Origin of the sequence: Microcoleus sp. MON1_C5 (assembly GCF_036701875.1) — a bacterium.
Lineage (GTDB): Bacteria > Cyanobacteriota > Cyanobacteriia > Cyanobacteriales > Microcoleaceae > Microcoleus.
This window is the reverse complement of the sequence record NZ_JAUBRN010000003.1, coordinates 111,381-169,051: the sequence shown is the minus strand read 5'-3', so window position 1 is coordinate 169,051 and position 57,671 is coordinate 111,381. Positions and strand designations below refer to the sequence as shown.

The 57,671-nt window shown below is 46.1% G+C and carries 48 protein-coding genes and 1 tRNA gene (1 of these 49 only partly in view); 32 read left to right on the top strand and 17 right to left on the bottom strand.

The window, feature by feature from the left end:
* From QUA71_RS02865 to QUA71_RS02850, 4 genes are all read left to right on the top strand, one after another.
* Nucleotides 1-508, top strand: the 3' portion of a protein-coding gene (locus tag QUA71_RS02865) for a hypothetical protein (protein ID WP_006634168.1). 101 nt of this gene lie to the left of the window's left edge; 508 of the gene's 609 nt are visible here — the last part of the coding sequence; its start codon lies off the left edge, out of view; it ends in the stop codon at nucleotides 506-508.
* Nucleotides 505-2,697 carry a diguanylate cyclase domain-containing protein gene (locus tag QUA71_RS02860; RefSeq protein WP_333281943.1) on the top strand — a complete coding sequence of 731 codons (2,193 nt, stop codon included), beginning with the start codon at nucleotides 505-507 and terminating at the stop codon, nucleotides 2,695-2,697. The genes QUA71_RS02865 and QUA71_RS02860 overlap by 4 nt, the downstream gene beginning before the upstream one ends.
* Nucleotides 2,698-3,840: 1,143 nt before the next feature.
* Nucleotides 3,841-4,230 (top strand): transposase, encoded by a 390-nt coding sequence (locus QUA71_RS02855; protein WP_333281940.1) that lies wholly within the window; start codon nucleotides 3,841-3,843, stop codon nucleotides 4,228-4,230.
* A 94-nt stretch (nucleotides 4,231-4,324) separates the two neighbouring features.
* Nucleotides 4,325-4,450, top strand: coding sequence for a hypothetical protein (locus tag QUA71_RS02850; protein ID WP_333281938.1), 126 nt, complete (start codon nucleotides 4,325-4,327; stop codon nucleotides 4,448-4,450).
* A 469-nt stretch (nucleotides 4,451-4,919) separates the two neighbouring features.
* Here QUA71_RS02850 and QUA71_RS02845 read toward each other — a convergent pair whose 3' ends face one another.
* Entirely contained in the window at nucleotides 4,920-5,681 is a 762-nt protein-coding gene (locus QUA71_RS02845; RefSeq protein WP_333281934.1) for an FkbM family methyltransferase, read from the bottom strand.
* 282 nt (nucleotides 5,682-5,963) lie between these two features.
* Here QUA71_RS02845 and QUA71_RS02840 point away from each other — a divergent pair, with 282 nt between their 5' ends.
* Nucleotides 5,964-6,278 carry a hypothetical protein gene (locus tag QUA71_RS02840; protein WP_333281931.1) on the top strand — a complete coding sequence of 105 codons (315 nt, stop codon included), beginning with the start codon at nucleotides 5,964-5,966 and terminating at the stop codon, nucleotides 6,276-6,278.
* A gap of 568 nt (nucleotides 6,279-6,846) precedes the next feature.
* Here the strand turns inward: QUA71_RS02840 and QUA71_RS02835 are convergent.
* Together QUA71_RS02835 and QUA71_RS02830 are read right to left on the bottom strand one after the other, a co-directional pair.
* Complete coding sequence (locus tag QUA71_RS02835) at nucleotides 6,847-8,565, bottom strand: ATP-binding protein (protein WP_333281928.1); 1,719 nt, start codon at nucleotides 8,563-8,565, stop codon at nucleotides 6,847-6,849.
* 17 nt (nucleotides 8,566-8,582) lie between these two features.
* Nucleotides 8,583-8,969: a hypothetical protein gene (locus QUA71_RS02830; protein ID WP_333281925.1), complete on the bottom strand. Its 387-nt coding sequence runs from the start codon at nucleotides 8,967-8,969 to the stop codon at nucleotides 8,583-8,585.
* Nucleotides 8,970-9,175: 206 nt separating this feature from the next.
* Here QUA71_RS02830 and QUA71_RS02825 point away from each other — a divergent pair, with 206 nt between their 5' ends.
* From QUA71_RS02825 to QUA71_RS02815, 3 genes are all read left to right on the top strand, one after another.
* Nucleotides 9,176-10,222, top strand: coding sequence for a M42 family peptidase (locus QUA71_RS02825; protein ID WP_333281922.1), 1,047 nt, complete (start codon nucleotides 9,176-9,178; stop codon nucleotides 10,220-10,222).
* Between the two features lie 87 nt (nucleotides 10,223-10,309).
* A tRNA-Glu gene (locus tag QUA71_RS02820) sits at nucleotides 10,310-10,382 on the top strand.
* 276 nt (nucleotides 10,383-10,658) lie between these two features.
* The gene (locus tag QUA71_RS02815; RefSeq protein WP_333281919.1) at nucleotides 10,659-11,690 is read left to right on the top strand and encodes a hypothetical protein; all 1,032 of its coding nucleotides are present in this window, start codon (nucleotides 10,659-10,661) and stop codon (nucleotides 11,688-11,690) included.
* A 153-nt stretch (nucleotides 11,691-11,843) separates the two neighbouring features.
* Here the strand turns inward: QUA71_RS02815 and QUA71_RS02810 are convergent, their stop codons facing one another.
* The 6 genes from QUA71_RS02810 to QUA71_RS02785 all read right to left on the bottom strand — a co-directional run bounded on the left by QUA71_RS02810 (nucleotide 11,844) and on the right by QUA71_RS02785 (nucleotide 19,703).
* Complete coding sequence (locus QUA71_RS02810; RefSeq protein WP_333281916.1) at nucleotides 11,844-12,245, bottom strand: hypothetical protein; 402 nt, start codon at nucleotides 12,243-12,245, stop codon at nucleotides 11,844-11,846.
* A 347-nt stretch (nucleotides 12,246-12,592) separates the two neighbouring features.
* On the bottom strand, nucleotides 12,593-14,476 hold the full coding sequence (locus QUA71_RS02805; protein WP_333281913.1) for a glycoside hydrolase family 2 TIM barrel-domain containing protein: 1,884 nt from the start codon (nucleotides 14,474-14,476) through the stop codon (nucleotides 12,593-12,595).
* Between the two features lie 216 nt (nucleotides 14,477-14,692).
* A complete protein-coding gene (locus QUA71_RS02800) occupies nucleotides 14,693-15,049 on the bottom strand; it encodes an STAS domain-containing protein (protein ID WP_190658147.1) in 357 nt (118 codons plus the stop codon).
* 104 nt (nucleotides 15,050-15,153) lie between these two features.
* Nucleotides 15,154-16,404 carry a UDP-galactopyranose mutase gene (gene glf / locus QUA71_RS02795; protein WP_333281910.1) on the bottom strand — a complete coding sequence of 417 codons (1,251 nt, stop codon included), beginning with the start codon at nucleotides 16,402-16,404 and terminating at the stop codon, nucleotides 15,154-15,156.
* Between the two features lie 123 nt (nucleotides 16,405-16,527).
* Nucleotides 16,528-17,829, bottom strand: coding sequence for a glycosyltransferase family 1 protein (locus QUA71_RS02790; RefSeq protein WP_333281908.1), 1,302 nt, complete (start codon nucleotides 17,827-17,829; stop codon nucleotides 16,528-16,530).
* An 839-nt stretch (nucleotides 17,830-18,668) separates the two neighbouring features.
* Nucleotides 18,669-19,703 carry an aldo/keto reductase gene (locus QUA71_RS02785; RefSeq protein WP_333281905.1) on the bottom strand — a complete coding sequence of 345 codons (1,035 nt, stop codon included), beginning with the start codon at nucleotides 19,701-19,703 and terminating at the stop codon, nucleotides 18,669-18,671.
* Nucleotides 19,704-20,128: 425 nt separating this feature from the next.
* On the opposite strand from QUA71_RS02785, the gene QUA71_RS02780 reads away from it, so the two are divergent.
* The 3 genes from QUA71_RS02780 to dtd all read left to right on the top strand — a co-directional run bounded on the left by QUA71_RS02780 (nucleotide 20,129) and on the right by dtd (nucleotide 23,454).
* The gene (locus tag QUA71_RS02780) at nucleotides 20,129-20,530 is read left to right on the top strand and encodes a fasciclin domain-containing protein (protein ID WP_333281968.1); all 402 of its coding nucleotides are present in this window, start codon (nucleotides 20,129-20,131) and stop codon (nucleotides 20,528-20,530) included.
* Between the two features lie 452 nt (nucleotides 20,531-20,982).
* Nucleotides 20,983-22,119 carry a GTP-binding protein gene (locus QUA71_RS02775; RefSeq protein WP_333281902.1) on the top strand — a complete coding sequence of 379 codons (1,137 nt, stop codon included), beginning with the start codon at nucleotides 20,983-20,985 and terminating at the stop codon, nucleotides 22,117-22,119.
* A gap of 879 nt (nucleotides 22,120-22,998) precedes the next feature.
* On the top strand, nucleotides 22,999-23,454 hold the full coding sequence (gene dtd / locus QUA71_RS02770) for a D-aminoacyl-tRNA deacylase (protein WP_333281899.1): 456 nt from the start codon (nucleotides 22,999-23,001) through the stop codon (nucleotides 23,452-23,454).
* A 164-nt stretch (nucleotides 23,455-23,618) separates the two neighbouring features.
* Here dtd and QUA71_RS02765 read toward each other — a convergent pair whose 3' ends face one another.
* Nucleotides 23,619-24,008 (bottom strand): hypothetical protein, encoded by a 390-nt coding sequence (locus tag QUA71_RS02765; protein WP_333281896.1) that lies wholly within the window; start codon nucleotides 24,006-24,008, stop codon nucleotides 23,619-23,621.
* Between the two features lie 31 nt (nucleotides 24,009-24,039).
* On the opposite strand from QUA71_RS02765, the gene QUA71_RS02760 reads away from it, so the two are divergent.
* The 3 genes from QUA71_RS02760 to QUA71_RS02750 all read left to right on the top strand — a co-directional run bounded on the left by QUA71_RS02760 (nucleotide 24,040) and on the right by QUA71_RS02750 (nucleotide 27,362).
* Complete coding sequence (locus QUA71_RS02760; protein ID WP_333281893.1) at nucleotides 24,040-25,275, top strand: HetZ-related protein; 1,236 nt, start codon at nucleotides 24,040-24,042, stop codon at nucleotides 25,273-25,275.
* A gap of 796 nt (nucleotides 25,276-26,071) precedes the next feature.
* Nucleotides 26,072-26,965, top strand: a complete 894-nt coding sequence (locus tag QUA71_RS02755; RefSeq protein WP_333281890.1) for a DUF2382 domain-containing protein — start codon at nucleotides 26,072-26,074, stop codon at nucleotides 26,963-26,965.
* A 169-nt stretch (nucleotides 26,966-27,134) separates the two neighbouring features.
* Entirely contained in the window at nucleotides 27,135-27,362 is a 228-nt protein-coding gene (locus QUA71_RS02750; RefSeq protein WP_333281887.1) for a hypothetical protein, read from the top strand.
* A 179-nt stretch (nucleotides 27,363-27,541) separates the two neighbouring features.
* Here the strand turns inward: QUA71_RS02750 and QUA71_RS02745 are convergent, their stop codons facing one another.
* Nucleotides 27,542-28,510, bottom strand: a complete 969-nt coding sequence (locus tag QUA71_RS02745; protein WP_333281884.1) for a TIGR03885 family FMN-dependent LLM class oxidoreductase — start codon at nucleotides 28,508-28,510, stop codon at nucleotides 27,542-27,544.
* Between the two features lie 194 nt (nucleotides 28,511-28,704).
* Nucleotides 28,705-29,556, bottom strand: a complete 852-nt coding sequence (locus QUA71_RS02740) for a DUF1206 domain-containing protein (RefSeq protein ID WP_333281881.1) — start codon at nucleotides 29,554-29,556, stop codon at nucleotides 28,705-28,707.
* A 1,078-nt stretch (nucleotides 29,557-30,634) separates the two neighbouring features.
* On the opposite strand from QUA71_RS02740, the gene QUA71_RS02735 reads away from it, so the two are divergent.
* The 3 genes from QUA71_RS02735 (at nucleotide 30,635) to QUA71_RS02725 (ending at nucleotide 33,861) form a co-directional block, all read left to right on the top strand.
* Nucleotides 30,635-30,760, top strand: coding sequence for a hypothetical protein (locus QUA71_RS02735; RefSeq protein ID WP_333281878.1), 126 nt, complete (start codon nucleotides 30,635-30,637; stop codon nucleotides 30,758-30,760).
* A 457-nt stretch (nucleotides 30,761-31,217) separates the two neighbouring features.
* Nucleotides 31,218-31,793 carry a DUF3611 family protein gene (locus QUA71_RS02730; protein WP_333281876.1) on the top strand — a complete coding sequence of 192 codons (576 nt, stop codon included), beginning with the start codon at nucleotides 31,218-31,220 and terminating at the stop codon, nucleotides 31,791-31,793.
* A gap of 436 nt (nucleotides 31,794-32,229) precedes the next feature.
* Nucleotides 32,230-33,861: an alpha-amylase family protein gene (locus QUA71_RS02725; protein ID WP_333281873.1), complete on the top strand. Its 1,632-nt coding sequence runs from the start codon at nucleotides 32,230-32,232 to the stop codon at nucleotides 33,859-33,861.
* A 41-nt stretch (nucleotides 33,862-33,902) separates the two neighbouring features.
* Here QUA71_RS02725 and QUA71_RS02720 read toward each other — a convergent pair whose 3' ends face one another.
* Nucleotides 33,903-34,049, bottom strand: a complete 147-nt coding sequence (locus QUA71_RS02720) for a hypothetical protein (RefSeq protein WP_333281870.1) — start codon at nucleotides 34,047-34,049, stop codon at nucleotides 33,903-33,905.
* 537 nt (nucleotides 34,050-34,586) lie between these two features.
* Here QUA71_RS02720 and QUA71_RS02715 point away from each other — a divergent pair.
* From QUA71_RS02715 to QUA71_RS02690, 6 genes are all read left to right on the top strand, one after another.
* A complete protein-coding gene (locus QUA71_RS02715; RefSeq protein WP_333281867.1) occupies nucleotides 34,587-35,198 on the top strand; it encodes a hypothetical protein in 612 nt (203 codons plus the stop codon).
* A 155-nt stretch (nucleotides 35,199-35,353) separates the two neighbouring features.
* Entirely contained in the window at nucleotides 35,354-35,728 is a 375-nt protein-coding gene (locus tag QUA71_RS02710; RefSeq protein WP_333281864.1) for a hypothetical protein, read from the top strand.
* Between the two features lie 14 nt (nucleotides 35,729-35,742).
* The gene (locus tag QUA71_RS02705) at nucleotides 35,743-36,864 is read left to right on the top strand and encodes a hypothetical protein (RefSeq protein WP_333281861.1); all 1,122 of its coding nucleotides are present in this window, start codon (nucleotides 35,743-35,745) and stop codon (nucleotides 36,862-36,864) included.
* Nucleotides 36,865-37,034: 170 nt separating this feature from the next.
* Entirely contained in the window at nucleotides 37,035-38,021 is a 987-nt protein-coding gene (locus tag QUA71_RS02700; protein WP_333281859.1) for a mechanosensitive ion channel family protein, read from the top strand.
* 14 nt (nucleotides 38,022-38,035) lie between these two features.
* A complete protein-coding gene (locus tag QUA71_RS02695) occupies nucleotides 38,036-39,361 on the top strand; it encodes a DUF2254 domain-containing protein (RefSeq protein ID WP_333281856.1) in 1,326 nt (441 codons plus the stop codon).
* Between the two features lie 17 nt (nucleotides 39,362-39,378).
* Nucleotides 39,379-40,131, top strand: a complete 753-nt coding sequence (locus QUA71_RS02690; protein ID WP_333221283.1) for a hypothetical protein — start codon at nucleotides 39,379-39,381, stop codon at nucleotides 40,129-40,131.
* Nucleotides 40,132-40,674: 543 nt separating this feature from the next.
* On the opposite strand, the gene QUA71_RS02685 is transcribed toward QUA71_RS02690, so the two are convergent.
* The gene (locus QUA71_RS02685; protein ID WP_333281853.1) at nucleotides 40,675-41,868 is read right to left on the bottom strand and encodes a transposase; all 1,194 of its coding nucleotides are present in this window, start codon (nucleotides 41,866-41,868) and stop codon (nucleotides 40,675-40,677) included.
* Between the two features lie 210 nt (nucleotides 41,869-42,078).
* Between QUA71_RS02685 and QUA71_RS02680 the strand changes: the two genes are divergently transcribed.
* From QUA71_RS02680 to QUA71_RS02670, 3 genes are all read left to right on the top strand, one after another.
* Entirely contained in the window at nucleotides 42,079-42,840 is a 762-nt protein-coding gene (locus QUA71_RS02680) for a ZIP family zinc transporter (protein WP_333281850.1), read from the top strand.
* 468 nt (nucleotides 42,841-43,308) lie between these two features.
* Nucleotides 43,309-45,762 (top strand): bifunctional serine/threonine-protein kinase/ABC transporter substrate-binding protein, encoded by a 2,454-nt coding sequence (locus QUA71_RS02675; RefSeq protein WP_333281847.1) that lies wholly within the window; start codon nucleotides 43,309-43,311, stop codon nucleotides 45,760-45,762.
* A 398-nt stretch (nucleotides 45,763-46,160) separates the two neighbouring features.
* A complete protein-coding gene (locus QUA71_RS02670) occupies nucleotides 46,161-46,880 on the top strand; it encodes a PHP domain-containing protein (protein WP_333281844.1) in 720 nt (239 codons plus the stop codon).
* A gap of 348 nt (nucleotides 46,881-47,228) precedes the next feature.
* On the opposite strand, the gene QUA71_RS02665 is transcribed toward QUA71_RS02670, so the two are convergent.
* On the bottom strand, nucleotides 47,229-48,395 hold the full coding sequence (locus QUA71_RS02665; protein ID WP_333281841.1) for a CO2 hydration protein: 1,167 nt from the start codon (nucleotides 48,393-48,395) through the stop codon (nucleotides 47,229-47,231).
* A 282-nt stretch (nucleotides 48,396-48,677) separates the two neighbouring features.
* The gene (locus QUA71_RS02660; protein WP_333281837.1) at nucleotides 48,678-50,192 is read right to left on the bottom strand and encodes an NADH-quinone oxidoreductase subunit M; all 1,515 of its coding nucleotides are present in this window, start codon (nucleotides 50,190-50,192) and stop codon (nucleotides 48,678-48,680) included.
* Nucleotides 50,193-50,320: 128 nt separating this feature from the next.
* Between QUA71_RS02660 and QUA71_RS02655 the strand changes: the two genes are divergently transcribed.
* Nucleotides 50,321-50,932, top strand: a complete 612-nt coding sequence (locus QUA71_RS02655; protein ID WP_333281834.1) for a Uma2 family endonuclease — start codon at nucleotides 50,321-50,323, stop codon at nucleotides 50,930-50,932.
* 135 nt (nucleotides 50,933-51,067) lie between these two features.
* Here the strand turns inward: QUA71_RS02655 and QUA71_RS02650 are convergent, their stop codons facing one another.
* Nucleotides 51,068-52,942, bottom strand: coding sequence for an NAD(P)H-quinone oxidoreductase subunit F (locus QUA71_RS02650; protein ID WP_333215292.1), 1,875 nt, complete (start codon nucleotides 52,940-52,942; stop codon nucleotides 51,068-51,070).
* A 623-nt stretch (nucleotides 52,943-53,565) separates the two neighbouring features.
* On the opposite strand from QUA71_RS02650, the gene QUA71_RS02645 reads away from it, so the two are divergent.
* The 5 genes from QUA71_RS02645 (at nucleotide 53,566) to QUA71_RS02625 (ending at nucleotide 57,622) form a co-directional block, all read left to right on the top strand.
* The gene (locus QUA71_RS02645) at nucleotides 53,566-53,877 is read left to right on the top strand and encodes a carbon dioxide-concentrating mechanism protein CcmK (RefSeq protein ID WP_006635059.1); all 312 of its coding nucleotides are present in this window, start codon (nucleotides 53,566-53,568) and stop codon (nucleotides 53,875-53,877) included.
* Nucleotides 53,878-53,973: 96 nt separating this feature from the next.
* Nucleotides 53,974-54,315: a carbon dioxide-concentrating mechanism protein CcmK gene (locus QUA71_RS02640; protein ID WP_006635058.1), complete on the top strand. Its 342-nt coding sequence runs from the start codon at nucleotides 53,974-53,976 to the stop codon at nucleotides 54,313-54,315.
* A gap of 263 nt (nucleotides 54,316-54,578) precedes the next feature.
* The gene (locus tag QUA71_RS02635) at nucleotides 54,579-54,884 is read left to right on the top strand and encodes a EutN/CcmL family microcompartment protein (RefSeq protein ID WP_006635057.1); all 306 of its coding nucleotides are present in this window, start codon (nucleotides 54,579-54,581) and stop codon (nucleotides 54,882-54,884) included.
* A 118-nt stretch (nucleotides 54,885-55,002) separates the two neighbouring features.
* Nucleotides 55,003-56,655 (top strand): ribulose bisphosphate carboxylase small subunit, encoded by a 1,653-nt coding sequence (locus QUA71_RS02630; RefSeq protein ID WP_333281831.1) that lies wholly within the window; start codon nucleotides 55,003-55,005, stop codon nucleotides 56,653-56,655.
* A gap of 289 nt (nucleotides 56,656-56,944) precedes the next feature.
* The gene (locus QUA71_RS02625) at nucleotides 56,945-57,622 is read left to right on the top strand and encodes a carbon dioxide concentrating mechanism protein (RefSeq protein WP_333215298.1); all 678 of its coding nucleotides are present in this window, start codon (nucleotides 56,945-56,947) and stop codon (nucleotides 57,620-57,622) included.
* Nucleotides 57,623-57,671 lie beyond the last annotated feature (49 nt).

Genomic DNA, 57,671 nt, shown 5'->3' with positions numbered 1-57,671 from the left:
TCGCTTGCAAATCCCCTACCTTCAAATCCTGACTCCCATCGACGTGGAAGAAGAGTTAGAGCAACACCTCAACGGCGAGCAAATCGCCGCTGTCCAGCTCAAATTCACAGGCTCCTTTGGAGGCATTGCCCAGCTAGTCTTTCCCACCAACAGCGCTGCCCTGCTGGTGACAATGCTTACAGGGGAAGAAGTGGGAACTCACGATCTCGATTCAGTCAAAATTGGTACGCTGAGTGAAGTGGGAAATATTGTAATTAATGGGGTCATGGGTGCAATCAGCAACGTACTTCAGCAGCGCCTGAACTACTCAATTCCCACTTATAGCGAAGGGACGATTGCTAATTTGCTGATATCTGGCGGTTTAGCTACTGATACAGTTGTTTTATTAGCCCAGACCAGTTTCATGATTGAAAGGCTTCACATTGAAGGAGATATCATTCTTATTTTCAATGTTAATTCCTTTGACACCTTGTTGACTGCTATCAATCAACTTGCCGGGGGTCTATGATTGAGGAGAGCAAAAGTATTAAGGAAAAGTTTGGGGTTCTCGACAGCGTACCAGTCGGCGCCTGCTTGCTGCAAGATGATTTTGTGGTGCTGTTTTGGAACACTTGTCTGGAAGAGTGGACTAAAATTCCCCGCAGCCAAATATTGGGAACAAAGATCACAACCCATTTTCCTCACCTGAGTCAGTTAAAGTATGCCACTCGCTTCAAGCAAATCTTTGCAGGAGGCCCGCCAACAATTTTTTCTTCTCAAATTCACAAACACCTGATTCCGGCAACTTGGCAAGACGGTCAGCAGCGAATTCAGCAAACTACTGTGACTGCTGTGCCAGCCCAAGAGGCTGGCATAGAAGAACAGGAAATTAGAGACTGGGTTCTCCGTACTCTTGAGTTGGAATCAGACGGTACTGTCGGAGTCGGATCACCAAGAAGTGCTTTTTTGTCTAGGGAATCTGCACCCTCAGCTTCGTCATCAATATGGCCCGGGGTCAATTCCCCATCGTTTTACGCGCTGCTGGTGATTCAAGACGTGACCGACCTCACCCACCGCATCCAAGCTTACCGCACAATGCGGGATCAAGCTTTGGAAGAAGTGCAAGTGCGTCAGCGGGTGGAGGAAGAATTGCGATCGAGCCAGCATTTCATCCAGCAGATTGCTGACGCGGCGCCTTATTTGCTCTACATCTACGATTTGACCGAACAGCGAAACGTCTACGTCAACGGTCAAGCTTCTAAATTGCTGGGGTACACTCCCCAAGAAATTTTACAGATGCAAACTGCTTTGTTCTCCAGTTTGGTGTACCCAGAAGATTTGCCCAGGCTCAAAGCCCACCAGCAAAAATTTCCCTCGACCCAAGACGGGCATATTTTGGAGTTGGAGTATCGGCTCAAACATCGATCGGGCGAATGGCGCTGGTTTCGCTGCCGCGACCAAGTTTTCGCCCGCACAGCCGACGGCTGCCCCAAACAAATTTTCGGCACCGCTCAAGATATCACCGAGTACAAGCGGGCAGAAGAGGCGCTGCGACAGCAGAACGAACGAGAACTGCTGATGGCGACGATTACTCAGCACATCCGCCAGTCTCTGGATTTGGGCGAAGTGCTCAGCACGACAGTGACAGAAGTGCGTCACTTCCTTCAGGCCGATCGAGTGATGATCGTCCGCTTCAACCCCTGTACCGCCAGTCTCTGCGCCGGCCCGGCGACGGGGGCGGTGACAGTGGAATCTGTAGCTCCCAACTGCCCGCCGATGTTGGGGGAAACCCTGGAAAATTTCTGTTTTGACCAGTTCTATATCGAAGCGTACCAACATCGAGCTATCCGACCGATCGCTGATGTTTTGGCCGCCGATATGCCGCAATATCAAATTGACTTGCTCGCACAATTCGCGGTGAGAGCTTATTTGGTAGTGCCTTTAGTGCAAGGAGACGAGTTGTGGGGGCTGCTGATGGCCCACCAGTGCAGTCCCCGGCAGTGGATGCAGTTGGAAGTAGAGTTGCTGTCTTCTCTGGCCACGCAGTTGGCGATCGCCATCAAGCAAGCAGAACTCTACCAGCAGTTGCAAGCGGCCAACCTCAAGTTAGAGCGCTTGGCAACTTTAGACGAACTCACGCAGCTAGCAAACCGCCGCCGATTCGATCAGTATTTAGAAATGGAGTGGCGCAGACAAGCCCGGGAACAAACGCCTCTGTCCCTGATTCTTTGCGATATTGATTCTTTTAAAAGTTACAACGATACCTACGGGCACCCAGGGGGAGACGAATGTTTGCGACAAGTCGCTGCGGCGATCGGCAATGCAGTCGGTCGCCCCGCCGATTTAGTAGCTCGGTACGGAGGCGAAGAATTTGCCGTTATTTTGCCAAATACCGCGATTCAAGGCGCCGTGATGGTAGCCGAACACATACAGCTTAAAATCGCAGCTTTGCAGCTTCCTCACGCTGGTTCTCAAGTGAGCCCGTACGTCACTATGAGTCTGGGCGTAGCGAGTATTGTTCCTGCATCTGAATCGGGAGCCGAAATTCTGATTGCCGCAGCCGACCAAGCGCTTTATCAAGCTAAACGACTTGGGCGCGCTCGTATCCAACTTTACCAGCCCGATCCTGCTGGCAAGGCGAATGGGACAGGCACTTCGATACTTCCTGTAGATTTTTCTATATCCAACACTAATTTACCCTCTCCCACTAGCGCTTGACGAATTGCAATATTTGTTGATTCCGAGTAGTTATACCACTCCGCCAAAAAAATGCCACTGTAAGCCCGTGATCCAAACCCCGATCTCCCTCTTCTGTCACTTTCCGGATTAAAGAAGTAAGAAATAAGCCAGATCAAACAGAAGAATAAAAGGGTGGGAATTGATTTATTGTATCAATTAAATCGTTGAACCCAAGCAATAAATTAGGATAAGCAAATATTGGTAACCAAGGATAAATACACCCAAATAGAAGGATGGGTTGGATAAGCTGTTGTGCATTTAAACCGTGCTACAATAATTACCCTTGTTTGGGATTTTTCGTCCCCATTTAATAATCAACTCTCCTTCATTTAAGAGGCGATGTAATAAATACTCTAGTTTTTCACTTGATGTAAACAGTTGATTAGCAATGTATTCTTTTGTTGAAGGTCGCACCAATTCAATTAAGTTATAGTCGCGACTAGATTACGGAAGGAATTATCAATGAATATTAGGCATTTCTGTGTCAATTTTTTTGAGGTACTCTTCTTTCTTATGAAAACAGACCTTCAATGACGATACAGCACTTGACGATGTTATGAGGTACAATTGATAATTGGAAGATTTGATAGCCAAAGCGTCGGAAATCCTATTCCCTCGACCTGGCATTAAAAATAGTGACAGCACACTTAGTAGAAAAGATGTCAAGCCAGAAAAGTAGCCAGTGGGTTTGGTGTTACTAAAAGTCTGGTTCAAAAACTGGTCAAGCAACAACAAACTGAGGGAAACTTACTTCCAAAAAAGAGGGGAAAACCCCGATTCAGCCATTTGGCTGACTAATGCAGAAGCAGAAGTCAGAGTATGCTTTAGCCGAGTATCCCGATGCTAATGCAGGTTGAATTATCTGAATTATTGCTACAGCGAAGGGGAAATTGGGTGAGTCGGACGGCAGTGTGTCGGTATGCGACAAAAATTAGGACTCAATCGTAAAAAAAAACATAGTACAGTAGCCAAGCTGGAACAGAAAGAGTCCAAAAGTTAAGAGTTGAGTATTGGGAAAAAATCAAAAATATCGAGATCCATAACAAGCGTATTCTTAGATGAAACGGGGATTATGCGCTCGTTTGGCTAGGGCTGTTGCTCGTTCACAGGTAGGGACATTCGTTGGCCGGAATCAAGCTATTTTATCGAGGCTCTAAAGTCACAGTTATTGGCGGAATTAGCCTGAAGAAATTTATGACCGTAATGACAATGAATGATGCAATGGACGAGCCAGCATTTGCCGTATTTATTGAGAAGTTTTTATGCCCTCAATTATGGCTAGAAGCGGTAGTAGTGATGGATAATTTACCAGCTCAGAAACTCGCTTCAATTTTACCAATGATTGAAAGCGTAGGTGCAAGTGTTATTTGTTTATACCCCTACTCTCCCTATTTTAATCTTATTGAAATGTGGTGGTCACCGCTTAAATCGTTTTTGCGAAGGTTTGCTCCCAAGGCCCCAGCAATGATTGATAGGATCGTAGCAGTTGCCCTCAACCAACATGAATCCTAACCATTTAAGAACTTGGTTCACTGATTGTTGCTACTATAGGTCATAACTACGGAAAACTCTGTAAAATTTTTATCTATTTATCTGTGGGTTTTCTATGACTTCCATTCATTATCGCCTCTGGTTGGAGTTTCTAGATGCTCTGGATCTCCCTGAATACACCAATGAGACACCTTATATCATTTCCGGTTACACCGGAATGATGTTGACGGTTGACGGTTGACTGTTGACTGTTTACAGTGAACAGTCAACAGTCAACAGTCAACCGTCAACAGTGAACTCGAATTTACTATTCCGATGCTAACGGATTTGATATTATTTACGGAGCTACCCAAAATTTTAGCAATTTTAGCTTGATTTTATCCGTCATTAAGCAATCATAAAATCAGAATTATTTATCTAATATCTCCTTTTTCCTCTTTTAAGGCTTTCTGTAATTTTTATATTTGCTCGTCTCGTTGAGATAATGATTGGCTGGCATTTTTTTAGTGATTGACTAAATTCATTTTTAATGAAACCATATTTAAATGCACAAAAGCTTAGGATTTTGCTAACTTCGACAATTTTCGTACCCGGTTATTAGCTGGCTTTTCTGATTAGTTTGATTTATCACCACAACTCCAGAAGAATTAACCTTCTTTCTGACATCCATTACATCAGAAAAAAGCGAATCCGTTGCCGAGCTTCCTTCTTCAACATCTGCTATATCCTTGAGGGTTGCAGGTTCGGGATGCTAAAATCGAGCCGTACCATTTATCTATTGGTATTTGCTTTCTGACCCGAAATCCTAAGTTTTCAATAATTTGTCGGGTTTCCGCGTGAGTGTGACCAGACCACAAGTGATATTCTAAAGAAAGGTTTTGCACAAGTTGCCAAGTATCTCGATCTTCAAATAACAGCCATTCTGCACCTTCGCAGTCTACTTTGGCTAAATCGACGCTACCACCAATTCGCTCGATCGCCCTGCGAAATGATACCATTGGTATTTCGCCGCTTTCGCTAACTGTCGATCGGGTTTTTCCCGAAACTTCCCGAATGTCGAGGACTACTTTACCATCTCGGTCTCCTACTGCTTCCATAAAATATGTAAAATTTGCGATTTGAGATTGATGTTTGAGGTAATTTTCTAGGTAGAGATTAGGTTCGTAGGCGTGAATTACGGCCTGGGGAAACCTGTTCCTCGCAACAATCGGAAATAAGCCAACATTGGCTCCAATATCAATAATTGTCATCAGCGATTCAGATAATTGCTCGACTCCGTAGCAGTCGTCTAAAAGCACTTCTATAAATTCTCCGTTCATGCCTTTCTCTGAAGGCACGTTTATTCGATGCAGTTTTCCTTGCACAATTAATTGTTCGGGCAATTGAAAGCTAGCAACTCTGTTAAATTTAATCCCTAATTTTTTGGCTCGAATTTGGCGCTGCAGGAGTTGCTGAAGTTTATGGACAAGCATAGGGAGAGATTGAGATTTGTTGTAATTTTAAAATAACCTTAGATGAGGGAAAAACCTCTAGGTAATAATTCACGTTTTGCACGGCTTGTAAATCCAGTTGAAGTCTGCGAATTCAACCTGAAGGCGAGATTTTTAGTCTACCCGTCCGGCTGATTACGAGTTGGTTGAGAAAGCGCTAGATATCATTACAGAAAGTTATTTTTTTGTTCATAAGAAGAGTGTATTGAGAGTAAATATAATTTAATATATGTCAAAATGCGCTTCAAAACACGGAATAGAAAAATGTTAGAGCTCGATGGGCTGCTGCCAACAATTGAAGAGTTAGTAATACTCGACTTTCCCAGGGCTGCGGAGTCGGAAATTAACCAGCGGTTGATGGAAAAATTCGCCGGCCCGGGAGTGAATGCTTGGCTCGTCGATCGTGCGAACAATGCGATCGCCCTAATTCCCGACCGCAATCCCCAAAAGTCGATCGCCATTACCGCTGGCAAAGATGAAATTGGCATCCTAGAGAATCTAGCACTCATGCAGGCTCTACTCGTTGACACTCCCCAGCCTAAAGGCGTGGGGATTCTTAATTCATCGACTGACCTTTAAGCACCATGTCCTTGCGGCAGTCCTTAAACCTTTCAACCGTACAATAGTACAAATTGACGAGTCTAATTCATAGTAACCCCAGAGGGTCTATCTCCAAAAGCGTACTAGGATACAAGCCTAGAGTTTGGGTATGCCCTACCCTACTTAACAAATCAAGAAATTGTTTGTTTTTACTGGTTTAAGGATGCGTTGATCCTTTAGCTGTTTTAAGAGTTTTCGCCCCTCTGCGTCCCCCGGTTTATACCTAAAAGTGTGTCTTAACTGTTTCACGATGGTAAAGGAGTTTAACCTTGACGATTTTAGTATACTACCAATACTAGCAATTCCTGATTTTTAGGAATGGATTTAAGAAATTAAAGCCGCCCTAGAAGGACGGGGTTTTAAACCCAATTTCCTGATAACCACCTATCCTGGATACAGTAGACCTGTTACCTGAGTCAAGTTAACAGACGTTTGTCCTGCTGACGACACTCACAAGCTTGATTTGCCACAACCCCTAGCCTTCACCCCAAGCTGACAAGAAGCCCATTATTCTCAAACGCAACATTTGTTCTTGAACACCTGGGTTTTAGCACCTGCTTGTACGTCCCGTGAGGCTGGCCACCACCGCCACTAACTCCGCAGCATCTACGGGTTTGGTCAAATGCATCTGAAAACCTGCTAATAGTGACTGCTGACGATCGTCATTCCGGGCATAAGCCGTCAGCGCGATCGCGGGTAGCCTACCGCCCCGCTGCGCTTCAACTTGACGCAACTTGCGGATCAGGGAGTAGCCATCCTCATCCGGCATCCCAATATCGCTCACTAAAACATCGGGGCTGCGATCGGTTGCGGTTTCGATAATGGTCAAGGCCTCCTTGACCGAAGCCACAGCCATGACATCAGCACCATACTTTTCGAGAATGGTGCTCAGCAACTCTAGCGCGTCAGCCTCGTCCTCTACCACTAAGATTTGTAAGCCTTCAAGGGTCGGCGAGGCCTGAAATCTCCCCTTCGCCTCGACGAGCGAGTTTAATGGCTCTGGAGCGCTGGGTGGTAGATGGATAATCATCACGGGCAGTTTGACTGTAAAGGTCGTCCCCTGTCCTATCCCTGGACTCACTACCGTTACAGTCCCGCCATGTAATTCAACTAATTGACGCACAATGGCTAACCCTAAACCCAACCCCCCATAACTGCGAGTAGTGGTGCTGTCGTGCTGGCTGAAGCGATCGAAGACAAACGGTAGAAAGTCCGAGCTGATGCCTGCTCCAGTGTCGCTGACAGTAATTTCAACATGGGAATTAACCCGCTGCAAAAGAATCTGGACTCGCCCGTCTTTAGGCGTAAATTTGACCGCGTTAGAAAGTAGATTCCACACAACTTGCTGCAACCTATCGGCATCACCCAAGAGCGGACCCGCTTCAGAATCGAGTACGCTTTGCAGGCGAATTGACTTTGCCTCAGCCGCCAATTGTACAGACTCAATCGCCGATTCAATCACCGGCACGAGGTTGACAGGACGGACTCGGAGACGCAGTTTACCTGTGATGATGCGAGAAACATCGAGGATGTCTTCGATGAGCTGGGCTTGAGACTTCGCGTTTCGCTCGATCGTCTCCAAAGCGCGCGCCACCTTATCCTCACTCAGGTTTTTTTGCCGTAACATCGTTGACCACCCTAAGATCGCGTTGAGAGGAGTTCTGAGTTCATGAGAAAGAATCGAGAGAAACTCATCCTTGGCACGATTAGCTGCCTCTGCCTCTGCCCGAATTATTTGTTCACGCATCAATAATTCGTCTTTGGTGCGATTAGACGCTTCGAGTTGGGAAGTGCGTTCCTGCACCCGTTGCTCTAGCTCCACATTAATCGCCTCGATACGGCGGCGACTATTTTCTAGTTCCTGGTTTGTAAGGGCAAGTTGAGCTGGACTGGGCGTATCGAGTGCCACTGGAATTAAGGGAATCAATAAAAAGGTGAAGGTATACAAAGACCAAGCACCAGTGACAGCTTTGATCAGTCCTGAAACCCAATAAATGGGGTGCCAAAGTGTCACTATTCCCATCAGGTGCGTCATGCCACATAAGGCAAAGATAAAAAAGAAACCCACCAGCAGTATCACCGTGTGGGCAGGCAGATCCTTACGCTCATTCGTAAAGTAAACAATGGCAACCGCCACCGAGAAATAAGCGAGGGTAGTCAAGGCATCTGACGTTAAGTGCAGCCAGACTAGCCCCGGTTTCCAGAGGTAACAATGCCCGTGAGGAATGAAATTATTAGAAAAGAAGGTGTTCAAGAGGTCAGGCATATTAGTTTACCGCACTGTCAAGTTAATTTAGGGGGTGTCATCAATTCAACCAGATGACCGCAGCAGCCAGAAGCATCGCACGCCGGAAAGTTCACCGCCCTACGGTAATAGCGCGCCGCGATAGCCTGATAGTGCTTGAGCTTGGGGAAAAAGTTCTCAATCAAATGAGGGGCTCTGTACAATTCAGCATCGTAAGTTTCCAGGGTCTTGCAATGGCGGCGAGGTGAAATCACGGTGGTCTTCCCCTCGGCATTGAGAGGGTCAATCACGCGCTGATCAGGATCATAGCCCTTGTTAGCGAGCAGTGTATCCGCCAGCAGTAATGGCTGCAGTTGGTCGGCTCTTGCTCGCGTCACCAGCTTGTCCGGGGGCGAGGTGAAACCCCAACGGATTGCCCAACGCATCCACGCGCTCCCATGAATCTTGTTACTCAATCCCCCTTTGCTGCGACCAATTGCTTCATTCCTAGGCTCCTCAAAAAGCTCAGCAGGAAGATGTTTCTTTCAAGTGGGAAAATGCCTGAATTAAAACTAAGTGTATCGCCGGGGAAATAGAGAGTAAATCTGCTTTAATATATGTCAAAATTCGCTCCTAAAAACGAAGATCAAAAATGTTAGAGTTCGATCGCCTGTTCCAAACAATCGAAGAATTAGTAATGCTGCACTCACCCAGCGGTGCGGAGTCGGAAATTAACCAGCGGTTGATGGAAAAATTCGCCGCCCTGGGAGTGAATGCTTGGCTCGATCGCGCGGATAATGCGATCGCCCTAATTAAGGGCCGCAATCCCGAAAAGTCGATCGCCATTACCGCCCACAAAGACGAAATTGGCGCCCTAGTTAAAACAATAGGCGAGAGGGGCCGGGTGGAAGTCCGCAGATTGGGCGGCGCATTTCCTTGGGTTTACGGCGAAGGCGTGGTGGATTTGCTCGGGGACAAGCAAACAATTAGCGGCATTCTCAGCTTCGGTTCCCGCCATGTTTCTCACGAATCTCCTCAGAAAGCTCAGCAGGAAGATGTTTCTTTAAAGTGGGAAAATGCCTGGATCGAAACTAAGTGTACCGCCGAGGAATTAGCCGAGGCCGGAATTCGACCGGGCACGCGGATGGTGGTGGGAAAGCACCGCAAGCGCCCGCTGCGGTTGAAGGATTGGATCGCCAGCTACACTCTTGACAACAAGGCTTCAGTGGCGATTTTGCTGGCTCTGGCGGAATGTTTGAAAGAGCCTGCGGTGAATGTTTACTTGGTAGCGTCGGCGAAGGAGGAGGTTGGAGCGATCGGAGCTTTGTATTTCACGCAGCGCCAGCCGTTGGACGCGCTGATCGCTTTGGAAATTTGCCCTCTAGCACCGGAATACCCGATTCGTGACAGCGAAAACCCGGTTTTGCTGGTTCAGGACGGCTACGGAGTCTACGATGAAGGATTAAACGCCCAATTGCGCGCAGCAGCCACAGCAGCCGATGTAGAGGTGCAGTTGGCGGTAATTAGCGGTTTTGGGAGCGATGCTTCGATCGCCATGAAGTTCGGCCACGTAGCCCGCGCCGCTTGTTTGGCTTTCCCCACCCAGAACACCCACGGCTTTGAAATTGCTCATCTCGGGGCGATCGGCAATTGCGCCGCCATCCTCAAAGCCTACTGTGACGAGCTTTGGGACGAGTAGAAAAAAAAGTTTCGCAAAGTAGTTGACAGATTGGGAAAGATTAGTTAAGGTAATAAAGGTGCGGAACACAAGCAAACGCAACGACGCGCCCCCATCGTCTAGAGGCCTAGGACACATCCCTTTCACGGATGCGACGGGGATTCGAATTCCCCTGGGGGTATTGAAAATTTAAGTCTGATATCAAAGTGATATCTAGTATGTGGGGTGGGCATTTTGCCCGCCCTTATTGCTATTAGGACTTACGCACGGGTAGCCAGAAACCGGGTTTTTGCTCAGAAAAGGCGTGACAGCCCGCAGCAACAGCAAAAACCGGCCCGGCTTTATTTAGTTTGGTTCCTGGTGCATCGTTGAGCGATTTACCCCGGATTATTGAGCGGATACATAGGCTCAATATAGTTGAACACTTAGACAGCCAATAGCAGCAAAGGGGAGTGCGATGTACATACCTGTTACTTTCGACGACGGCGGCATCCAAAGGAACGAAGCAATAGAAATAAAAGTCAGAAACTTTAAAGACTTAAACTTACAGGAAAGACATATTGAAGAGTTCTTACGCAAAAACATTAATTTGCTCTTTGGAGATGACGAAACTCTCCTAGTTGTTGGTCAACAAGTTCGTAATGCAAGTAACGGGATTAGCGACTTAACTGCCATTGATGCAGATGGCAATATTGTTCTAATCGAGATTAAACGCGACGTACAAGACATCAAAGCCCGAAAAGAACCTTTTGAATTTCAAGCTATCAGGTATGCCGCGAGTTATGCCAAAATTTCGACACCTGAATCCCTTGTAGAGTTGGTCTATAGCTCATATATCGAGATACACAAAGATGAGTATGAATTAGGTGATTTGACTCCTAGTGAAAAAGCGAGACGAGAGTTGAATAAATTCTTGTCAAGCAATGACGCACTCAAAACTTTTAACAAAAAACAACGAATAATACTTATAGCCTCATCCTTTGATGAGCAAACCCTTTCTGCTGTTGCTTGGTTGATTTCAAATGGGGTAGACGCGCTCTGCCTTAATATCACTCCTGTTTTTATAGGAGAGCAAGGTTTTTTGAGTATTGATAAAATTTTGCCTCCGGCACAACTGGATGATTTTTACGTGGGTTTAGCCGGAGGAGGTTCTACAATTAAGGAAGAAATTATATCCACTGATTCTGCCTTTAATAGAACTTGGCTACCTCGAATGGATCAGTTGTTTGAGTGGGAATTAATCAAAGCTGGGGATAGCATTGAAATTAAAGAGTTTGAAAGCTCTGAAGCTATAATAATTGATCCTACATTTGTCATATTTAATGGGGAAGAAATCTCCTATAATAATTGGGGAAAGAAAGTTACTGGTTGGTCTTCTATAAATATTTATGAATGGGCCGTGCTTAGTTCGACTAATAGAACCTTACATGAACTAAGGAAGGAAAAAATGGCAGATTTGGAAGCCAAAGGCAGTCCATGGGAAGAATGAGCCCAGCGGTTGTAGAGCTATTTGCTTTCTTAAAGCAGCTCAAGGCTTTTTTCGGATATGGCAGTCGATCGACCGGACACGAGCTCAGACTATTAATTAGATTAGCAGCTTAAGGTGCGCTGCAGCGCACCCTACAGAATTAGAGCGCAGCTATCAATTCTGCAACTTCAGCAACGGTTCAATCTGCTGCCTTTGAAACTGCAATTCATCCGCCAAAGGCTGGTAAATTTCTCGATCGCCCGATTCATTGCAATAATCCCACAAACGATTGTAACAGTGCCTGTCGTCGTCCCAACCCGGATGGTTAACAATCGGATACAAGCAGATTCCCTCTATCGGAACTCCTGCTTTCATCGCCGCCATTACCTCAGTGCACACATAATTAAACCAGACAGGTCTAAAATCGTCTTCAGTACCCGTTTCTGCTATGAATAACGGGCGACGGTAGCGCTCAAACACTTCTTGCAGCATTTCACGAAACGGGCGGTACAGCGGATCGGTGTATTTCATCGGCTCTTCATTGTGAATCCACTGATTGCAATCGTAATAATTCACCCCAATAATGCGGACTGTGTAAATGCCTTGATCCTGCAAGCGTTGTTAGTCGGCTGCTGCAAATTTATCGTGACCGGTGGCGGCTGTGACATCGAGGCGTTTTCCGGATCGCAATCTCTGGGTGGAACATTCAAATCCGCCCATGAAAAAACTTTGAAACATCAATCGGATGGGTAATGGGGCATTCAGGTTTGTAGTCAGGACTAAATTCCTTAGATTTCAATCATAAAAAACTCAAGTCCTTACTACAAACGGTATTTTTGTAAGAAGTATATCGATCGGCAAAAACTCAAAATGAAATCAGAAAAAAATCTCAGATTTTCACTTTTTCCTTGACCAATCACCAATTAGCATTGAGTAATACCTTGCGGCAGTGAACTGTCTTCGGCCCTATTCCCGCCGAGAGTTGCCTCCGCGATCGCCTCTAGGGGAAACTTGGGAGTGCGATCGGCATACAGCAAACCGTTAGCTTCTTGGTAAGTATCGGTCAACTGCGTGTAACAAAATCCACTGAACATTTCCACTTGGTTTACCACCTTCAGCAGCGCAGTGTAACGCCTTTGCAGTTCCTGGGTGTCCGACGCGCGTACGTAGCCCCAAACTCTGTAAAAATCGGGGTTTTCGCGGCCAGCGCAGGCGATGCCGCCGAATTCTGTCAGCATCATCGGCTGTCCTTGGTGGGGGTGGCCGTCGAGGGTGAGGATGCGCCCTCCCGGACGCCCGCGATCGAACAAATCCGCTAGCTGGACTTCGGGCCCGTAGCGCTTTGCTAGGGTGTGCGGGTTGTTGTCGTAGTCGTGAATCGCCAGGATGTCGGTATCGATGCTTTCCCAGCCGTCGTTACCGATGACGGGGCGAGTCGGATCGAGGGTTTTTGTCAAGAAATACAGCGCTTGCACGTAGTTGCGGTGGGCTGCTGCTTCGACTAAATTCGGAACTCCCCAAGATTCGTTAAACGGCACCCAGACTACGATACAGGGGTGGCTGGAGTCGCGGTCGATGACTTCCGTCCACTCCCGCGTCAGCCGTTGAACGGCTTTGGGAGTGAAGCGGTAGGCGCTGGGCATTTCTTCCCAAACTAAGAGTCCCAGCACGTCAGCCCAGTACAAAAATCGGGGGTCTTCAATTTTTTGGTGCTTGCGGACGCCGTTGAAACCCATTGCTTTGACTAATTCGACATCGTGGCGCAAAGCTTCGTCGGAGGGGGCAGTCATCATGGTGTCGGGCCAGTAACCTTGGTCGAGCACCAGTCGCAAATAGTAGGGGCGGCCGTTTAGCATGAAGCGATCGCGCTGGATGCTCACCGTCCTCATGGCGGTATAAGATTTAACCTCGTCGAGCAGTTTGCCGTCGGCCCACAACTGCACTTGAGCATTAATTAGCGTCGGTTTTTCGGGACTCCACAGCAATTCGTTGCGGTAGTCGTCGATACCAGGGTCGGAGAGGGCGATGCGGCGGTGGATTTCGCCGTTGATGACTTCGTAGGTGTCGTTGACCAGCAGCATACAGCCGATCGACAGTTTAACTTTAACCTGGATTCCCGACTGGCGATCGCCCGCGACAAACGCTTCAAAACCGATTTCCCAGCGTTCAAACTGCGGAGTCCAGCGGATGCGCTCAATATAAGTGTGAGGCACCAATTCTACCCAGACTGTCTGCCAAATGCCGGTCGTGCGCGGATACCAAATATTGTGTGGCTCTATTTGCCAGTCTTGCTTGCCGCGCGGTTGCTCCAAATCTTGCGGGTCGTCCTGGGCCCAGACTGTCACCCGCTGCGGCCCGTTGGGGTTCACAAGTGCTGTAATGTCTGCGCTGAAAGGAGTGTGTCCGCCTTCGTGTTCCATGACAAACTGACCGTTCACCCAGACGCGGGCGCGGTAGTCTACGGCCCCAAAGTGGAGGAGAGTTCTTCCTTCTGTATGGGGTATGTCAAATTCGCGCTCGTACCAGCAGTTGGCGTGAAAATTCGTGTCCCCGATCCCACTTTTTGCCGATTCGGGAGCAAACGGCACTTCTATAGTGTGAGTCCACTCAGAAATATCGATCGGCTGCACGCAGCGTCCCGCGTCATCGTAAGCAAATCTCCACTGACCATTGAGACAAATCCAGTTGCTCCGGCGCAGTTGAGGGCGGGGATAACCTGTTTTCCGTCCTTGAACTGTGACCTTACTATCAAGAGTTGCAGACTCTTCTATCTCGCAATTTTCTAATTCTCTTCCTAACCAACTCATCGGCACATCTACCTGAAGTTATATATATAGGTTAGCCACAATTACCACCACTTTGACAAGTTTTTTGCTGATTAATTTGCAAAAGTTCTGCACCTTAATACAGGCTCATCTGAAGGCTCTCTTGTGCTGAAGTCATTAGTCAGAAGAAAGAAGAATAAACCAGGAAGATTTTTCCTATTCCCCACTCTCCCCCTCTCCCCCTCTCCCCCTCTCCCTCTAGCTAGCAAGACTGTGCAAACCTCCTAACGGTTCAGTTAGCTCACTTTTGAGAGAAAAGTCTTCTGCAAACGGCAAACACTGAAATATTTGCTGTAGTCCCGTGAGTTCAAAGAGAATTCTAACTTGTTCGCTCATGGCAGAGATCAAAAGTATACATTCGCTGTCCCTAACTAATTTCACGATCGCCACTACAGCCATTAACTCGGAATTTTTCAGGAAATTAATTTTTGAGAAATCCAGCATAAGAATTTTCCCACCGCTTTCAATGAGGCGCTGTATTTCTTTCTGAAACTGAGCAAATTGAGAATTTTCCAAAACCTCATGAGACAAAACAATTTTAACTAGAACGTTCATTTTTACCTCACTGCTTGTTTGAATTATTAAATAACTTTTGATGAAAACCGAGTAAGGTGCTCTGTGGGCACCTTACCTTTTTACCCGTAACTCGCAGCTTCCAGCTACTTGCTAGCAGAGTTGCCGTTACCGTTGCCGTTGCCGTTGCCGTTGTTGACAGCAGCGACTTCTAGAGAAGCTGCGGCTGGACGAGGGGGGGTAACTGCATTGGAGGAGCTTACATTAGAGGCAGAACCGTTAACATTTTCTACCAATTCAATTACCGGCTTGGTAGTAATTTGTTTGTAAGTTGTCAGAGCTTGAGCGACCACTTGATCCATGTTGTAATACCTGTAAGTCGCCAGCCTTCCCACGAAAGAGACTCCCGGAGTTGCATCAGCCAAAGCCTTATATTTCTTGTAAATTTCGGCATTTTCTGGACGCGGAACAGGGTAGTAAGGGTCTCCCTCAGCTTGGGGATATTCGTAGACAATGCTAGTTTTTTGATGCTCTTGTCCGGTGAGGTATTTAAACTCCGTGCAGCGAGTATATAAATGCTCGTTCGGGTAATTTACGACCGGTGCTTTTTGGTGTACGGGTACGTTCAGTGTTTCGTGCTTGAATTCCAAGGAACGGTAAGGAAGTTTGCCGTAGCAATAATTGAAATAGGAATCCACCGGCCCGGTGTAAATCATTTCTCCGTAAGGGATAAAACCCTCAATTTCCCGGTAGTCGGTATTCAGCATCACCTTGATGTTTGGGTGAGAAAGCATCTTTTCAAACATCCGAGTGTAGCCGTGCAGCGGCATTGCTTGATAGGTATCGGTAAAATAGCGATCGTCCCGGTTAATGCGAGTGGGTACGCGCGCAATCACTGAGTTGTCGAGTTCCGACGGGTCCATTCCCCACTGTTTGCGGGTGTAGTTGCGGAAGAATTTCTCGTAAAGTTCGCGACCGACTTTGCTGACAACCACATCTTCTGAAGTGCGAATGTAATCCTTTGGTTCTGCTACTTTCGCGAAGAAATCTTCTACTTCAAATGAGGTGAGATTCAGTCCGTAAAGTTGGTTGACGGTGTTGAGATTGATGGGAATTGGCAGCAGTTGACCGTCAACGCTGGCAAGGACGCGGTGTTCGTAGGGCCGCCACTCGGTGAAGCGCGAAAGATACTCGAAAACTGGGCGCGAATTGGTGTGAAAAATGTGGGGGCCGTATTTGTGTACCAGGATGCCGTGGTTGTCGTAGTGATCGTATGCGTTGCCGCCGATGTGGTTGCGGGTATCAATTATCAGGACAGTTTTTCCAGCTTCATTTGCTAGTCTTTCGGCAATGACGCTACCTGCAAATCCGGCTCCGACGATTAAATAGTCAAACATTGAAACACCTCTAATTGTGGGTAAGGGTAAGGAATAATTGGTAATTGGAGATAAAGCGAGGAGTGTTGAGTGTTAATTTTTGAATCCGTAAAGTGTAACTCTTTAAATTCACCCTCAACATTCCTAACTTAAAACTTTGATCCGGTCTTCGGCTTTCTGCCGTTTCTGGTCTATCGCACTTTCGATCAACCCCAGCATTTCGCCCCAGGTATTGTCCCAAGAATTGTCTGCTAAAAAGGCGTCTACTTGGCTGAGCCACTTGGTGCGAACGTCCGAACTTTCGCTGAGGATTTCTTGGGCACAAGCAACGAATTCTTCAGAATTGCTAGCAATCCGAACCAAGCCCTTTTCTCCGTAGGGTCGCACCACGTCGCGGATAGGAGTAGAAATCACAGGTTTGCCGGCAGCGAGGTATTCTGGAGTTTTCGTGGGACTAATAAACTTAGTCGATTCGTTTATCGCAAAAGGCAGCATTGCGATATCCCACCCGCCAAGATACGCTGGCAGTTCTTGATAAGATTTCCCCCCGAGATAGTGGATATTTGGGTGGGTTGGCAGAGTTGTCGGAGCGATTTTCGTCACCGGGCCAATAATGACTAAATGCCAGTCCGGCCTTGCTTGGGCTATGTCCCCCAGCAGTTTGATATCCATGCGTTCGTCTATAACGCCATAAAATCCCAAACGCGGGTGAGGAATGTCTTTTTGATCCGTCGGTTCGTGTGAAAGATTCCTGGCGGTCGCAAAGTGTTCTTTTTCGATGCTGCTGGGGAAGGCGTGAATGTTTGGGTGCTGGTGCTGCTTGGCTTCGTAAAGGTTGTGTCCGCCTGTAAATACTACGCTGGCGCGCTTTAATAGTTGGTTTTCATTGGCTTTTAAATCGGGGTGTGCGCCTTTGAATGCTGACAATTCATCCATGCAATCGTAGACTACAGCTAGCGGCTTTAAGTGGTTGGTGAAACTCACAGCCATTGGTGTGTAATACCAGAGTATGTACTGGCTGATTTCGGCCGCTCGAAACAAATCATCTAGCATGGCTTGCTGAGCAGTTTGTGCTGTTGCTTCGCTGGTTCCTTTGGTCAGGTGCGGTACTATTACCCAGACTCCGCTTTCGTGGATGCTGACATCAAGCCACCAATCTGTAGCCACGCTATAAATTGGTTCTTCTACAAAGAATACGCGACGACTTTTGGCACAACGACTTAAGAGATGTTGCGGACGCTGATAGACAAAATTCCACCGCAAATGAGACAGGCAAACTAAATCTGGTGCATCTAAAGCCTCAGTTTTTGATAAGTTGGCGCGCAATGCGGGCGAGGAAGCAAATTGAGAGGGCGATTTGGCTGGATCTATAGAGGTAAATCGGATCTCCCATGCGCGCTCTTTATTGCTATAACTATTGTTTACTGAGTTTTCTGGGGGCGACATATTAGCCTCGGGAATTTGTCCATGAAAATTTGTCCGTTAAAATTTGTCAATAGGATATATTTCTCAGCATTCTCTTACTGAAAGTCGCAAGCATAAATCTGAGAACTTTTATTGACTAGCAAGGGCCGCATTCAGTGAGCCAAACAAAGAAACTGTTTAGCTGCGGAGAAACACGCTTATCTGCTTTTTTCAGAATTGAAACTTGGAGATAAGTTAATATTGTTAGACTTGCTATTGCTGTTAAATGTAACCCAGTTTTTCTGCCCTAACTTCTATCTGAAGGATGACTTCTATCTCAGGACGCGCTTAGCTTGTATGCTGGGTTCAAAAGCCCTTAAAATGCCGATCGACCTTGTAAAATGACTCTTAACTGGCAGGGACGGCGTGAAAAAAGAGCGAGTTTTATTGCTTTATTTGGAGATGAAAGAAAATTTGTCATCAAGTTTATGTTGCTTTTTGATTTGACAAACCTGGCTTTTTTTTCACTCATCCGAGCGCTAATTGGGAAATTTTGTATCCTAATATACAAAAAGTCGGCCGACATTTCTGACTTCCGATAGATTAACCATTGACAGTTTCATAGAGTGGGGTTAAACTCACCGAAGAGCACCTGTCTCAACAATATCAAAGAAACCACGCAACCGCAACGATAAACCTAAGATTTTGCGCGAGTCTGCGACAAGAAACCAAGGTGGTGAGATTTGCGCTGTGGGCGTCAGTTTAACCTCGCGCCCACAGCAAAAATGTCAATCATCCCTCTAAGGGCGGCTTCGCCGATATCTGCAATGGAACGCCAAATACCCACGTAAACCCGCCCAGACTAGAAGGTAGCAGCAATTTTAAAGTCGGGGGTCAATTTTTGCCAGTCCCCCTCCGAAGGCAAAATCTTGCACCGTCGAACTCTTTAAGAAATCGTGGGGAAAACCCAATTCAATGGCACTTACGTTGTCTAACTGCTGCATTTGCTCCGGCGTTAATTCAAACTCCAAACAAGCGAGATTTTCCTGAAGTTGCGAGAGTTTGCGGGAACCCACAATCGGAATAACTTGGACTGGCTGTTGTCGCAGCCAATTTAGGGCTATTTGAGAAGCAGGTTTACCAATTTCGGCTGCTATTTTGCTAACTTCGCCAGCAATTTGGAGGTCTCGTTCGTTAATTTTTCCAGATTCAGGTGAATTCAGCCGTTTAGCTTCGCTGGCTGTTTCTGAAGTGTTGTATTTTCCTGTCAGCAAACCGGCTGCTAGGGGGCTCCAAGCTGTGACGCCAATATCAAAGGCTTTTGCCATAGGGATCAAGTCCCGTTCAGGAGTTCGCTCTTTTAAAGAATACTCGATTTGCAAGCCGATAAATGGTGTCCAACCGCGCAGGTTGGCGATCGTATTTGCTTGAGAAATAATCCAAGCCGGCGTATCGGAAATGCCGATATAAAGAACTTTACCGGCGCGCACCAAATCGTCAAAAGCGCGCATCACTTCTTCGACGGGTGTGGTAAAATCCCAAGCGTGCAGCCACAGCAAATCTATGTATTCAACTTGCAATCGCTTCAAACTGGCCTCTACTGCTTGCACCATATTTTTGCGGTGGTTGCCGAAACCATTGATTTCGCCATTCTTCATGTTGAGGCTATACTTAGTGGCAACTACCCATTTTTCGCGATCGCCTGCGATGAACTCACCGACATATTTTTCGCTAGTACCGTTGGTGTAGAGATTCGCGGTATCAATGAAATTGCCGCCCGCTTCTGCAAAGGCGTCGAACATTTTCCGGCTTTCGTCGTAGGAACTCCCCCAACCCCACTCTTCCCCAAAAGTCATGGTTCCGAGGCAGATTTCGGAAACGCGAAGTCCGCTGTGACCTAGTAGTTTGTATCTCATGTCACCCTTCCGCTAGTTAATGTTTGTTAACAGTTTAGATCTGGATTTCCCAAACTGTTGCCATCAGTCGGGGTGGCGGGTTTTACCGGGCCTTAGCGCTGTGCTTAATGTTGAATGTTTTGCCAAGTCAATCAAAATGTTTTAGCTTCCGGGGTTCCGAGCCATCGCCCCTGCGTTTAGTTTAAACACCGGGCAGGGGCGATTATCTTATTAATATATTTAGGATTACATTAATGAATTAAAATACAGTAAAATCCCAAAAAAAAGATCTACCTTTAGATAGGTACTTTATGAAACGAGTTAAATTATATGGTGCTATCTTAAATATTCAGAAAACCCCACAGAACTAGAGAAAAAATTAATGTAGCTAAATTAACTTTTTAGCGTTATAGTCACTTATAGATTACAAAAACTAGGTGACTCACTTGGCTGACATCGTTGATACCGCCGTTTCGGCTGGATCTTTTACAACCCTAGTTGCTGCTGTTAAAGCTGCTGGTTTAGTAGATACTCTCAAAGGCGCTGGCCCCTTCACTGTTTTTGCGCCTACTGACGAAGCTTTTGCTAAGCTTCCCGAAGGTACTGTAGAAGCACTGCTTAAGGACATTCCTAAGCTCACAAAAATCTTGACTTATCATGTCGTTTCTGGCAAAGTTATGGCCGCTGATGTGGTCAATTTGACATCTGCCAAGACAGTTGAAGGTTCAGAAGTTAAAATTGATGCTTCCAATGGCGTCAAAATCAATGATTCTACCGTTACCACAGCCGATGTTGCTGCTGATAATGGCGTCATCCACATTATTGATTCAGTCTTGCTTCCTGCGTAAGCACAGACTTAGATAGCGCAATACTATCTGGAGGGCGGTGGCTAGAGTTAGCCGCCGCCCTGTTTTCGTTGAGGTTTAAATATTTTAGGCAGCTCAATAATTAAAACTATTATAGAGCAGCGGGAATTGACCGATCGCACTCAGCTTGACTTGGATCCCAATTTGTCGCTGCTGGATTTACCGGGAAAACTCGTTGCAGACAAACAGCGACAGGTACTCGGAACAAAAAAATTATCAAAAAAATAAAAAAGTGCGATCGACCGCGTTAGCAATTGCCGATAATTAGCGGCGCACTTATTTTGCACTCTCGCGCTGATTGCCGATTGACGCGTAGATACCTGGCCACCAAACCCAACATTTCTCCGAGCAACTGGGTTTCCGAGGCCTTGTCCTAATTAAGATACAATAAGAACCACAAGTTTAAGCTTTAGACCTTATTTGACATTCAAGCTATGCAATCTACAACTCAGTCCGAGACAGAACTGGCGATGGACGCTCCCAAACACGGATTGCCCGTTACAATCATTACAGGATTTCTCGGCAGCGGTAAAACAACCCTGCTCAACCACATCCTGACCAACCAGCAGGGTTTGAAAACAGCAGTTTTGGTAAATGAATTTGGCGAAATCGGCATCGACAACGAACTGATTGTCACCACCGACGACAACATGGTCGAGCTGAACAACGGCTGCATCTGCTGCACAATTAATGAAGATTTGGTTAATGCAGTTTACAAAGTTTTGGAACGTCAAGAAAATCTCGATTATCTAGTAGTCGAAACAACCGGACTCGCCGACCCGCTGCCAGTAGCGATGACTTTTTTAGGCACAGAACTGCGCGACCTGACTCGTCTCGATTCGATAGTGACAGTAGTAGACGCAGCCAACTACAGCTTAGATTTGTTCAACTCTCAAGCAGCTTACAGTCAAATAGCTTACGGCGATATAATTATCCTCAACAAAACTGATTTGGTTGAAGAAGCAGATTTAGATTTGTTGGAAGTTAAGATTCGGGATGTCAAAGAAGGTGCTAGAATTCTGCGAACCGTAAAATCGGAAGTTCCCCTACCGCTAGTCCTCAGCGTCGGATTGTTTGAATCTGACAAATATTTCCAATCTGAAAAAACTCCTAGCAGTCACGACCACGACCATCACGACCATCACGACCATCACGACCACCACGACCACCACGACCACGACCATCACGACCATCACGACCATCACGACCATCACGACCACAGCCATCACGACCACTCCCACCATTTAGAAAATGACGGATTTACCTCAATTTCTTTCCAGAGCGAGAAGCCCTTTTCTCTGAGGAAATTTCAATATTTCTTAGACAACCAACTGCCAACAAACGTGTTTCGCGCGAAAGGGATTATGTGGTTTGAAGAAAGCCCCAAACGGCATATTTTTCACTTGAGCGGCAAGCGATTTACGATGGACGATGACGAGTGGAAAGGCGAGCGGAAAAACCAGGTTGTTCTCATCGGTCAGGGTTTGGATACCGAGACTTTGCGATCGCAACTCGAAAACTGTCTTTGTATGCCTTCAACCAGTCGCGGTAAAGGTTTTGGGAAGAACTAACAGTAAAATATTCTTTTCACCTCAACCAAAGAGCGTCGCGGTCTAATTGTTTTCGCGATCGCGAACTGGAGATGGATGGGGACAATGAAGGGCGATCGCCCTCCAAGAAAAAGAGTGCCCTCCAAGAAAAAGAGCGCCCTCGAATAAAAAGAGCGATCGACCTATTTTATTGTTGCTAACAAAAACAGAGCCGCACACTTATACTGTCCGCCGATCTCAAAAGCACGATCGCCTGGGCTTTCAAAGGTGCAGAGTTGCGTTGGTTTTACGTAATCTCTGCACCTTTATGCTGTTCCCACCACCTCTCACCACTCCTACTTCCCACAACCAGCGCAATAGTTGGCAAACTCAACGAGGTCTGGGAGTTTCCCTTGACCGTCTCACGTTCATTGTTTTCGGCTAAGCTATTACAACAAGCTTGCAAGGAGACGGGCTATGAGCAATCGGCGGCTAAAAAGAATTCGTGATTATATTTCGCTCTTTTTATCACGACTCCAAAGGAATTTTTGGTGTTTTTGGGTAAAAATTCAAGATGACATTATTCTTTTTTTTGCTAATTGTTTATTAGCCCTTCTCAAATTTATTGGTTACACTGCCTGGTTTTTGGCTTTGATTTTAATGCTGGGTCATTTCTGTCTAGTTGACATACACATTAGCCGTGCGCGCATAACCCTCCAATCTCAGTGTCCTGAACCAGTGATCCAGCCTAAGCCTGCCGTGTCATTTAACACTCAGGCGGGTCAACTATAAACTTGCCTTTGAAGCCCCCACGCTTAATCTAAGATTTAGTGGTGAGTGGCTGACAATTTCATTTTCATCCCGACACGGCGATTGCGCTGCTGTTGAAATAATCCTAAGACGCTACCAAAAAGCAGGTCAATGCGAGTCATCATCCAGCGAGTAAAATCATCTCAAGTCGAAATTGAAGGTCAAATTGTCGGCAAAATTGGCTGCGGACTTAACTTGCTTGTAGGTATTGCAGACACCGACACCGAAGCAGAACTCGATTGGATGGCTCGCAAATGCCTGGAATTGCGTTTGTTTCCCGACTCGGCCACGGATACCGGGCGCTGGGACAAGTCAGTACAAGACATCGGTGGCGAGTTGCTGGTTGTGAGTCAGTTTACGCTCTATGGGGACTGCCGCAAAGGTCGGCGACCTTCATTTGACCGAGCCGCGGCTCCTGAACGAGCTGAAATTTTTTATGATAAATTTGTCGAAAAGTTGCGCCAGAGCGGCTTAAAAGTTGAAACAGGCTTGTTTGGAGCGATGATGCAAGTCTCGATCGACAATGACGGGCCGGTGACTTTGGTATTAGAGAGAGAATGCGGGTGAGTTGGTTGACAGGCCTCTCTGTGGACCGCACCGCACCCTACTTTTCTTGTCTTCCTACCCTTCGGGAACGGCTTCGCCGAACGTGTCCTTTGCGTCTTCGCGGTTCGTTCAAAAAAGGCCGTTGCGCGTTTACTAAGAGCAAATTTTCAGATCGACCGGGTTTCCTAACTGCTGTTGCGTAGGTTCAGAAGACATGGGTTTTCGCTACATTTTCTCCCATCCCGATTCCAGAACATCAAACCCTTAAAAAACCAGTTTGTAAATCGTCCACTCAGCGGCCCTGGAACACCGTCAATCTTTTTCGCGATCGCCCCACCAAAATACAGCTCAGAATGCTTGTACAGTAAGGCTTTAATGGCAATAAAACCAATCTTCCACAGCCAGCGCTTAGAATCAGATTCAGCAGCCAAAAACTGTTGGATGAGAGAGTGGAACACTGGCATCACTGCGGTTATCTCTACTTCCGTAACATTCAATGTATAGAGAGTTGAATCAGCACAGCAAGCGAAACCGCCAGCTACTGCCACCTCACTCTCTAACAAATGTCCTCGCACACCCGCTGTGCCCTACCACCCGATAAACGCCATGACTGTCAAAGCTGCCACCACCGTCAACTGCAACACCGCTTCTGACCTCAACTGCATTCCAGCCGCCTCCAGCGAACAAACCGCCGAAATCAATACTGTTCCCAGCATCGATATCCTCGCTTTGGCTAACTTCGCCCTCAAAGAATTGCAAGCCGAAATGAAAACTGCCAGCCGCAGCGCTCAAGCAGTGGCAATGCGGATTGCTAAGGAAGTCGAACGGATTTGCCAAAAAAGCGATCGCATCCAAATTTCCGGCGAAGTTGAAGCTTGGCAAATCACCTTAGCCGAGCACCGGTTGCAAAAAACCCTGCAATACTACCGCCTCGGTTCCAAACAAGGCCGCGTCGAACTGCACTCCCACCTCGCGGCTATGATTTACCGCCATGTTGCTTCTTTCCGATCGAACTTGAACTTCCAAGCTCGCTACAACATGATTGAAGACTTTTTGCAAGGCTTTTACATCGAATCTCTGCGAGCTTTCCGCCGCGAACACCAACTCGATGTCACTTACCAGCCCCGCACGCAGCTAGAATTAGCTGAGTACATGGCTTTCACCGAACACTACGCCAAGCGCCAAATTGGTTTGCCCGGCCGCAACCGCCAACGCCTGATCGTGTTGCGCGCTCAAGGATTTGCCAAGGGCCAGCCTCCCGAAACTGCGATCGACATTGAAATGGCTGTAGAATCCGGCAAGGGAGAAGAAGCGGAAATGTACAGCCGCTCTCCGGCGCTGCAACAAGTGCGCGAGCAAATGGTATCGGAAACTGTCGATCCGGCTGATGCTGTACTGCGCGATCGAGTAGTCTCGGAATTGATCGCCTATCTGGAATCGCAAAATCAGCCAGAATGCGTGAATTACTTAACTTTAAAATTGCAAGACCTTTCGGCTTCGGAAATTGACCGCGCGCTCGGTTTGTCTTCCCGCCAGCGCGACTACTTGCAACAACGTTTCAAGTACCACGTCGAAAAATTTGCCCGCACTCAAAATTGGAAACTCGTCCACGAATGGCTGGGTGCTGATGTGGATCAAAAGCTGGGAATGACTTCGGACAAATGGGAAGCATTTCGCGCTCAACTGTCGCCTGAAATGCAGCAACTGTTAGAAATGAAGCGGAATCAAGAAAGCGAGAAGGCGATCGCCACCGCCCTCAAATGCACTCCCAAACAAGTCCAAAAACGCTGGGCGCAACTGTTGGAGCTGGCTAGCCAGACTCGCAACAGCAGCCAAGCTTAATTGGTGCTCAAATATGAATGCAACTGTTTTCTTGAGACTGGAAAATGCGATCGGGTGCGGCACCTACACAGGAATGCCCGCCCCGGCCTCCGCTCTCAAATCAACAAGCGCTGCTACTAAATTATCGCCGCTTTTTGGCCTATTCAATTTATTAAAACAACATTACTTTTTTTAATATCTTTCGTTCCCTGGTTAGGCCGGGGAATTTGTTTTTATTAGTCATTAGTCGTCAGTTATGGGAAATTGCTTGCTGAATAGGAGGCATTGCATATATTCATAATGATATTTAGGGCTTGCGGTCGAAGGGCATAACACCGGAGTCCAGACATTATCTGGCGCGGGTTACATCGCAAGACCTTATGTTATTATTCCCAGTCTAAAGAGATGTTGCAACTTTCGAGTCGTTTGTTGCTTTTTTAGCTCAAACAGATAAAAACCAATTATTTTCTTGTTTTTCCTTGAGGGTTATGAATATATGTAATACCCACACAACTCTAGTTTTAAAGTAATAAGTTCGTCTATAAAATGTTTTATATCCGTTAATTTAGCGTATTAAAGTATACCTTATAATTTTATTGTTTGATAAAAACAGTTAAAAACCGATTGTGAAAATTGAGGGGGCGGAAGGCGGATAAAAAATGACTATTCATCTATCCCAAGACAGAAAAAAATCAAAATAAATATACTCATCGTACTATTCTGTTTCATTTAATCCTTCATAAGAAGGAAGCATCAAATTTGAGTTCTATCTAAAATGGGGGCATAAGTTGATGTAGATAGAAAGGGAAGGACTCCTATGTTACTTTACAAAATTGAAGATTTTAATCCCAGCTACCGCGAAGCTGCTTTTAATGGCGAAGATATCAAAGGTCTGGATATCTATGCTGGAAATACAGATGAAAAGATTGGCTCCATCGATACCGCGCTAGTTGATGAGACAGGACGTTTCCGATATTTTGTTGTTGACACGGGTTTCTGGATCTTTGGCAAGAAGGTATTAGTTCCAGTTGCTCTTTGTCGAGTGGATGTTGATGCAGAACGCATCTACGCGACGGGTTTGAGGAGTAAAGACCAAGCAGAAAGACTACCCACGTATGAGGATGGGATGGTGGTTGATTACGATTATGAAGAACAAGTGCGGGGTGTTTATCGTACTCTACCTGTAGAAGCGTCTGCACCTGTAGAAGCATCATTGCCTTTAGAGGCATCTGCACCACTTTCTATGCCGCGTTCTGTCTCTAACCAAGCTAGGGCTGCTGCTCATGACCGCAACACCTACACTTACGAACAAGAGCCTCAATTGTATCAGATGAACGAGCGCGAACATCACAAATTCCGACTCTACGAAGAACGACTGGTTGCAGAGAAAAGCCGTCACAAAGCTGGCGAGGTAGCAATTAGCAAGCGAGTAGAAACCGAAACGGCACGAGTTTCAATTCCCACAGAAAAAGAGCGAGTTGTAATTGAGAGTGTAACTCCAGGAAATGCAGGTGCGCCAGTAACTCGGGATACTCCCTTCCAGCAGGAAAAGGTGATGCGTATGGAAGTTTACGAAGAGACTGCCGATATCAAAAAAGAAGCTTTTGTGCGCGAAGAAGTTAACATCAGGAAAGAAGTTGAAACGGAGATTGTTGAAGCAACGGAAACACTGCGTCGTGAAGAGTTGGACGTGAAGACGGAAGGGCGTTAGAGTGCGAATGAATTGAACAAGGGTTTGTAGTTGCGCTGTCTTCGACAACATATGCGTTGAAGACAGCGCAACTACGAACCTACAAAATTACTACAATTACGAAAAAAGACGAGCTTTATAATGTCTAATTGCTGGCGTTTGCCGTTAATTAAGTACAGCATTTTTAGCTTTGTCATTTAGCATCTATGCGATTAGTTTTTTAGTAAAATCTCAGCCAGTTGCAGCTCAACAAGCTCAGCAGACATTTCATATCGTTCTTGCCTTCAAAGATGCTGGCATCGGCTTGCCCGATCCTGATGTGCGAATGCTGATGCCGCGCCATCCCGATAAGTGGCGAACCGCATTGGGTTTGGGAGAGAGCGATCGCACTCAGGATTCTGACAATCCTAGTCGGTAAGTCATATCGATTCCAGTTGCACCGTCGGTGATAGTTGACTGTTGACTATGAGTCAAAAAACTGAAAATAGCGCGAATTATTTGTTCGCAGCTTGATTCGACTTTACGGCCGACGATGAAGCGCGGATTTGATATCATTCCGGCACGCCGGAATGATATCAGTAGCATCATAATTACGACTCAACTTTTTGTCAGCCCTGGCACTACTTTTTCGCCGAACACCTCAATAAACTGCTCTTGTTCTCGGTTAACGTTGTGCAAAATTAGTTGATCGAACCCCAATTCAATATCTTTTTGCAACCACTCAATATGCTGCTCTTGGTCTGCCGAGATGCGGACGTGTTGATATAACTCCTCTGGTTGCACAAACTCCCCGGCGGCATCAAATTGATCGGGTGTTATCAGTTCTGTCAACATTTTGCTTTTGAAGATGTTACTGCGCCATTGGTCGTGAGCGCCTTGTAGTGCTTTCTCTGCATTACTGTCATAGGAAAGCTGCACTTTCAAAATCATTGGTTTCCCTTCTCCGCCACCGCGACGAAACGCATCGACGACTTTTTTTAACTTTTCAGGTGGGCGAGAAGTAGTAATTAATCCATCAGCCCAACTGCCCAACCATTCTGCGGTTTCTGGGGTAACTGCCGCGCCGATAATTAATGGGAGAATTTCCGGGCGGGTATAGAGTTTTGCATCTTCTACGCACACTAAACCGCGATGGGTGACGGTTTCTCCTGCCCAAAGGGCGCGGATAATATCGACACATTCTTTGAGGCGCGCGTTGCGATCGCTCTTAGTAGGCCACTTATCCCCAGTAATATGTTCGTTCAACGCTTGACCGCTGCCAACCGTGAGCCAAAAACGATTTGGAAACATTTCTGCTAAAGTTGCCGCAGCTTGGGCAATAATAGCCGGATGATACCGCTGTCCGGGAGCGCAAACAACCCGATAGGAAAGCCTCGGCGTTGCTTGCATTGCTGCACCCAACCAAGACCAAGCAAAACCGCTTTGTCCTTGCGCTTCACTCCAAGGATGAAAGTGATCGGAAGAAAGGGCATGGGTAAAGCCAGCTTGTTCTGCCATTTGGACATATTTCAGCAGTTCGCTGGGCTTAAACTGTTCGTGGGAAGCGTGATAACCAATTTGTGCCATAAGTTTTTAGGGGTTTTGAGTTTTGAGTTTTAAGTTTTGAATTTTAAGTTTTGAGTTAAAATCTCTAGACTTAAAAGCAGGTGATTTAATCAGGACGCCTAGTAAAAGTTTTGAGTTTTGAGTTAGATAAATTTTTAATTCACCCAAAATAATCTTGTACTCAAAATTCATAACTTTCCGTATAACGGGCAAGCTTATGAGCGGAAAATTCGCCGATAGCGAGCTTCAATTACCGAGTAGATGCCATAGGCAATTAAACCCAAAGGTACTAGAGCCAAAATCACTGGACTAAAAGGCTGTTGTGCCAGAATTGCCAAGACCTCGCCCAATCCCTTCGTTTGGCTGGCATCCGATAGCCTTGCTGCTTGAATGAAGAAAAAACCGATTATAACGAAAACAATTCCACGGGCAGCAATTCCAAATCGACCCAACCGTGTCGCCCACTTTTGCTCGGTTGGGCTCATTTCATCTAGCTTGAAATGGCGGCGAAATTTGGCTTTATATGCTTCGTAGAAATAAGAAAATCCTACACCAATAACAATTGATCCCGCCAATCCTACCAGCCATTGTCCAAACGGTTGCGCTAAAATTTGGGCTGTCAAATCTTCGGTTGAATCGCTCTTACTAACGGCCGAACCCATTATCAGTTTTACAGCCGTTAAAGCCAAACCTGCGTAACCTAAAGCACTTAAGGCGTAGCCAATGCGTTGGGCAATTCGCTTGGCATCCATTTTCTGTCCTTGGTGTTCTGGGTCTAGAATTGTCTGAACGATACGCCAAAGGGCATAACCAATAATGCCAATCGTTACAAGAAATAGCAGAATTTTACCGAACGGTTGGTTAACAATTTCTGATAATGCACCGCTAGTATCGGTTGTCCTGCCGCCCGTACTAAAGGCTGCTTGTGCTGCTAGAAAACCGACAATAAAGTAAACTAAGCCTTTGGAAGCATATCCCAATCTTGCCAGTCGCTCAAACCAGGGATGAGAAGCTGCCTGTCCAATTGAGTCTTTAATGCTGTCCGTGGGTGAGTTGTCCCGTTTCATATTTTTTATACTTTAGTTGTTAACGACTGCTGGCATACGCCTATGGTGAATTCCTTTCCCGTTAACTGAGTTTTTAAACAAATAATTTATGTTATTATCGATAAGTTTAATTATTAGCTTGTTTAGAGATATTTTTCATCAGTCTTGAGCGGGAGTTTCATCGGTTGATTGATTGAGAAAATTCACATTTATTACCCTTGACAAATCTAGCTTTATGGGCTATTATTATACAGCTTCCGTGATGGAGCAGTCTGCCAGCAATATAGTATATCCTTGATTAAAAGTTCTTTAACCAAAGTTTTAATAACAATTAGAATTAGTGGCGTTAAAAATTATCCCCAAAAAACACATAAAACTTGAAATACTGTCTTGAGTGGTAAGGTGTAATTGGAAAGCAAATATACCTGCTTATTCATAAGAAGAGGGGTGACCAACTTGCCTGCTACAATTTGTTGGATTAGGAAATATAGCAACAACAGTTAGCCTGGTTTCCCAGGCGAATCTAATAAAGGCAGCCGTGCTGAAATTACCCTTAAAACTTTGCCTGTATAGGGAATAAAAGCGAAGATCAATGCCACAAATTCGTCAATAAAAAGCAGTGTCACTTGCAAAGCAAAGAAACCAATAATACTCGTAATATAGCAAGCCTAAATCATTTGTGAATCTCTTACTCCCTCCCCTTACTAAGGGGAGGGTTGGGGTGGGGTAAAAGATTTAGGACTCCTGCAAGGATTGCTATAGCAATAAAACTCATGCTTTATGCAATGCCTGCGAACCAACCCATTAAACCCTTTTATAATTTTGAAATAATTGCATCGGCTCGCTGACGGTAAAAAGCGGGAAAAAGGCTGATAGTTGCGTGGCGGTATGGCATCGGATTTACCAGGAGTATGGTCAAAAATATAATTAATAAGCTATGGATAATCAGGCTTATATAGTGGGAATATAACAGATAAATCTGCGAATTGGTTTACATAAAAATCGTTTACATTTGTTCGGTTAAATCGTCAATAATGGGAAGGCGATCAAAAATTTGTCCGGGTAATCTTGCTTGCAACGAATAGCTCCAAACTCGCATATGAATAGTTGGGAATCTGGAATAGCTGCCTTAACTAGGTTATGGACGTTGCAAGAATGGATGCGCCCCAGTGCCGCAGTTGGGTATCAAGCATCTATCGCCAATAGTGCGATCGATCGCACTTAACTCAAAGCTGTATCATAAATTTTCGCTCAATCATCTTCCATCAGGGGGATATTTTCTTATGGCATCAGACAGATGGCAAGGTCTAGCTAGTTAGATTAAATGGAGATAGAAGCAAGATTGTGAAATGTTGAACAGAAACAAGAGACGTTTTGCCTAAGTCGATTTTTAAGACTCTAAATTCCCATTACCGCAAGAAGTTGATTGTTCCAAACCGGGAGGATTTGAGGAAAATCCAATCAACCACAACGGCAGTGGCTGTGTTGAGTTCAACCTTTTATTTACCGAAAATTGCCCCAGTCGGTTCCTAAACATCAGGCATCCTGCTTGCCCTTAACTGACTTTTCAGGAAAACTCTAATAGCTAACCACAAGGCGATCGCTGGCGACAGGAAGACAAGCAGAACCTATTTCTTACGTCGTTTGCTTTCATGATCAATTCAGCAATAAGGTGTATATATATGAATCAACTGAATCAACCAGAATCCTTGTCGCAACCGCTGACCCAAAGCGAATTCGTCGCAACTTTTCGCTTGTTTAGTCGATTTAGCTTCTGGATACAGTTATTCTTGGGTGCTGTTTCCGGCATTGTTTTATTATTTGCTATGTTGGGTCGCAACATGGGCGAACAAACCAATAATGCAGGTATTGGTTTCGGGGTAGTTTTAGCAATAATTGGCCTGTTATTGCTGGGCTTTAGAATATTTTGGGATTTTCGCTATAGGCTGTTAGGCAGACTTTTGCACGCCGAAAATTCCCAGGTCTATCCCAGCAAAGAACATATTACTCACACCTTACGGATTGGATTAGTTTCTAGTTTGGTGGGGGTATTAATCGCCTTTGTTGCTTCTGAAGAAACAGTTGCTGTAGTCCTCGCAAAAACTCTTAGTCAGCCCCAAGCGATGACAGCTTATTCGCCAGAAAATGTGATTCGTTCCCTAGATATTTTTGTGACGATGGCAAACGTCAATCTGATTGGCGCTCACTTTTTTGGAGCTGTTACTTCTCTTGGGTTACTCAATTGGGTAGAAGATTAGTTGGCAGCATGGGCGATCGCTAAAGGCAAACATAGCTCCTAGGTTGTTAGGAATGACAAGGGCTGACCGATATAACTAATGTTTGTGGTTTTGCACTGTCTTGGCGAAAGAGAGCGAAGACAGGGCAGCTACAAGCTAAAGAACTTGGCTATTTGGATGAACATCTAATCGGAAATTCGTAGCGATCGCTCCTGGTAATGGTAGTGAGCTTGAGCAACCGCTTTTTTATTTAAAAAACGTAATTTATTTATTATCTGGATAGATATTTCATCTACCTTTAGATGGATAGATATATTTTTAATTGAGACAACAGGACTTACGCTCATATTGCGAAAGATGAGCTATAACCGTGGCATTGAGCTTCCTAAACAACCCTGTGACCGGGTTTCGGAACAAAGCCATGTTACACAGTTTCTCTATTAAGAAATTTACTGCAATGAAAGACCTCTGGTATAAAAACGCAATTGTCTACTCCCTCGATGTTGAAACCTTCATGGACTCTGACGGCGATGGTGTCGGCGACTTTCAGGGACTTATCAACCGCCTAGACTATTTATCCGCGCTAGGAATTACTTGTTTGTGGTTGCTGCCGTTTTATCCTTCCCCTAACCGCGACAATGGTTACGACGTGATGGATTACTACAACATCGATCCGAGACTCGGAACCCTGGGAGATTTTGTCGAGTTCATGCACCAAGCAAGGGAACGAGGAATTCGGGTGCTGATCGATCTGGTGGTAAATCATACGTCCAATCAGCATCCTTGGTTTGTTGCATCCAAAAGCGATAAAAACTCCAAGTATCGCAATTACTACGTGTGGTCAGAAAATCCACCCAAAACAGATCCAGAATCGCTGGTGTTTCCCGATGCCGAGGACAGTATTTGGGAGTACGACGAACAAGCAAACGCTTACTATTTGCATCACTTCTATAAGGAACAGCCAGATTTGAATATTGGCAATCCGGCGGTACGAGAAGAAATCTGCAAAATTATGGGTTTCTGGCTAGAACTGGGCGTGTCTGGATTTCGCATTGATGCTGTTCCCTTTTTAATTAAAGGAATTGGCATCGAAGGTGCAGACCCCGAAAACCTGCGAGGTTTCTTGGAAGAAATGAGAGAGTTTGTGTCATCGCGTCAGGGTGATGCAGTGTTGCTGGCAGAAGCAAATGTCGATCGCGAGCAAATTTCTATCTACTTTGCTAAGGGCGACAGAATGCACATCCTGTTCAACTTTTTGCTCAACCAGCATCTGTTTTTGGCCCTGGCGCGTCAAGAATCCACAGCGCTGCGCGATGGACTAAAAACCTTACCGGATATTCCTCCGATTTGTCAGTGGCTTAATTTTGTGCGCCACCATGATGAACTGACGCTAGACCGCATTACTTCATCGGAACGAGAGGAAATTTTTGCAGCGTTTGCCCCTGAGAAAACTATGCAAATTTTCGGGCGCGGGATTCGTCGTCGCTTACCACCGATGATGGGAGGTGACCGCCGCCGGATTGAACTGGTCTACAGCTTGCTTTTCACCCTGCCTGGTACACCCATGCTGCGCTATGGCGAAGAAATTGGCATGGGCGACGATCTTTCGCTGGAAGGTCGAGGCAGCGTCCGCACGGTGATGCAATGGTCAGATGCAGCAAATGGTGGCTTCTCGACGGCTGCAACTGATGCCCTTGCCAGACCTGCGATCGCCAACGGAGAATACGGTTACAAACAAGTCAATGTCCTCGCAGCGCAGCGCGATCCTGGCTCATTAATTAACTGGATGGAACGTGCAATCAGCATCCGCAAGCAATGTCCTGAGTTGGGTAGGGGCAAGTGGCACATTCTGGAAACCGACTCTCCCTCGGTGTTAGCCCACTGCTGCGACTGGCAAGGCAGGACGGTGATCGCTGTCCACAATCTAGCCGACAAACCTTGTACCGCTACGCTGAAATCTCACGAATACAGCCATTTGTTCGATTTATTTGGCGATCGCCTGTATGAACCTCTCGATGCGGACTCGCTCTCTATTCCCTTAGAAGCCTACGGTTATCGCTGGTTTCGAGTCAATCGAATCCTGGGTTGAAAAAGTTAATGTTGATGGGAGTTATCAACGGTACTTCCGCCCTACACATCCAGCCCTTTGATATCGTCGTCATCAAAAGCTGCTTGGCGGTAGTTGGGATTAAAATCCTCAATTTTGTAAAGTAACATTGTTGTTTCCTGTACTATAGCAATCCTTGCAGGAGTCGTAAATTTTTGACCCCACCCCAACCCTCCCCTTATCAAGGGGAGGGAGTAAGAAATTCACAAATGATTTAGGATGGCTATATCTACATCAACTTGTGCACTTACTTTAGATAGGTATCACTTCTAATACTTCCTTGTTATGAAGGATTCTGCAAATTGAAAATCATCAAGATAGCGAGATTTTTTTATAGTTTTCTATCTTTAGGTGGATGAATTTAGCTTCCCTGTACTTAATGTAAGAAATTTATCTAATCATTCGTAGGTTTGGTGGAGCCAACCTACAACCTTTCTGCCACCAACTCTCACAATAATGATTTATTAGGTTTTATTATCACCTTAACTACAGGATATCCTACAAAATTAAGGGCATCTCTAAACTAGCTGCTGGGTTTTTTTTTTAAGGAGATTTCGATTTTATGAGCGAAATTACTACTTTTGATATTTAAAATTTTCAACTTAAAAATATTATGTCCCTCGGTAGATATTCTGGTAATGATGATTAAGTAAAATTAAATTACCATCAAGGAAAAACTTACAACGTAACGCAGGGGTTAATCTTTTATGACTTATCCAGATCGATCGGGCAGTCAACTCACTGAGCCTACAATCGTCAATCCGCTGGTGGATTACCACGATCGAGTGAGGTGGGGGCCAATTTTGGCAGGAATTGCGATCGCTCTGGGCACTCAACTGGGTTTAAGCGCTTTGGCAATGGCGATCGGATTAAGCGCGGGTGCAACAGGGGCGGATGCAGGTTCCATTGGTTTTGGGGTCGTAATTTTGTCGATTATCAGTGTGCTGATTTCCCTATTTTTGGGAGGTTGGGTGATGGCTCAAAGCTGCGGCCCGATGACCAAGAAAACAGCACTTTTGAATGCAGCAATTCTGTGGGGAACTACCTTAGCACTTAGTTCTTGGTTATTAGCAAGCGGGATATCGGGTGCTGTTGGCGCTTCCGCTGCTAATGCTGGAGAAATTGCCAATCAAGTACAACAACAGGACGGCGTTAATATACCGAATCAAGCGCCGAATGTAGACTCAAATCAAGTTCGCGATATCGGTGGTAATACAGCTAAAGCTGCTTGGTCATTTCTACTTGGCTCTTTGCTGGGTTTGGCAGGGGCAATGATTGGTGCTGCTGTTGGCGCTCGCAAACCTCGCGTTTATGGTTGATTAGCGATAATAAAACCAGAAAATTCAACAAGCACAGCAGCGAGTCGAATTATTTTATACCCTTGGGATGGTGAGTCATTCTTTCTTAGAGAAGATGAACGAGCTAAAAACCTTTTCTAAGGTTTTGGCATAGAGATTTAAAAGGAGATAAAGCGATGCAAGAGCAGAGGAGATGGCAAAAATATACAAGGTTAACAAGTTCGATCTTGTTAACGGCAACGGTTTTAGTTGCTCCCTCGTTCGCCACTTATACAAATAAAACACAGATTCAAGGTGAATATTTGCTAACGCAAGTACCGGATAGCTGTCGCCAGGTTATTGCGAGGAATGGTCTTAAGGTTCGGCGACAACCGACGGCTAACAGCGAAGTGATTGGCATCATGGATTCCGCGCCAAATGTGACGATTCAAAGTCTTGGTGAGAATGGACGAAGAGTGACGATTGAAAGTTTAGGAAGGGATGGTTGGGTGCCGATTACAGTGCTGCTGAGAGGCTACGTCCAAACTCAAAACCTGGCGTATTGTAGTTAATTAAAAAAACAGTCATGGATCACCAATCAAAGCCAAAAAAAGAAACTAATTCACAGCAAAAGTCTGGTTTGTTAAATTTCATTGCCGAGGCAACAGAATCTGCACTGAATACAGGCAAAGCGGTTGTTGACACAGCAGTTGATTGGGGGGAAGCTGCTGCTAAACAAACTTATCGATTGATTGGACAAGCGACGCAAGGAACCGGAGATGCGGTAACTTATGTTGGCAATCTTCCCTTTGTTAAACAAGTCGCAGGGGTACTCAGGCTTGATTGGTTAGTTGGGGTGAGCGATCGCATCGACTTAGCCAAAGCCGAAGCTCAAGTCAAGGAACTCCAACAAAAGTATCCCAATGAAGATCCCAGCGAAATTGCCCATCGCATTATGGTGGAAAAAGCGATCCACGCCGGTGGTGTCGGATTTGCTAGCAGCATTTTACCCGGTGTCGCGGCTGCACTGCTGGCGATCGATTTAGCCGCGACTACTGCGATTCAAACCGAAATGGTTTATCAAATTGCCGCCGCTTATGGGATGGATTTGCAACAGCCAGCCCGAAAAGGCGAGGTTTTGGCAATTTTTGGGTTAGCGCTAGGCGGTAGCAACGCAATGAGAGCTGGTTTGGGCTTTTTACGCAACGTACCGCTGGCTGGCGCGATGATTGGTGCGAGTACGAATGCTACGATGCTGTACGCGCTGGGATATGCGGCGCGCCAGTTTTACGAAGCCAAAGTGAGGGAAGAGACTGAAGAACCTGGAACCGAAACGCTGCAAGCGATCCAGCAACAAAGCGAGAAATATCTCAATGTTGCGATCGCGCAGCAAGCAGCGATGGATCAAATTATGGTTCACATGATTTTGGCAACTTATCCCAGCAAAAACTGGGAAGATATTCTGCCAGAATTGAAGGTCTTGCAATTAAATGCCGATTCTCTCAAAAGGATTGCTGCTAACATCAAGTCCCCCAAACCATTGGGTGCATTGTTAGAGCAACTTAACCCCGACTTTGCAGTACCGCTATTAGCTCAATGCCGTCGCATTGCCGAAAGTAAGGGAGAGGTTTCCGAAGCAGAACAGAAGGTGCTGGATGCGATCGCACAAAAACTCAACGGTCAAGATGTGGCTTCGATATCCACTTGAAAAAAATTGTTGGTGCGTTAGCTTTCTGCGTAACGCACCCTCCCCAATATTTACTGTCGCTGTGTAAATCCTAAATTAGCCTCACCTTACAGTAATCTACAGCCTTAAGATAGAGTTTGACCGGGCTGATTTTAATACTATCAATAACGACTGATGCAAGAGGAAGTTTTATGACAGCAGAAATATCCGGAGTCTGGGACAAGATTGAGAGCATGATCGATGACTTCATTGTCCTGCTGCCTAATATGATACTAGCGTTAATTGTTTTTGCAATCTTTTTCTTTGTTGGCCGATCAATTAAGAGAGCGGTCAGGCGGCTTACCCGCAACCACCGCCAATCGCGGAATTTGGGACTGGTGTTGGGAAGGTTAGCGCAGGGTATTACTGTTCTGGTTGGTCTGTTTATTGCCTTGTCGATTGTAATTCCCACATTTAAAGCAGGCGATTTGGTGCAACTGCTGGGAATTAGCGGGGTAGCGATTGGTTTTGCATTTCGCGATATCTTACAAAACTTCCTAGCTGGTATCCTAATTCTTTTGACGGAACCGTTCCAAATCGATGATCAGATTGTGTTTAAAAACTTTGAGGGAACGGTAGAAAGTATTGAAACTCGCGCTACAACAATCCGAACCTATGATGGCCGCCGGATTGTAATTCCCAATGCCGAATTGTTCACCAATTCTGTTATGGTGAATACCGCCTTTGATAAACGCCGGATGCAATACGACGTTGGTATCGGGTACGGCGATGATATTGACCGAGCCAAGCAGTTAATGATGGAAGCCATGCACAGTGTGGATGAGGTTTTGAAGGACCCTGCTCCTGACGTGCTGCTGATGGAACTTGCAGGAAGTACGGTCAATATCCGCGCTCGATGGTGGATTACTCCGCCGCGACGAATTGACGATCTGCGATCGCGGGACAAGGTACTTTCTGCGATTAAGAAAAAACTGACTGCCAACGGCATCGACTTGCCCTTTCCTACGCAGCAAATTTTGTTTCACGACCAAACCGAAGAGACGGATGGCGATCGCAAACGTCAACGGGAAGGGTGGCCCGCTGGTAATGGCGAAGTTCCTAAACCCCGCAGCCTCAGCGGTTCTCTGCGACAACTAATTGAACTGCGATCGCAACAAGACGGCAACGGACAATCTTAACCCCACCCCAACTCATGAAAAATGTCAAGTTAAGCAAACTTTGGGACTCGCTGCACTCTAGCTACTGGTTTATCCCAACGTTGATGGCGGTGGGGTCGATGATTTTAGCGATCGCAATGCTGACACTTGACCGCACGGGTAATGTACCAAACTGGAGGTGGATTTACACGGGTGGAGCCGATGGTGCGCGATCGGTTCTTTCATCGGTTGCCGGTTCAATGGTCAGCGTTGTTGCTACAGCTTTTTCCATTACTATTGTGGCGCTTCAGTTGGCGAGTTCAAATTTTGGTCCCCGATTGCTGCGTAATTTTATGCAGGATACGGGCAATCAAATCGTGCTTGGCACTTTCATTGGCACGTTTATTTACTGTTTACTCGTACTGCGAACCATTCATGCAGAAGGAGAAGGATACAGTCTCTTTGTACCCCAACTCTCGGTTACAGTTGCTACCGGATTGGCAATTGCCAGTATCGGCGTACTGATTTACTTTATCCATCACGCATCAACCATTATTCAAGCGTCCCATGTAATTACTCAAGTTAGTGGCGATTTAGACAAAGCTCTAGAGCGTCTGTTTCCCGGAAAAATCGGAGAAGGTAAAGCGAACAACTCGCGACAAGTGGCAGAAATTCCTGCAAATTTTGACTCGGAAGCACGTCCAATCAAAGCCACTGGCGAGGGTTATTTGCAAGCAATCGATGACGACGAATTAATGAAAATTGCCAGTCAGTACAATCTGCTTGTACGTCTTACAACTCGACCGGGAAAGTTTATCGTCAAGGGCAGCGATTTAGCGAGGGTTTTCCCGGAGAAAGGGGTGAATCAAAGCCTGACCCAACAGATTAACGATGCTTTTATTCTGGGCAAAGAACGGACTGAATATCAAGATGTAGAATTTCCAATCGCTCAGTTAGTTGAAATTGCCTTGCGTGCGATTTCTCCTGCTATCAACGATCCGTTTACTGCGATTCGGTGTATCGATCGACTCAGCGCCGGATTATCCCGCCTCGCTCAAAGGGATTTTCCCTCGCCCTATCGCTACGACGATGAACAGAATTTGCGCGTCATTGTTGAAGGAGTGACGTTTCAAGGGTTAGTCGATGCTGCCTTCAACCAAATTCGCCAGTACAGTAAATCAGATGTGGCGGTAACAATTCGCTTATTGGAAGCTATAGCTTGCATCGCCACTTACACCCGCAATTCCAAACAACGAGAAGCTTTACGCCGTCAGGCGGAGATGATTTTAAATAGTAGTCGCGAACAAATCTCTCAGGAGCAAGACCAGAAAGATGTGCAAGAGCGGTATCACCAAGTCATTAAAGCTTTAAAACAGGATTAATTTGGTTGAGCATAATTATGGTAATAACAACAGCTTTACGATCGGCTCCTAATACTTTAGCTTTAAGCGCGCTGATTGCCATTGGTTTAGCGCTGACACATTTATTTTGCGGCAAGTTGCGGTTTGCTCCTATTCCTCGCAGTGGCTGGCTTTCAGCAGCAAGTGGGGTTTCGGTAGCTTATGTTTTTGTGCATATTTTACCGGAATTAAATCTGCACCAAGCGGTATTAGAGAAAGTAGAAGCAGGAGTTATTTCCTATCTAGAACACCACGTTTATTTAATAGCTTTGTTAGGATTGACTGTATTTTACGGCCTGGAGCAAATGGCAAATTTATCTCGTCAGCGTGGCGAAGAAGATGTGACCAGTCCTGCTGTTTTTTGGTTGCACATAGGCTCTTTTTCAATCTACAACGCTCTGATTGGCTATCTGCTGCTGCATCGGGAACAACCGGGCGTTACCAATCTGCTGTTGTTTTCTTGTGCAATGGCGCTGCACTTTGCAGTGAACGACTCTGGTTTGCGGGAACACCACAAGCATATTTATGACCGCATCGGACGCTGGATACTAGCAGCAGCTATTATTGTGGGGTGGGTGTTGGGTAGCGCTACTGAAATTGGAAAAACTACGATCGCAGTTTTATTTGCTTTTTTAGCCGGAGGAATTGTTCTCAACGTCCTCAAAGAAGAATTGCCAGAAGAACGAGAAAGTCAGTTTTGGGCATTTGCTCTTGGTGCTGGAATTTACACGGCTCTTTTATTGGCTTTGTAGAGGAATCAAAGGAAGCCAAAACGTTCAAGCTTAAAACCATTAGAAGGAGCCAATCGTTGTTTCCGACGCCGCTTAAAATTACCGGCATAATTTTTATTAGCACTGCTACAAAATGCGACGCTATTAACAGTCTTAGCTTTAGTCAAATTTCTGAGCGGTTTTATTATTCGCATCCCTTGCTGCCCGTTCATTCTTAATTTATCTAGACATCCAACACGGCACAAACGAAGTCAAAAACCGGGTTATTTCTCACATAATTGCAGCAACGATTGGTGGGTTCACTTATCTAATTATTGAACCAGGATATCCGTCAGCGGAGACGGCGATAAGGAGCAAAGATCGTTATTATCGATTGAATAATGCTAGTTAAAAAAATTAGCCCTCTATTCCGTTAGAAGCCTACGGCTATCGCTGGTTTCGAGTCAATCGCATCCTGGGGTAAAAAAGTTAATGTTGATGGGAACACTAGCAACTCTAACTATGAGCAATGTACTTAGTGAATTAGTTGACACTCCTCGACCTGAAGGCACGAGGATTCTTGGATCACTCAGTCAACTTGCTCGTTGGCGTCACCACCAAAGAGTAGAGATTGTTCTGTCCCCAAGCGTTTATTTCGGCGTGCCCCGCCGTATTTAAAGAAATTCCTGCCTGCTTCAATCCTTTCCTCACAATGTTAATTCCCGCATTGTGATCGCGATCTAACGTTGTACCACAATTACAAATATGAGTGCGAGTTGACAGCTTTTTTTTAACCAAGTTGCCACAATTTGAACACTGTTGAGAAGTGTACTGAGGATTGACAGCAATTACCGTTTTTCCGTACACCTTCCGAAAATATTCCAGCCATTGAGCAAACTGTGACCACGCTGCATCACTAATTGATTTAGCAAGCTTATGATTCTTGACCATATTCTTAACCTGAAGTTCTTCGTAGGCTACAAAATCGTTAGATTTTACCACGCACAACGCCGTCTTAATGGCGAAGTCTTTACGCTGCCTTGTGACCTTCAGGTGCTTTCTTCCTAACTTATTGATCGCTTTCTTCCGATTACCAGAGCCTTTCTTTTTTCTAGAAACTCGTCTCTGCAATCTTTTTAAAGCTTTTTCGCTTTTTCGGAGATACCAAGGGTTGGCAACTGTTTGACCATCGCTATCGGTGTAGAAATGGTTGAGTCCTACGTCTATTCCGATAGCTTTCCCAGTGAGAACAAGCTCCTCTTTTCGCTCCACGTTGATACAGAATTGGGCGTAGTATCCGTCAGTACGACGCATAATTCTGATTCTTTTTATCTCATTGGGTGCATAAAAATGCCGATCCCTACTACCGATTAGTTTAAACTTTCCCGCTGCGAAACCGTCTTTAAGAGTCAAACACCTTTTGTCGGCAGAAAGCGCCCAACCCGAAGTTTTGTATTCGACGGATCTAGTATGTTTTTTAAACTGTGGGTAGCCCTTTTTTCCTGGTTGCTTAGCTTTGCAATTAGCGACAAAACGTTGGATAGCAAAAATGGCACGTTCTGCCGAAGCTTGACGTGCCATTGAATTAAGCTTGCCTGCCCATTCAAACTCTTTTGCCATGACGGCACATTGTTTGTATAGGTCAACAAGCTTAATTCCTTGATTGTCCATCCAATATCTAAGAGTTTTATTTCGGACAAATTGAGCTGTTCTGATCATCTCGTCGATGACCTGATATTGCTCTGCTTTGCCTTTTAATTTAAACTCTAAGACTATCATGCGATTAGTTTACCACACCTGCAAATACTTTTCTCGTTTATGCGTTTACTCCATCAATCTTTACAACAAGAAAGAGAATTAAAGCCGTCCTAGAAGGACGGGGCTTTAGACCCAATTTTTTGGTAAACAACCCGGTTTCAGGCCCCCATCCGTAAGTCCTATATATAATTTTTAGACGCGCATAAAAAATTTTCCTCTGAGGTAGGGCTGATGTTTCCACTGTGGTTGCAGGCAGGCTTTTGGGGTTTAGTGGGGGGTTCGGCGCTGCTACTGGGAGCGGCGGTGGGCTACTTTGTGAGCATTCCCCAGCGCGCGATCGCGACAATTATGGCTTTTGGCGCTGGTGTGCTGATTTCAGCGCTATCCTTTGAACTGATGGATGAAGCTTACAAGCTCGGCGGTTTCGACTCGACGGCGATCGGCTTTTTGGGGGGCGCTGCTGTCTACACAGCCGCCAATTGGTTTTTGAATCAACAGGGAGCCAAACACCGCAAGCGATCGGGCACTTTGCACCCAGCTAAAACAGAGTCAGGCGATGGCGGATTAGCCATCGCCCTCGGCGCGCTGTTAGACGGGATACCGGAGTCGATCGTCGTTGGCGTCAGCATGATTTCTGGAGGCGCTGTGAGTTGGGTGACAGTAGCGGCAATTTTTCTTTCCAATATTCCCGAAGGGCTCTCTAGCGCCGCCGGCATGAAAAAAGCAGGGAGATCGATCGGTTACGTTTTTGGAGTTTGGGGCGCGATCGCAGTTATTTCCGGTATCGCAGCATTGTTAGGATATACGCTTTTTAGCCACTTTTCTGGGGAAGTAATCGCTGCAACTACCGCTGTAGCAGCCGGCGGTATTTTAGCAATGATTTCAGATACCATGATTCCCGAAGCCTTAGAGGAAACTCACGATTTTGCCGGATTAATTACTGTCGGCGGGTTTCTGGTTGCTTTTGTACTCAGCAAGTTAGGGGAAAGTTAATTAGTCAGCAGTCATCAGTCATTAGTCATCAGTTTGCTGTAGAGTGTGTCATATTGACCGTAATTTCTGTAGGGTTCAAGGTCGTACTCGAATAACAAGTACAGCATATTCGAGTACGACCTTGAAAGGGTTCGCGCCCGATATTCAGTACAAATCCGAGATCCTGTAAACCCGCCCCGGCCGACTTGCAATATTCGATCGCCCGAATGAAATTTCGCTGGCTGACACCCCGGGCTAACTTGTTAAAGCGAGTTCGATCGATTGCCCGTTTTTGATATAATATCAGCCTGCATCTCGCAGCGAAAAAGCTTGTAGAGCAGTTTTCAAGTCAGTTAGGTACTCGCCGAGCGATTGCCAATTACTAATTATCAATTACTAATTACCGATTGCTAGACATCCCTCATTTAATTCAGGCTTGTTATGAGCGACATTAAAAACCACAATTTGTCAATAAATTTGGGAAAATTTATGTGTCTACCACGAGGGCAGATATTGCACGGAATGCACGGAAACTACAGAATTATAGAACAGTTGGGAGAAGGAGGATTTGCGAGAACCTACAAGGCTGCAAAACTAGGAGAAACCAGAAATCCTCTGTGCGTCGTTAAGGAAATTTCTTTTCCGATAGCGAACGATCCGCGCGTCTTGGAAAGGGCACGCGGGCGCTTTGAAAGGGAAGCTAGAGCTTTAGAAATACTCGGGACACACTCGCAGATTCCCGAATTGTTCGATCGCTTTGAAAACAACAACAATTTTTACTTAGTTCAAGAATACATTAAAGGAGATCCGCTCAGTCAAGAACTCGCTCCGTGCGATCGGTGGACGGAAGCACAGGCGATCGCCTTGTTACGGGAACTTCTAGAAATTTTAAATTTTGTTCACCAAGAAGAAATTATTCACCGCGATATTACACCTTCTAACTTAATTCGGCGCAAAAGAGATCGTCAACTTGTTCTTATTGATTTTGGAGCTGTCAGAGAAATCAGCACTTTGACCTCTAACAGTATAGGTGAAATATTGACATCGCAGGCGATCGGCACCCGCGGTTATATGCCTGCCGAACAATACAATACGCGGTTGGCTCCGCGACCTTATAACGACATTTACGCGCTAGGAATAATCGCCATTCAAGCTCTCACCGGGCAAAGTCCTACCAATCTGCCGCAAGACCCCGAAACTGGGGAAATTGTCTGGGATTACTCGACGCCCAATCGACCAGCGGTACAAGTTAGCGACGGTTTCAGAGATATTTTAACTGGGATGGTGCGCTTGCATTTTACACACCGCTACCAATCTGTCGCTCAGATTTTGAGCGCTTTAGACTCGCTCGAACAGCCCGAATCTCCCAAAGGCGACAACACTGGGCTTCGCCGACTGTTGTTAGCTTGTGCGGGAATTGCTACAGCAGTGTCGATCGTACTTTTAAACCCCAGAATTCCCCCGCTAATCCCGATAACTTCAACGCAACCAACGCAGGCTGAACCCTCCCCAATTTCACCGCCACCAACACAGCCTGCACCCTCCGCAGATGGTGTAAGTTCTGGCGAAAAACTTCTGGTACAAACCTCCGCCCTTTGGTCAAAACAAAGAGGAATTGGCGAATTTGCCGACTCAAATTATCCCGAAGCTTTTAAATTGCTCAAACAGTCATGGAGGGAAGATCGCAGAGATCCGGAAACTTTAATTTACATAAACAATGCCCTGCTGGAAGCGAGCGGTGCAGAGTATTATACCATCGCCATTGTTGTTCCTATCCGCAGAAATCAAGACGGTAGCATCGCCAACGCCAACTTAGCCGAAGAACTGCTGCGCGGCATTGCTCAAGCTCAAACCGAAGTTAATTTAAGTCTCATCTCCAATGAGAGCAAGCGAGATTTTCCCGGTCAAGGATTTCTCCAACCAAAAGCTATTAACGGAAAAGGTCTTAAAGTCATCATTGCTGATGACGGAAACATTAAATCCTACGCAGTTCAAAGAGCAAATTACCTAGTCCAGCGGCCCGATATTCTAGCACTCATCGGACATTATACCAGCGACATGACTGTGGAAACAGTAGATATTTACAATCGCCATAAATTAGTCGCCCTTTCTCCGGGAAGCACCACAGAAGAACTGACCCGAAAACCCCGAAAATTTTTCTTTCGGACGGCTCCGACAACTAGCGTAGAAGCTGAAGGCTTAGTAAATCAATTGCTGAGCGTAGGGCGAAAAAAAGTAGCAGTTTTTTACAATCCCGACAGTCCGTTCAGCTATTCTTTGTGGGAAGAATTTACCGAGCAATTTGAAGCCAAAGGAGGTAAAACTTATAGACTCAGAAATTATGAGAACTTATCCAAAAATGATTTCAACGCAGAAGCAGCGATCGAAGAAGTTGAGAAAGCCGGAATAAAAGCCATAGCACTCTTTCCAGACGGTCAAGTAACTAAGTCCGTAGAAAATGCGATCGAAATGATAAAAGCTAACGGCGATCGCAATTGGATTGTCGGGCCCTGGACGCTGTACGAGCCGAGAACGCTAGAAGTAGCAAAAGAGCTAAAGTCTGTTGAAAAATTGGGAATATCTCTGTTTTGGCATCCGCTAGCAAGCTTTGACAAAAAATTTCCTGTAAACGCGGAAAAATTGTGGGGAGGCCCGGTGAATACTCGATCGGCTTTAACCTACGACGCCGCCCGGACGCTGATTAAAGCCCTAGAAATGCAGGCGCAACCCACTCGCGAAGGAATGCAAAAAACCTTAGCCGATCCAAACTTTAAAGCCGAGGGAGCCACGGGTATAATTGAGTTTGACTCAAAGACTGGAAATCGGAAAAATCCTCCCAAACGAGTAGCGCATATTGTACCCTGTTCTACAGCAATATATGGCGTTACCTTTGTGCCGATCGAATTTCCCACAGCCGCCGCTGCAGGTTTAAAGTGCGATTGAATTGATATCTTGTGGCCTTGTCAATAAACCTTTCAAGGGCGGGCAGGGTGCCCACCCCACAAGAAAATTTACTCTTTGTAGAACCGGCATCTTGCCTATTATTAAGAATGATGCAATATGTGGGAGTAATTGATATCTTGTGGTCTTGTCAACAAACCGTCCGAGACGAGTTTTACCCAATATAATTGCCTAAAATCAATAATCTCATAAACCCGCCCCCACCAGACGATAAAATTCTGGATAAAGAATTGTGCAAGATGTGCGAGTGAATTGATATCTTGTGCCGAACGCAACAATCCGCTAGGTGTTCCAATCCTAGAGCCGACTCTTGCCAGAGGTGCAACATATCAATTTATTAGATATATTAAACAAAGCTAGTTTTTTCTATAATAACGCTTATGGCTGTCAATTTCGCTACCTCCCCCGCTTCTAGTCTCAAACCAGAAGCTCAGAATATCTCAGCACTCAAACAAGTCTTTCAGACAATTGATGCCGATAGCTGTCCGGGTTCCTATAACTTTCATATGCACACAGTCTACTCCGACGGGCGATTACAGCCAGAGAAATTGATGGAACAAGCCATAGCCGGAGGTCTCAAAGGCTTAGCTATTACCGACCACCACAGCACCCAAGGCTACGTTAAAGCTCAAATTTGGCTGGATAATTGGAAATTAAACCATCCCGACAAAAATAGCGAAGCACCTAGTCTCTGGACAGGCGCTGAAATTAATGCCGACTTGCTCAACAATGAGGTACACATTCTCGGTTACGCCTTCGATCCGCAACATCCCAGTCTCCAACCATACCTACGAGGTAAAAGCACTGAAGGCACTTATTGTTATTCAGCAGTCAGGGTAATTGAAGCTATTCATGAAGCAGGAGGTTTAGCAGTTCTCGCACATCCTTGCAGGTATCGATCGACCGCAGATCAACTAATCCCAGAAGCAGCCAGTTTCGGAATTGACGGTGTAGAAATTTACTATGCTTACGGTAATCCAAATCCTTGGAAACCGAGTCCCAAACAAACTGCTTTAGTCAAAGATTTAGCCGAAACTTATGGTTTGCTGGGAACTTGTGGCACGGACTCTCACGGCCTGAGTCTTCTAGTCCGAATCTAGATAGTTCGGAAATAAGAAGTGCTTTATCCTGTCATTACCAGTCTAAGCGTTAGCGGATATACCTCTTATAAAAGCAATCACAATGACCCGAAAACAAACAGTTTATCAGGTCCTATTATGTCCGCTAAAATGACTACCGTAAAATTGTTTGGTAGTCAGGACTTCAGTCCTCATAAAAGTTTGAGGACTGAAGTTTTCACTACTTCCCTTATAACGGCTATTTGACGGGACGTGATATCATTTCGATCGCCAGGATGAGCTTTCGCGCTCCAAAAGAAAGCAATTGCCCAAGCAGGTAATATTGTTGCAACTTCGAGAGACATGGCGCCCTAAAAACCAGTCGCCCTTCTACCGTTCTGGGAACAACTGACAGGCCCGGTTAGTTGGCTGATTTGCCCAATCCAAGCGAGAATTCCCAAATCGATCCATCCAACCTTCCAAATAAGCTCGATTAGCCTTTTTTTCCTCTGGATCGGAGGTATTCATTGGATGAGGTGCTAAACCCAAAATAGTCGCCGTCGTCACGCAAAACATCGACTTTTGAAAACTCTGACAAATTTGCACCCGCACATCGTCTTCACCGCGACAGCTAGTGCGATAAACTTCCTGCAAATACTCCGGCAAATAATGCCGCATATCTTGCATCAATTGAGTTGGCGGAATCCCTGCACCTCCAATAGGTAAAGGGTCAGCAAACAAAGCCCCGTAGGCAAATTCTTTTTGTTCTCCCGGAATTTGATGAGCTTGAGCATTGTATGAAACTGTGCCAAAAAACGCCGTGCCCCGAAAGAAAACAGCCTCTACATAAGGCACGGCTACATCTGGTAAAAATGTCAAATTAGCCGTCGCTGGCAGGATATCGTAGACTTGAGAGCCAATCTTGACGCTGTAGGTAATCGGTAGGCTGGCTGCGGCGACTAAACCGGCTTTGACAAAATCAACTACATCAGAAATAGACTTAGTTTCCCCTCGATCGTAGGAATCAGATAAGTCCATAAACAAATCGCTCATTACCCGCCAAAACTGACCGAGACCGGTGTAGTAAGCCAGCATCCTCACTTGTTCCGGCAAAAAATCAGGAAATGCTTTGTTTAGTCCCTGCATGAAAAAATTGCCTTTCAGCTTAGCCGCGATCGCCTTTTCGGCCAAACTGCTAAATTCCGGGGAATCCAAATAACTGTCCAAACCCCCGCCGCCGTGCCAAAGCATTGTTTTCATGCAATACTCAGCATACTCAAAATTAATCCTGTCGTGCCACAAATAGCGCATTAACTTCGCTACAGTGACTTCCCCATTGAAATATTTAAAAAACGGGAAAAGCACTAAAAACTGTTCTTCGGCAATATAATTGAGATTGCGAGAATAGGCATCTAAAACAATACCATAACTTTTCAGCACGCCGACAACTTCAACCACATTTTCCGTAGATTCTGGCAGTAAAGCTTTGCCTGATTCCAAGAGGTCAATGTATGCGGATAGGGGATGGGCCGAGGGTTTTAATACGGTACTTTTCATCGCGAGTTAGCCTGAATTTAAAACTATTTTTTTACTGTTTATAACTCTGCTATTATATCATTTTTGGTAATGTTTGCTACATAACAACACAAACCTTTACTTTTTTGTGATATAAAAATAGCTCCCTTCCAAGAAGCACTCTCTCTCGAAGAAACCGGAGTTTTTACGGTTTATGCAGGCTGCGTTTGTTTGTAGTGAGTATGGCCGTCCTCACACTTGTAGGATGACTGGCATTCCTCACTACAAACGAATTGGATTGCGGTCGAGCGACCTGACATCCTATCAGTCTAAGTTATGAGCAATCACTTTAACTTGCGGTGGCACATTAGCTGCCATTGCGATCGCAGTTTTTTCGCTCAAAGCAACTAAAACTCCCGGCTGCACTCCCATGATTGCGATAATTATTGCTAAAATCAGCGAAGGGATGCGATCGCGCCAGCGGACTTGCGGCAAATTTACCACCAAATCCGAAAGGCGGCCGAAAAAGGCGCGGTTGACCATAATTAAAAAGTAAACTGAAGTTAAACCAGTGCCGATCATGCAGAGAAAAGTTTGCACCGGAAATACTGGCAAACTGCCCCGAAATATCAAAAATTCAGCAATAAATCCAGCCAAACCCGGAATGCCGGCACTTGCCATCACGCCGAGGATCATTAAACTGCCAATCATCGGCAAACCGCGATCTGGATTGAATAAACCTTTGAGCACATCGATGTTGCGGGTGCCGGATTTTTTGTAAACAACGCCGACACTCAAAAATAGCAGCCCCGAAATTAAACCGTGGCTAACCATTTGCAAAACAGTTCCCAACATACTAATCGGAGTAGCTGCGGCGCTAGCTAACAAAATGTAGCCCATGTGAGCGATCGAACTGTAAGCTACAATTTTTTTCATATCTTTTTGGGCGATCGCGCAACTCGCCCCGTAAAGCACACTCACCACCGCCCAACTCGCCAAAGTCGGCGACGCCACCGCCCAGGCATCTGGAAACAAACCCAAACCAAAGCGCAGCATCCCATAAGTTCCCAGCTTCAAAAGCACCCCCGCCAGCAGCACCGAAACCGGCGTCGAAGCTTCTACGTGAGCATCCGGCAGCCAAGTATGAAAAGGCACCAAAGGCATCTTAATTCCAAAAGCCAGCAACACCCCTGCCAGCAAAACAATTTGCCTTACCAAAGGCAATGGCAATCCTCCTTGCAAATGCGATGCGCCCGCTGCACCCACCATATCGAAACTAGAAGCACCGCTAAGCCACCCAGTGCCCAAGAAAGCAGCCAGCAGCACAATTCCCGAAAATGCAGTATAGATTAAAAACTTAGTAGCAGCATAACCCCGGCGCTCGCCTCCCCAAATCGCAATTAACAGGTAAAGCGGAATCAATTCTACCTCAAAAAACAGGAAAAACAGCAGCAAATTTTGACATAAAAAAGCCCCTGTTACGCCGCCGGTAATTAACAGAATCAAAGAATAATAAAGTCGAGGTCTGCGGATCGACTCATCCGTAGCGTAAATAGCTACCCCTGTCAGCAGAGTATTTAAAATTACCAAAGGCAGAGACAAACCATCAACACCGAGATTGTAATTCAATCCCAAAACATCTATCCAAGGAATAAATTCCGAAAACTGCAACTGACTGGTACTGGCATCAAACTGAACTGCCAAAATTACCGAAAGAATAAAAGTTATACCCGCAATGGCGATCGCGACATTCCGAACTATTTTAGAACTCACTGAAGCGGGCCAGAGCCCAATCAGGGCAGCAGCCAACATTGGTATCCAGATTAAAGCACTGAGCATCAATTAAAACTTTCCTTTGTTACACAGTATTTAGAGCTATATTTAACATTAACGCAAAGCAACTACATATAAAAGCGATCGGCTGATTTTCTTGTTAACATAGATTCAAATGTCTCTGGAATCCTCCTATGACCTCAAGTCTTACAGATCGAGAAGATTTGCAAATTAAATCCGGTTCTCCTTCCACCCGCCTCACAGTTGCCGACTTGGAAAAACTGCAAGGTATACTCTGCGAAGCACATCTAGACTACCAATTAGAACTGGTAGACGGGAAGATTATCGTTATGGGCCCATCAGACATTGTATCGAGCGAAATTGGACTTGAGTTTGGCAGTCTTTTGCGTAACTGGGTCAAACCCCGCAAACTCGGACGAGTGTTTGAGTCCAGCGGCGGGTTTATTCTCCCCAATTCAAATCTTACAGCACCGGACGTTTCGTTTGTGGTAGCCGATCGCCTCAAGCAAAGTAAAAGGTATTTTGCCGAACTTGTTCCCGACTTAGTTGTAGAAATCAAATCTCAGTCCGATCGCCTCAAACCCCTGCGAGAAAAAATTTTATCATTTCTCGAACTCGGAGCAAAAGTAGGAATATTAATCGACCCAGACAAACGTACAGTAACAATTTACATTCCGACTGCAGAGCCAGTGGTATTGAGAGACGGCGACATGATTTCAATTCCCGAACTTTTGCCCGGTTGGGAAGTTGCGGTGACAGAATTGTGGCCGATCGATTTTGAGTAAAATGAGATAAAAAAGCAGACAAACCCAGACTAAAATCATCTGCGTTCATCTGCCCTCATCTGCGGTTTAAAATTAAATAAAACTAGATCCAAAGCAGACAAATCCAGAATAAATTCATCTGCCAACCTCTGCGGTTTAAAACTGCCAAATAATCAACGCCAGCAACACAGCAACCCCCCCCGCAATAGTCAACACATAAAACTGCAACTGACCGGTGCCGCTGTACTTCAACCCTTCACCGCTGAAAATTGTGGCAAAACCGAACAAATTCACCGCCCCGTCCACCACATACTTATCAGTCCAAGCGCTGATTTTAGAAATAAAAGCCACAGCCCAAACGACAGTCAAGCGGTAAACTCGATCGATATAAAAATCGTAAGCAAACAAATCCTGCAACGCCGGCACCGGCAGTCGTACCGGTCGAGGTAAAACGCCGTACCAATAAATCGCCACCCCAACCGCAACGCCAATCAACCCAGATAACAACAACAGCGGCGTATCCAGCGTCTTCAAAAGCAAATTTAAAGCATCAAAATCTCCCGTTTCCGCCCAAGGCCCAGTCCAACTAATTAATAGTTGCCACTCCTGCAACATCCAAGGCACCAACAGCCCCATCACCGTCAAAATTACCATCGGCAAAGCCATCTGCCAACCGACTTCCGGAGCTCTGCGAGTTTTCGGCTGCGGTTTTCCCACAAACACTAAACCGAATATGCGAGTTAAATTTAGCGCTGTCAAACCGTTAACTAAAAGCAGCACAATTACCAACCACAAAGGCACCGTCCAAAAACCGTTGAGCCAGCGCCGCATCGCCCAAAAGTTGCCCAGAGGCAACAGCGCTACCATCCCCGCAGCGCCTACTAAATAAGCCGTAGTCGTCGCAGGCATCTTCGACCACAACCCACCCATTTCTGTTAAATCTTGAGTGTTAGTTGTGGTAATAATTGACCCTACGCTCATGAATAATAGGCCTTTGGCTATCGAGTGGGCGAACAGCAACAGCAAAGCAATGTCAACTTGATTTAGCCCCACGGCGATAAACACCAAACCCATAGAAGCGCTGGTAGAATGCGATAGTGCTCTTTTGATGTCGATTTGGGCGATCGCTACCAAGGAAGCGCCAACAGCCGTCACCGCACCCAAAACCACGAGTACCGCATCTGCGACCGGGGAAAGCGCTAAAACAGGCTGAAGTTTAATCAAAACATAAGCCCCAGCGCCCACAACTACGGTATTCCTCATAATCGAAGCCGGGTTGGGCCCTTCCATCGCCTCGTCGAGCCACAAATGGAACGGAAATTGAGCGCACTTTGCCGTAGGTGCGGAGATTAAAGCCAAACCTAAAAGAGTCGCCACTACAGGAGACAAAGTTGCAGTTTCAGCCCATGTTTCCAAATCGGAAAAATTCAAACTTCCCGCTAAAGTTGAAAGCGTCACTACTCCCATCAGCAGTGGCACGTCTCCTACACGCTTGGTTAAAAACGCATCTCTAGCGGCTGTTACTACCAGCGGTTGAGCGTACCAAAACCCGACTAACAAGTAAGTTGAAAGCGTCAGCACTTCCAACAAAGCGTAAGTTAGAAGCAGCGAGTCGCTAATGGCAATGCCGCTAATTGCTGCTTCAAAAAAACCCATCAGCCCAAAAAATCGAGCTAGCGCCCAGTCTTTTTCCATGTAGCCTAGAGCGTAAATTTGTGCTAGCAAACTCAGAACACTAACTAACTCCATTGCTCCGACGCTGACTGTGGAGATTTCTATTGCAAAAGACAAATCTAAATCGGCTGCTTGCACCCAGTGTACGAGCAACTGTTGGGGCGGTTGATCCCAAGTCGCTGTAAAAATAACTGACCCGTGTATGAAAGCCAACACAGTCATCAACAAATTGAAGTAAGCGGCCGGTCTGGGCCCTGTTCTGCGAACTGTTCCCGTAGACCACGGCAAAGTTAAAATTGCGCCTATCAAGCCATATAAAGGTACCCACCAACAGGCTTGGAGGAGAAATTGAGTCATTTAATTTATCCCTTAAACTTCAAATTACTGGCTGCCTTTATACAAAAACAGTCGCAGGCGATCGCGCGAGACCCTAAAACTTTGACTAAACCCGATCGTATAGTTGTGGCAAAATAATTTGCACTCCAGATTAACTATACATTAAAGCATCAAAACTGATAATTCTCTCAAGACAAAATTAGTAGCTGAGCAGACGAGGCACTCAAAGAAAAAAATGCCTGCAGATCGGCCAAGACTGCTTTTTTGCCGATTTCCCCGCGATCCCCCTTTGGGAATCCCCAAGTTTCCCGGCAGTGCTCCGCTCCGGCTTCACATACCGAACTCTACTTTATATGAGTATTATTACTTACTTTAATCCTCCTCGCCGTCGGCATCCACCCCTCTCTATATTAAGATTATTAAATAAATATTAAAATATTTTAAGTAACATAAAAAATTTTAATTTTTGTTATTAAACATTATGATGTTAGTTTATATTGTCAAGGTGGACAGCTTCCCCTATTCTTATAGGATAGGAAGCTTTACACTGCATTACTAAAAAATGTGGGCCTCCCCGTCCAAATTTTTAGATTTCTCAAAGATTTGTAACGGTAATTTCGCTCATCCTCAAAGGAGATTCAAAAATGTCAATTGCCGTGGGAATGATTGAGACAAAAGGTTTTCCCGCTGTTGTGGAAGCTGCCGATGCTATGGTCAAAGCTGCCCGCGTTACCCTCGTGGGCTATGAAAAAATCGGCAGCGCCCGCGTCACAGTAATTGTGCGCGGCAACGTGTCGGAAGTCCAAGCCTCAGTCGCCGCAGGAGTGGAATCCGTCAAGCGCGTGAACGGCGGAGAAGTCGTCTCTACCCACATTATCGCTCGCCCCCACGAAAACCTAGAATACGTTCTGCCGATTCGATATACAGAAGCAGTAGAACAGTTCCGAGGCTACTAAGTTCTTAGCGCACAAAAAATTCCTTAAACGAAAATTTGTGCGATTGTCAAAAATTAACAGTTTAGTTCCCCCAATATTCAATCAGGAGTAAAACCAATGGCAATTGCAGTTGGCATGATCGAAACCTTAGGCTTTCCCGCAGTGGTAGAAGCCGCTGACGCGATGGTCAAAGCAGCCCGCGTCACCTTGGTAGGCTACGAAAAAATCGGTAGCGCTCGGGTTACGGTAATTGTAAGAGGAGATGTCTCGGAAGTGCAAGCTTCTGTCGCAGCCGGAGTAGAGTCAGTGAAGCGCGTTAACGGCGGACAAGTGATGTCCACCCACATTATCGCCCGCCCTCACGAAAACTTAGAGTACGTGTTGCCCATTCGCTACACCGAAGCTGTAGAACAGTTCCGCGAAGGCGTGAGCGGCATTCGCCCCCTCAACAGATCTTAAGACAGGCGATCGGCTGTTAGGGGCGTTTGGTAATTAAAAATTAAAAATTAAAAATCGCGCTGTTTTTGATTTAGCATTTTTAATTTTTAATTGAGGTGGGTATGGGATATTGGTTATTAGTCATGAGTCAGGAGTCATTAGTCATTAGTTACTAGACGAAGCTCTAAAAAGCGGACAGCGGACTGAGGAAAGAGCTAATTAAAAAAAGACAAGTGACACTGTAAAAATGACAGTTACCAATTACCTATTACCTATTACCTAAAATGCAAATGGCCAAAGTTCTCGGCACAGTTGTCAGTACCCAAAAAGAGCCGACGCTGAGAGGATCGAAATTTCTACTGCTGCAATTCATCGATGAGGAAGGTTCGCCAGTTCCCGGCTATGAGGTAGCCGCTGACTGTGTGGGTGCTGGTATCGATGAATGGGTTTTAGTAACCCGAGGCAGCGCAGCCCGGATTGCACCCGGAAGCGAAAACCGTCCGATCGATGCTCTGGTAGTAGGCATTATAGATACTGTCAATGTAGAAAATCGCCTCATTTACAGTAAAAAAGACGACCCATACGGCTAGTTGCAACCGTTAGCAGTTAGCAGTTAGTGGAAAAATAACTAACAACTAACAACTAACAACTAACAACTAACAACTAACAACTAACAAAAAGATTTTTCAGTTTAGGAGAACTTAATTTATGGCAGTCCGCAACGTTGCGGCTCCCCCGACGCCTTGGTCGAAAAACTTGGCTGAGCCCAAAATTCACGATACCGCCTTCGTACATTCCTTTTCTAACATTATTGGGGATGTGCATATCGGTTCTAATGTGATGATTGCCCCGGGGACATCTATCCGCGCCGATGAAGGCACTCCTTTTTATATCGGACAAGGAAGCAACATTCAAGACGGAGTAGTGATTCACGGCCTAGAACAAGGCCGAGTCACAGGAGACGACGGCAAGTCCTATTCTGTGTGGGTGGGGAAAAATACTTCCCTCACCCACATGAGTTTAATTCACGGCCCTGCCTACGTGGGCGAGGATAGCTTTATCGGCTTTCGCTCTACGGTGTTCAATGCCAGAGTGGGCAAAGGCTGCATTGTCATGATGCACGTACTAATTAAAGATGTGGAGATTCCCGCCGGTAAGTACGTGCCTTCGGGAGCCATCATCACTAATCAGAAGCAAGCCGATCGCTTGCCTGACGTTCAAGATTCTGACGTTCAATTTGCGACCCATGTCATCGGCATCAATGACGCTCTGAGAACGGGTTATCGCTGCGCTGAGAACATCGCCTGTCTAGCACCAATTCGCAACGAGAAAAGTACAGACCCAAATATGACTCAAACCAAATATTCTACCAATGCCGGCACCCAATTGAGTCCAACTCTTGCCGATAGCATCCGCAATTTACTAGCCCAAGGATACAGCGTGGGAGCTGAACACGCCGACGCGCGCCGCTTCCGTACCGGTTCTTGGCGCACTTGCGGCCCGATTTCCTCAACCCGCGACTCTGAAGTAATCGCGGCTTTGTCAGCTTGCATGGCTGAACACCAAGGAGAATACGTCCGCTTGATCGGGATTGACACCAAAGCCAAGCGCCGCGTACTAGAAGAAATCGTCCAAAGACCGGGAGACAATGGCTCTAACGGTTCTAACGGTGCAAAAACTTACCAATCTAACGGTAAAGTTGCACAAGCCGGACACCACAATGCCGGTTCCGTGTCAAGCGGGAAATTGAGTGCCGAAACAGTGGCTCAGGTTCGCAGCTTGCTAGCTCAAGGCTACAAAGTGGGTACGGAACACGCCGACGCGCGCCGCTTCCGCACAGGTTCTTGGCAAAGCGGGGCTTCGCTGCAAGTGAGAAACGAATCTGAGGCGATCGCCGCTTTGGAAGCTGTGATGAACGAGTACCCGGGCGAATACGTGCGCTTGATCGGGATTGACCCGAAAGCTAAGCGACGCATAGTTGAAGAAATTATTCAGCGTCCCGACGGCCCGGTTGGTCAATCGGCTCAGCCGGCCGCAACATCTAAGTCGGCAGCAACATCGGGATACAAAGCAGCTTCGACTGGTGCCGCGAGCAGCGGAAGTTTGACCGGCAAGACGATCGACCAAATCCGCAACCTGCTTTCCCAAGGCTACAAAATTGGCACGGAACACGCCGACGCGCGCCGTTTCCGCACCGGTTCTTGGAGCAGTTGCGCGCCGATCGCATCCAACCGCGAATCCGAAGTGATTTCTGCCCTCGAAAGCTGTCTCAAAGAACACAGCGGCGAGTACGTCCGCTTGCTTGGCATCGACTCCAAGGCGAAGCGCCGGGTACTCGAAGAAATTATCCAACGACCTTAATTTGCCTGGTAATTAGCCTGTTTCTCCCGTTAAGCCCTCGCACAGGGGCCAACGGGAGAAACCCCAGCGGATTGAAGTTGGATTTGAGATAGTTAAAAAGCTCGATTGAGAAATGTTGGTCAAAATTTAGAATCTTCTGAAAGTTTCTATAAAACGTTAAAGCATCAAGCTTCTCAGTATTAGTAAATTATCGTTTCTTAGATTGACATGGTTAAATTTATCAGTCGAGAAAACCCATAATTTAAAGTCCTTTTATCGAAAAAAATAGCTCCTTTCATGGTGAAGTCGAATGTATTTATCGCCACTGCAATTAAGTAGCAACTCTCAGATTTTGATGAGTGGCGATGTAGTTGTGAATGAGGGTGCGGCGATCGCCCCGGGAGCAATCCTGCAAGCAGCTCCGGGCAGCCGGATCTCGATCGCCGCCGGTGCCTGTATCGGTATGGGAGTTATCCTTCACGCCCGTGAAGGTACTCTGGAAATCGCGGCGGGCGCTATTCTAGGTGCAGGAGTGCTGGTGGTAGGTGCGGGAACGATCGGGGAAAATGCCTGTATTGGCGCCGGGACGACCCTAATCAATCCTTGTATCGACAAAATGCAAATTATGGCAGCAGGTTCTCTAATCGGAGATACCAGCCGCCAAGCCGCCGCAGAAGCAACCGCAACAGCGCCAACAGCAGCGCCAACATCACCAGAAACCCCCGAAGCCCCTACGCCACCAGTCGATCGACCGATCGAGCCGATCGAGCCGCCACAACCCGCCCAAACACCGCCTCAAACTGCGCCGGAGACTGCCCCAGAGCCGCCGGAATCCACCGCCGCAGAGCCGCCCCAACCAGGGGAAACGCCAACTATTCTGTACGGCCAAGCTCACATCAATCGACTGCTGGGGACGCTGTTTCCACACCGGCAAGCTTTTAATCGATCGGAGGAAAACGGCCAAACTCTATCGGGCGGTTCCGGGTAGCCGTCATTTCGGCAAAAGGCAGCTATGCTGAAGGCAGAAAGATCAAATA

Bases quoted from the DNA above. Each gene is read 5' to 3' on its own strand.
- QUA71_RS02635 (WP_006635057.1), top strand. From the start codon at position 54,579: ATGCAAATGGCCAAAGTTCTCGGCACAGTTGTCAGTACCCAAAAAGAG.
- QUA71_RS02665 (WP_333281841.1), bottom strand. From the start codon at position 48,395: ATGAAAAGTACCGTATTAAAACCCTCGGCCCATCCCCTATCCGCATAC.
- QUA71_RS02840 (WP_333281931.1), top strand. From the start codon at position 5,964: ATGTTAGAGCTCGATGGGCTGCTGCCAACAATTGAAGAGTTAGTAATA.
- QUA71_RS02735 (WP_333281878.1), top strand. From the start codon at position 30,635: ATGAATAGTTGGGAATCTGGAATAGCTGCCTTAACTAGGTTATGGACG.
- QUA71_RS02755 (WP_333281890.1), top strand. From the start codon at position 26,072: ATGTTACTTTACAAAATTGAAGATTTTAATCCCAGCTACCGCGAAGCT.
- QUA71_RS02660 (WP_333281837.1), bottom strand. From the start codon at position 50,192: ATGCTCAGTGCTTTAATCTGGATACCAATGTTGGCTGCTGCCCTGATT.
- QUA71_RS02825 (WP_333281922.1), top strand. From the start codon at position 9,176: ATGTTAGAGTTCGATCGCCTGTTCCAAACAATCGAAGAATTAGTAATG.
- QUA71_RS02705 (WP_333281861.1), top strand. From the start codon at position 35,743: ATGGATCACCAATCAAAGCCAAAAAAAGAAACTAATTCACAGCAAAAG.
- QUA71_RS02655 (WP_333281834.1), top strand. From the start codon at position 50,321: ATGACCTCAAGTCTTACAGATCGAGAAGATTTGCAAATTAAATCCGGT.
- QUA71_RS02715 (WP_333281867.1), top strand. From the start codon at position 34,587: ATGACTTATCCAGATCGATCGGGCAGTCAACTCACTGAGCCTACAATC.
- QUA71_RS02675 (WP_333281847.1), top strand. From the start codon at position 43,309: ATGTGTCTACCACGAGGGCAGATATTGCACGGAATGCACGGAAACTAC.
- QUA71_RS02830 (WP_333281925.1), bottom strand. From the start codon at position 8,969: ATGCGTTGGGCAATCCGTTGGGGTTTCACCTCGCCCCCGGACAAGCTG.
- QUA71_RS02700 (WP_333281859.1), top strand. From the start codon at position 37,035: ATGACAGCAGAAATATCCGGAGTCTGGGACAAGATTGAGAGCATGATC.
- glf (WP_333281910.1), bottom strand. From the start codon at position 16,404: ATGTTTGACTATTTAATCGTCGGAGCCGGATTTGCAGGTAGCGTCATT.
- QUA71_RS02670 (WP_333281844.1), top strand. From the start codon at position 46,161: ATGGCTGTCAATTTCGCTACCTCCCCCGCTTCTAGTCTCAAACCAGAA.
- dtd (WP_333281899.1), top strand. From the start codon at position 22,999: ATGCGAGTCATCATCCAGCGAGTAAAATCATCTCAAGTCGAAATTGAA.
- QUA71_RS02760 (WP_333281893.1), top strand. From the start codon at position 24,040: ATGACTGTCAAAGCTGCCACCACCGTCAACTGCAACACCGCTTCTGAC.
- QUA71_RS02815 (WP_333281919.1), top strand. From the start codon at position 10,659: ATGTACATACCTGTTACTTTCGACGACGGCGGCATCCAAAGGAACGAA.
- QUA71_RS02775 (WP_333281902.1), top strand. From the start codon at position 20,983: ATGCAATCTACAACTCAGTCCGAGACAGAACTGGCGATGGACGCTCCC.
- QUA71_RS02745 (WP_333281884.1), bottom strand. From the start codon at position 28,510: ATGGCACAAATTGGTTATCACGCTTCCCACGAACAGTTTAAGCCCAGC.
- QUA71_RS02805 (WP_333281913.1), bottom strand. From the start codon at position 14,476: ATGAGTTGGTTAGGAAGAGAATTAGAAAATTGCGAGATAGAAGAGTCT.
- QUA71_RS02630 (WP_333281831.1), top strand. From the start codon at position 55,003: ATGGCAGTCCGCAACGTTGCGGCTCCCCCGACGCCTTGGTCGAAAAAC.
- QUA71_RS02785 (WP_333281905.1), bottom strand. From the start codon at position 19,703: ATGAGATACAAACTACTAGGTCACAGCGGACTTCGCGTTTCCGAAATC.
- QUA71_RS02690 (WP_333221283.1), top strand. From the start codon at position 39,379: ATGGTAATAACAACAGCTTTACGATCGGCTCCTAATACTTTAGCTTTA.
- QUA71_RS02740 (WP_333281881.1), bottom strand. From the start codon at position 29,556: ATGAAACGGGACAACTCACCCACGGACAGCATTAAAGACTCAATTGGA.
- QUA71_RS02845 (WP_333281934.1), bottom strand. From the start codon at position 5,681: ATGCTTGTCCATAAACTTCAGCAACTCCTGCAGCGCCAAATTCGAGCC.
- QUA71_RS02710 (WP_333281864.1), top strand. From the start codon at position 35,354: ATGCAAGAGCAGAGGAGATGGCAAAAATATACAAGGTTAACAAGTTCG.
- QUA71_RS02680 (WP_333281850.1), top strand. From the start codon at position 42,079: ATGTTTCCACTGTGGTTGCAGGCAGGCTTTTGGGGTTTAGTGGGGGGT.
- QUA71_RS02800 (WP_190658147.1), bottom strand. From the start codon at position 15,049: ATGAACGTTCTAGTTAAAATTGTTTTGTCTCATGAGGTTTTGGAAAAT.
- QUA71_RS02645 (WP_006635059.1), top strand. From the start codon at position 53,566: ATGTCAATTGCCGTGGGAATGATTGAGACAAAAGGTTTTCCCGCTGTT.
- QUA71_RS02725 (WP_333281873.1), top strand. From the start codon at position 32,230: ATGAAAGACCTCTGGTATAAAAACGCAATTGTCTACTCCCTCGATGTT.
- QUA71_RS02790 (WP_333281908.1), bottom strand. From the start codon at position 17,829: ATGTCGCCCCCAGAAAACTCAGTAAACAATAGTTATAGCAATAAAGAG.
- QUA71_RS02730 (WP_333281876.1), top strand. From the start codon at position 31,218: ATGAATCAACTGAATCAACCAGAATCCTTGTCGCAACCGCTGACCCAA.
- QUA71_RS02640 (WP_006635058.1), top strand. From the start codon at position 53,974: ATGGCAATTGCAGTTGGCATGATCGAAACCTTAGGCTTTCCCGCAGTG.
- QUA71_RS02835 (WP_333281928.1), bottom strand. From the start codon at position 8,565: ATGCCTGACCTCTTGAACACCTTCTTTTCTAATAATTTCATTCCTCAC.
- QUA71_RS02695 (WP_333281856.1), top strand. From the start codon at position 38,036: ATGAAAAATGTCAAGTTAAGCAAACTTTGGGACTCGCTGCACTCTAGC.
- QUA71_RS02860 (WP_333281943.1), top strand. From the start codon at position 505: ATGATTGAGGAGAGCAAAAGTATTAAGGAAAAGTTTGGGGTTCTCGAC.
- QUA71_RS02650 (WP_333215292.1), bottom strand. From the start codon at position 52,942: ATGACTCAATTTCTCCTCCAAGCCTGTTGGTGGGTACCTTTATATGGC.
- QUA71_RS02625 (WP_333215298.1), top strand. From the start codon at position 56,945: ATGTATTTATCGCCACTGCAATTAAGTAGCAACTCTCAGATTTTGATG.
- QUA71_RS02685 (WP_333281853.1), bottom strand. From the start codon at position 41,868: ATGATAGTCTTAGAGTTTAAATTAAAAGGCAAAGCAGAGCAATATCAG.
- QUA71_RS02850 (WP_333281938.1), top strand. From the start codon at position 4,325: ATGACTTCCATTCATTATCGCCTCTGGTTGGAGTTTCTAGATGCTCTG.